This is a genomic window from Neosynechococcus sphagnicola sy1 (assembly GCF_000775285.1).
Taxonomy (GTDB): domain Bacteria; phylum Cyanobacteriota; class Cyanobacteriia; order Neosynechococcales; family Neosynechococcaceae; genus Neosynechococcus; species Neosynechococcus sphagnicola.
Genome location: NZ_JJML01000014.1, coordinates 1 through 57671 on the forward strand (window position 1 = coordinate 1; position 57671 = coordinate 57671).

Sequence of the window (57671 nt, forward strand, 5' to 3'; positions counted from 1 at the left end):
TTCATGGTTAGCAAATTGGCTCATCAGGGTTTGCTGTTGCTCGACGACAGGGAGAATTGGCGCGAGAATTTGAGTCAGGGCTGGGTTACCTTCAGCCGCAGGAGTATTTAAGATCTGATCTATGGAGATGCGATGGATCAGATCTACCGTGCGATTGAGTTCCTCGTCTGATACAAAGGCGGGAATGATATTGACATCTTGGCTACTGGCTTGTTTGAGTCCGTTTTGCAAGTTGGTGATGCTGGCGCGAGCAAGTCCGACCAGATCGATTAACCTTTGAGTTCGGGCTAAACCATAAAACACTTGGGGTTGCAGATCTTGACGAAAAGGATCGGTAGCTAGTTTGAAGGCAGCAACGATGAACTCGATTTTCTCTTGTTCAATCCCTGTCTCACGAGCAACAAAGGTAATATCGCGAAATCTTGCTTCATCAAGATCTTTCGGATTTCTCTGGAGCAGAACGGGTTCAAGGGCTTTCATTATTTGCTCAAATTCAGAGGGGCCGCGCGGGATATTTGCCCCCTCTAGCACAATCCGCACTTCCTCTACCTTGCGGGCTTCGATGCCGAGGATTAAATCGTCTGCGGAAACTTGTGTTTCTTGAGTCAGGTCTTTGTCATCGGGTAGACGATAAATCTGAAATTCTTCTAGGGTTTGCCCGCCGACAATTTGCAGGGCAAAAATGAGATCGGCAATGATATTTCTATTGCTAGCAGCATCTCCAGTTGCAAACTGATCGAGAGTATAGGTGACTTCAAACTGCCCTTCGCCTTGAGTTGTGGATGAGTTGCCCAGTTGTTGACGAACATCACCAATGTCGCGGTCATAAACGGTGACTACAATGCCGTTAATTGGACTTCCTGCACTAATAATCTGTCCACGAACTACTCTATTTTGCGGCTGTGGTATGGGTTCATCAAATACTCCAAGTTCTCTTAGCGCCCGATTTAGCGCCTCTGCGGTCGGTACGTCGACATTTCCCTGATTATTTCCAGCGTTTATCTGCTGTTGCTCCTGAAAGATTGCAACCAGTTTTTGAGTAATATCGTCATAGGTTTGCTCTCGTTGTTCTCGCAGTAGCCCCTCTTCATACAACTGGCGCTCCTCATCTGATACACGAATGATCTGTCTGCGGAGAATCAGAAGTAGTCCATCTTGTAAGTTAGTGATCTCTGGACGTTGGCTGTCACGGTTGACGGGAGAGACGATCGCTTTCATGGCTGTGTTCCTAGAAAAGATAAGGTTTGTAATGACGGACTGGCGGTGATAAGTCTCTTCCCGTCTGCATCAGGATTTTCAGGATTTTAGAATTTCCAGGATTTTGCATAGATGCCTGTCTATTCAATCCTGCAAATCCTCTAATTCTGTAAATTTTGATCCTGACGGTTATTGAATACCAACTTATGTTCCAAACTCTTTCCTCCAAAATTGATTAACAACCCCAGTGGAAAGCCATAGGCCACGGTGTAATTCTTCGCCTGTGCCAGGTGTGCATCCTCCAACTGCACCAATGCTTTCAACTCAACGACAACCTGATTCTCGACGACAAAATCTGCTCGGCGCGTCCCCACCTCAATGCCGTCGTAATAGACGGTCTGCTCTTGCTCGCGCACGAAGGCTAGACCTGCTCGCTCTAGCTCAATGGCGAGGCAGCGCTGGTAGATAACTTCTTGAAATCCGGGTCCCATTTTGTTGTGTACTTTCATAGCGCATCCGATGATTTTGTAGGTGAGTTCGTTGCCGATCATTGTCAGTATCAAGATTTTCAGGATTAGAGGATTTTCAGGATTTTTGAATTTAGCAACATATGTTATTTCTCTCCAATTTTTCTTCTTAATCCTGTTAATCCTTAAATTCTGCAAATCCTGATTTGATTTTTCAGGATTTTGAAGTTCGTCTGCATAACTTATTTCTCCATCTCTCCAATTGTCTAATTTCCCAATTTCTTAATCCTGTTCATCCTCAAATTCTGTAAATCCTGATTATTTTGGTTATTTGGTACGTTACTCTGATCGCTAACGCACCCTACAAGATCGGGCTGCAAGATTGGATGATCTCACTTGACCAAGTTAGTGTGGTGTCTCGACTCGCCCACCCACTCGCTTGATCATTTCTTGGCAGGGATCGCAGACGTAGGAACTACCAGACGGTTTGAGAGCACCTACTACAGCTTTGCTCCATCTCTCACCACGGGCACCTATTCCAGACAAGAAAGCACCTATATTTTCCTCAGCATGTGGTGCACCTTTCATTCCCTTGGCGATTTCTGGAGCCACGTTGATCCCCCACTCCTCAAGCTGTTTGAGTTGTGCCGCATTAAGCCCCTTTGAACCTGAGTTAATCCCAGCAACCAAGATTTGTTTGCCTTCCTTGGTGGTCGCTAACGCTATTTCAACCGTTGCTCCTTTCCCTTGTCCAAGACCTTTTATTTTGTTGGCGAGTTCAGTGAGACCGCCTTCACGTGCAATATTGTTAGAGACAATGCCCTGCGGTAGACGAAGTGTCTGAGGGACAGCCGTTGGTTTAGCAGGTGCTGGATCCACAGGATCTGATGGATTGGATTCAGCTTTGTTGGGTTCTGGCTTGGGGTCGGCATTTTTTGCTTCTTCGTCATTGTGGGCGACCATCAAGCTATGCGCTGCGTCGGCTCCGTGGATGGCAACCGATACCGCAGCGAGTTTCGGCAAGACTTGCGCCGCTGCTTGTGCCCTTTGACCACCAGAGGCGAGCGCCAGAGCGGCTCTAGGTCCTCCTGCAATAGGTCCTGAGGGATTGACGAAACCTAGTGTGATGTCCGCAGCTTTTGCTGCGGAGTTGGCAGTATCCTTCTCGACGTGAGCCGCCTGAAGTGTTGAAGAGATAGCAACTTCAGTTATGCTTGTTACATCTTTGCCAGTTTGCATTTGCCTCATGCCGGCCTCGTAATCGGATAATCCATGTGCCGCCACGAGCAAGCCAGCGGCTATGCCAACCCCTGTCTCCGCAGTGAGGGCAGCAAAAGCGACACCACCTACCGCTTGCGTAAGTCCGCCGACTGCTCTGGCCCCACCCCAGAACTTGGTCCAGTCTCTTCCCGTGGGGTCGTGAAAGATAATAGGATTGCACCGAACGTACTGGTATAGGTTGCTGAATTCAGGCTTGAAGAACGAGTCAACAGCTGTCCACTGCCCCAGCCAAGGCGCATAATACCGTGCCCCGTGATAAGTGAATCCCGTCTCCTCATCCCGCTCCTTCCCCGTATACCGATACCGCTTCGCCGCCGCTTTAATGCTCTTATCCACCGCCTGATAGGAGGTGTTGCCGTAGGGAGTGTATTCCTCATAGGAAATCACATTAGCTTTATCATCCAATTCGAGACAAGCCGAACCCAGATGGTTACCAAACTGAAACCGAATTAGTTGTGCAGGCGATTCATCATCGGGGTTAGTAATTGTCTTTGTTTCCACCAACGCAATCCGCTGCTTATTATCCATCCCATGCAACGTCTCACGCTCTAACTTAATGTCATTTCCATTGCTCTTAAATTCACGGTAAATCTCAAACCCACCCAGATAAATCCGCTCCTGCTTGCGAGTCCCATTTTGCCGCTCTGTCACCTTGCGAACCCGCTCACCAGTGGCATCGTAGACATAGAACGTCGTTTCCGGCACTGTATTGGGTGGCGGCGCATCATTCACCACCTGTCGCGCCGTCGCGCTCAACTCATCCTTGTAATCCCACTGCATCAGCGTCAGGTGGGGCATACTCGTCATATTGCCGTGGGCATCGTAGGTGTAGGGTTCCGTCCTTGCCCCCACCGTCGTACTGCTCAAGCGATTGCTCTGCTTGCCCGATTCAATCAAACTCGCTTCGTTATAGGCATAGGCACGAGTCCAATTCCCATTCGCCGCCTGATGGATTAACCGCTCAAAATTGCCCACCGCATCGTAGACGTATTGCTCCGTATAGTTCCGCATCGCCTGCCCATCACTGGGATGGGGCAGATTGACCCGAAACTCATCATCCCAACTGGTTTCTGGCTGCCCCGCCTGCCCGATATGCTCCCGCCCCGCTGCCGCAACTAGACGGTAGATCGGGTCGTAGGTATAGTCACCGTGGGGCAACACCACCTGATTGTTGAAAAAGATCGTCTGCTGAGCCTCATCCCGAATCCGGGTGATATTGCCCACCGGATCATAGGTATAGAACAAATCCTGCAAGACCGCCCCGCCCCGCGTGGTCTTCAGATGGGTCAACCGGAAGGTTTTTTCATCGTAGGTATAGGCAGTTTTTGCCCCATTCCCATATTCAATCAGGGTGCGCTGTCCCTTCGCGTCATGGTCAATGTTCGTCACCGCATGGAAATTCGCCGATGGTGGATCGAGCAACAACCTTGGCTCCGTCGCTTCCCCCAGCCACACATCCATCCGCTCCAATAAATTCGCCTCGTTGTAACCCGGACGGATCACATTCAGTTTCGTCTGCGGCTGGTTGCTGTGGGGTGCAACCAACTGAATCGGTCGATTCAGGGCATCATAGCGGCTACTGCTGCTAAAGACTTCCGTTTCTAAAGCAGGATTGCCCGCCCAATTGGGAATGGTTTTGTAATCCTGCACCAGTTGGCGCGTGCTGCTGAGCAAATTGCCCTTAAAGTCAAAGGCTCCATTCGTCGCCACACCCGCACTATCAAAATGCTGATAAATCCTGCCCCGATGGTTTTGGGCATCCCCCTGCCCTTCCCCATACACCGTCTTTTCCGCCAGAATTTCCGGATCGCTGCCCGTTTTGACAAACATCTGCGTCGGACGCTGCAAGGCATCATAGGTCGTGCGGAGCACATGGTTGCGGCTATCCCACATCCGCATCGGCTTACCCGCCACATTGTTCAGCATCCAGCGCTGTCCCGCTTCCATACTGGCTTGGTGAAGCCGATGCCCCAGCAAGTCATAGTCATAGCGCATCACAATCCGGTCTTTGGCATCCGTGACCGATCGCTGATTCCCCTCAATATCCAACTCCACGCGGGTCGCATATTTCTGGTCATTGCCACTGGCATCCTTGCCATTATCTGCAATGGTCAAAAAGGTGCGCCCCAGGGTATCAAAGTGGGCAACGGTGGGCGTATTGGCGTGTTTCGCCGCCTTCTCCGCCGCGCTTTTCTCCTCCGTCCCCAATGCCCCACCGATCCGCTGTTGATACCAGGTGGGCAAATAATCGGCATCCGGCAACCGCGTCAGAAATTCACTCACATCGGCATCGGTTTTGGGATCAAACGTCACCGTGTCATTCACATCAAAGGTCTGCTGCTGCCACGGGTCGAAGACCACCTTCTCCCAGGTCTGGTTGGGATGCAGCGTCGCCACCACCCGTTCCACCGGATCGTAAAACAGCGTACTGCTCACGCCCCACTGTTCGATGCCAAAGTGATGGGTGGGGCTAAAAAACGGTTCGTATTGCCGGACGGGTTTGCCCTTATTGTTATAAACCTTCGCTCCCGTCCCCACCCAGCGCGGATCGAGTCTGGGCGAGTTTGCCACCGCCGGATCGCGAGGACCTGGTTCCGCCTGCACCTTCGTCTGTGCCTCGCGCCCAAAGCCATCGGAATAGACAAAACTCAGTTGCACCTTGGTTTGTCCACCCGCTAAATCGCTGACATGGGTTTCACGGGCGATCGCCGCAGCACAAACCGGAACACGCTCCAGGTCGTAAATAGTCCGCGTTGTTGCCGTGCCTAAATGTTGCGTAGCCAGCGAACGGGGATTATCAGCCTCAAAAAATGCCTTAATTTCAGCCTGAGTCAAATCGGCGTTGAAATTGGCAAAGGCATCCCCGATCGTCTCCGTTGCCTTACCCATGACGGCAGTGCCCACAACCATCCCCAGCGCATCAAATCGCGCCTGCGATCGATTGCCATTCGGGTCAGTAATTTGTTCCGGTTGCAGGGTACGGTAATTGTTCTGAATGGCGATCGTATTGTTGAGCGGATCGACTGTCTGAATAACGGTTAAGTGATAGCGATCGTAGGTACTGGTATAGAGATTGCCAAACGGATCTTTAATTTGAACGGGCAAGTAGAATTGAGCCGGGTCAAACCCCTGCCGACCCGACGAAATCCACCAACCCCCATCCTGCTGCACATATTTCCCTTCGGCACCCAACAATGTGTTTAGATCGGTAATCTTGCTGCCGTAAACCTGAGTCAGTAAACCGGGCGTAAATGCCAGTTTGAAACTCTCACAGGGCAACGCCAGAGCATCAATTTGTCCCAGCGGTAAGGGCGTGGGATCGGTCGCACTCGCCTCGCTATCCTTGCGGTAGAGCGTTCTGACTCGCTCTATTAACCGTTTTTGTGGACTGGTGTTTGTCGGAGTCGTCTCATAGGGAATTTCGGGCGCGATCGCGTGCCCCACCACCGAGCCATCAGCAGCCTTTTGATAGAAGTCAACCAGAGTAAAGTATTTCCCGGTTGAAGCTGGAACACCCGTAAGCTCATAAGTGCGAGTTTCGATCGGCACCCCAATCCGATACCAATCGGGATCACTCGGTTTGTCATTAGGCTTGTTCGTGACCTGATTTTCGGTATAGGTAATAAAGGTTTTGGCTTGTTCTGGATAAGCAGGCTTACGACGAGGATAGGCGATCGCTACACTCTTCAACCCATTGCCAAACTCATCCACCTCTAGCGTCATCGCATGAGTCACACGCGGGTCAAAAAGCTTGCGTTTCTTCTGGGGATCAGGTTCTGGATCGGTTGGATCGAGGATGAAACTCCGCTCGTAGTGATAGTCAATGGTTTCGCGATCGTGGGCAAAGAACACCGCATGACGGTTCGTTTGCAGTGCCTGCTCCAACCGAATCTCGTAATTCCGCTCCGACACACTGTAGGGATGGGGCTGTTTGTCTGAACCATCCAGGGCATAAATTTCTAGCCGGAGGATGCGACCCTTGAGCGATCTCGCCGCTTCCCGTTCTTCGTCCGCCGTTAAACCAGCAGGCAGAATCGTATCGGGCAACAGTGAAGCGGCAAATGCCTGGTTTGTCTCGTTTGGCTCCCGATAATACTCATGCTCGAAATGAGTAGAAATCTTCTCCCGATTCACATACGCTCCCGTATGAAACCAGGTTTTCGTCAGCACCGGGGGCACAAACGAAGCTGCATCCAGATTGGTACTGTCCGATGTGGTGTCACCAAGCTGAATCGTGCCAATCTCCTCCGTATCCCACTGATCCACCCGCCCAAAACCGCGAAACTCCCGCTCCACCCCATCAAAATAGCCGTGATGGTAGGCATAGCGCGTGACAAAGCGGTTACCAGAGATGCGATCGTAGGTCTCCACCCGTTCCACCACATGCACCGGAAACGGCAGTTTCGTAATCCAGGGCGTATCCGCCAGCTTATCTTGCAGATAGAACTTGCTGGAAGACGCATACTCAACCACCGTTTCTGCACCCATGTTGTTCACGGTCTTGATCAGCAAATGGGGCTTTTGCCCGCCCATCAGGTCGATATACCGCATCACCCGGCGAGCATTACCGGGCAAGGGAGAAGACCACACCAGACAGGCAGTGCCATTACTCAGCAGGTCAAAGGCTGTTGTCGATGCCAAACTGTCGATCGCCGGGAAATAGCTCAACGTCCGCTTTGCCGCCCAACCATTCCCCGACTGATTAAAGTAAACCTGCACCCCTCCTCCACTCAGGTACAGAATATCCGTCGTCCCCGACCCATCAATATCTGCCAACTGGATGCGCCGCTGGTCAAAGATGTCAGGGCGATCGAACCAGGGGGCATCATCCATCGTCACCTTTGCCCCAAACCGCCCATACCCCAGATTGGGCCAGTAACACACCTCCCCATTCCGTATCCGCACAATATCTGTCAGCCCATCCCCTGACATATCTGCCATGTGAATGGATTGGGTACTATCCGCAAAAATGATTCGTGGTCCCTTCTCCTCATCCCAGGGCTGAACCACCCGCTCCGCCGCATCAAACCCATCCTCTGCCAGGGAGGGATACCAGACAAAGCAGTTATCCTCGCTAATCAGGATGTCGCTGTGCCCATCCCCATTCAGGTCAATAAACTTCAGATTCGGGTTATCCCAATCCACCACAGGCAACGACTTAAAAGCAACAAATGACTCCCAGCCTTGATCCAGAGTCCGTTCATAAAATCCTGGCACCGCCCCTCTGAACGTCACCACATCGGGCTGCCCATCCCCTGCCAAATCCAAAAACTGAGCACCGTTCGCCAAACCACTCCCAGGCTTACTGGCAACCAATTCAAGCGGGGCAAACTGTGCCTCAATATGCTGCTTGCCATTGTCCTGAACGGCATTGATCGGGCTGAGATTGCGTTTGTAAAACCATCCGTTCCCCTGCTCGGTCAGAATCCCCGATAAGCCTTCCCCATCCAGATCCACCCACTGATAGCGCGCACCATCCAATCCTTGAGGTAAATTCTCCAGACTGGCGTGATCGACATCTCGCACCGTCTCATCAATCTTGGCTTCGCTATAGGTAAATTCTAACGGTGGCAGCGATTTCTTGATATAACCACCCCCACTACGTTTGTAGCCCGTCTGCGTTGCCGACAGCAGGAACGAATAGATGGGATTGCGAACATCGGTTGGATTTTGTTCGTAGGAATAGTTAAAGTCCGTCGATCGCACCAAACAGTTCTTCCCAACTTCAATCCCATCAGCTTCTTTTTCACCAGAGAAATAATGGAACATCAACACCCGCTGGCATAGGCGATAAGTCCGTACTTCAAAGCCCGATCGATAAGAGGAGAATGGATCGTTTCGGAGAGTCGCTGTAGTCCATTCCTTTGGCTCTTGGGGGATGGGGTTCAAGAGATCGTGTTCCCCGTAATCAAACACCACCTCGAACAACCAATCCTGGCGCACACTCAGATCCTCATTAGCTTTTCGCGGCGTTGAGTTCCCATAGTAAATATGTTTTAGATAGCGATTACTCGATCGACTCTTGGAAGTGCGATTACTTTCGTGTGCTTGGGATCGATCGATCCCAACTGAGTTCTCTTTATCCTCCGATCGATAGCGATAATAAATCGCATTTCCCTTGTCGTCATAGCTTTCACAGATAAGCCAGCTAAATACATGGGTGGGGTGTTCGGGATCGACAATGCGACTTTCTTCTGTCTGTCCATACAGCGTTGTAATGTTGTCTTTAGAGATCGATCTCCAAAACGTTTCTTTCGGGTCAGCCTGGTTAGTCCAGCGTTCGATGCGGGCAAACAACCCTTCAATCCGAGGACGGTAGCGTTGAAGGGAGTAGGTTTTACCACCCACCGTGCGCGGATCTATTTTTTCAGGCTCCCACTTCCCCTGGTTGTTCTGAACCAGAATCGGCACCAGATCTTCCGCACCTGAAAGAATAAACACATCAGAATCCTCACCATCCCAGTAGCGCGGCAAGCCTTTGTCTGTCTTGCGGGTAATCGACGGTAACGACAGATTCCAGCCCAGCCCAAAGATCCCATTCCCCGCCCCCGAATCGTAGGAGAGCGATAACTGGGGACCAAAACCCGAACGCCCAGGACTGGTGGCGATCGGGACAGACATTGAGCCAGTTCCCGTTACCGGATTAGCCGCGAACTTTTCCCCCATGCCCTTAATTGCACCACCGCCTTTAGGTAAGGACACACTAGGAGGCGACGCAAAATAGCTTGGGTCAGACTCTTGAGTTTGTTTACTGTTGGCTTGAGCGGGGCGATCGAACATGGTCTACTTCCCTAATAAAGATGGGGCTGTCTTTTCAGGAACCGGACACGATACAAGTTTCTGACAAACTAGAAAAGATGGGATAGTACCCACCCAGGTACTTTTTTGGGTAAGGCACAGACCAAAATCCTACGAGGGGCATCAGGGAACCTCAACTTTTGTATTGAATATTGACATTTTGGAGATGAGGGTTCTCAAGGCAGTGCCACAACCTGTAACTCAAGCCGTAGAATGGGGCGCGAGATAAGCGGAACTCCGACTTGAACGATGCGGAAGCATCGGACGACCAAGGAGTGAAGTGCAACGGAATCCGAAGGATTCTGCTTCATCGAGTAGTTGGGCAGATTGCGAGCTGAAGATTGGAGGTATAACAAACTCGATGAAGTTTCGCGCCCCATTGGGCGAGCAGGCGAGCCCAGCGAGAGATCGCCCAACGACCTCAAACTCAGCGACTGCGGAGTGCGGCGCGGCACCTGCATGGTGGGTGGAAGCAGGTGCTGTGATGCACGGAGCGGTTCGCTGCAGCGCATGGTTAGGCCATTTTGGGGACATATCGATTGTGTAGTTGAGCAAACAAGCTGAAGGTAGGCCACAGTTCTTCGGGGATGCGCTCAAGCTCCTCGTCCGTGAAATGCCAGTGCGAGCCTTCGTGTATGAAAGTGTTCCGTTTGGTGTTGATGGTGAGGAAGAAATTGAAGTGTTGAGTGTAATCAAGCTCCGCGGGCTTGGTGAGTTCAGCCAAAGCGAAGTTCCACTTCTCGGAGGTTAAGGCGGGAAGCAACCGCTCACGCTTGTCGCGGGAATAACGGTAGTCCTGCAAGAGCCTCTCGCGTAGCGGCTCCTCTAGCTGCTTCGCTCGCATGACGTTCTGGCACAGTTCAGTGGTCAACGCATCCCATAGCGTACAGAACAGCAGAGGAATGACGATGCGAGTGTCTGTCTTGTTGGTGTAAACGTGGTCGGCAATTCCGTCCGGGTCAGGCGGGGGATTGGCGTGTCGGAGGAAGTAAAAGTCCTGGATGGAGTTTACGAGAACAAGAGCGTTGAGGCCGAAGTGGACGCGCTGGGCTCGAATCGTTTTGCCGCAATGCTTACAGGGGGTTCCGCAGATCTGTAGAATGGGAACTCTGTAAACGCGGTCGCAGCTCTGACAAATGTAGAAGTCCGCGATAAGCGTGCTCCACGGCTGGGATTGGACTTCCGAAATGTTCACGGCGTTGCTAGTGGCCTAACGGCTGAATTCAGCGGCGGCAGACAACCTCGAACTCTCAATAAATGTCTTTCGTCCGTCCGCTGCCACGCAGTGTTATGCCGCAATTATTTAGCAACACTTTAAACTTTAAAATCCCTGAATTTTCCAGGTTCTATGTTAAATAATTTGATTTAGGTTAGTCATCCAATTACAATTGCTGCGGCTACAGGCGAGAAAGATTTGACCTGTAGCACCATTTTGTAGCCCTTGCAGGGCAGCACCACAGGCTTCACAGGTACGTCCCATAAACTGAGCGTACTGGGTTGCATCTTGCCGATTCATGTTGCGACCCTGCTGTAAATGAGTTACACAGCTAATTCGAGGACGTGAATTTGTGTTCTGGGCAGGTTGAGGCCAAAGAGGTTGTGTACACATTTCACAGGAACCGAAGGGAGCTTGATTGTTTTGCAGTCTTTGTGCCACACTTCCTCCGCTATCAGCAGGCAACAGTTGAAGGAAGGTGTACAGGAGATTGACTGTGTTAGGAAGGGCGATTCTGAAAACCGGACTTTGACCGCTGGGATTGGTGTAGACCCAAAGAATTTGTTGGTCAACGCCGACAATGCCCATGTTGCTGAAGGAGTCAGAGCGCCAAATTCGAGTGTTAGGCAAACTGGTAACACTTGAAGCGATGTCTGAACCACGGGCAATTACATTTGTACCAGGTCGTAAGGATGCTAGGGAGAAGTGTTGAGCAGACTTAAGTTGTGTGGTCCAGTCCATTGCAACAGCGTGTTGGGCAGCCGCGAGATCCGATTGAAGAGCCTGCCGAGCTTCACCTGGATTTGGATAAACCGTGATACCAGGGAGGCTGAATTGCCAAACGGTGGAGTTGGCTGTATCGTTAAAGGTTAAAGGCAAAACTTGAGAACTACTGCGAAGGCGATCGCTAAATTTACGGAAGATATGAAATGAATCAAGTTGTTGCCGCACGTAAGCATCATTAAATAGCCCAACAAATTTGCCTTGAGCACGACTAACAGCAACGTTTGCAAGCCGAGATGCTGTACTTTGCATCGTACCCTGTAGCAACACTCCTACTTTTCTTTGAGGCGTACTATCAACTGCGTCAAAAACGATGAGATGTTGTTCAGAACCCTGAAAGCGATGAACGGTAGAGGCTTTTACTGCTTCCAGGTGTGTTTCTCTCAGAATGCGGTGAATTAAGCGTGACTGTGCTTTGTAGGGTGTAATAATGCCAATGCTTTCGGTTCCTGCCTGTTTTGACTTATATGCAATATCTGCGGCTATGAGGGCAGAAATGAGGTTGAAGCGGCTATGAGACTCCTGATCACTAAAACAGAAGGCAGAGGTACGGCTCAGATCATAGAAGATGAGGGATTGGCCCGGGTTTGGTTGGGCATCGACAATCGGTTGCGTTCGCGCTTGTACTCCTTCTCCATCCTGAAGTTGATTGTTATAAAACAGACGATTTGGGATGGCTGAAATGGAGGGATGCATCCGGTACTGGGTTTGTAGCAGCACCATGCGATCGTCCTGTTGGTTTCGGTTGACGCGATCGATAATGCCTGCTTTGTCAAAAATGTCGCGTTGTAGCCAGGTTTGAGCATTATCTGTATCTGCTTGAGAGATAGGACCGAGTTGGCGAAAGTCACCAAAGATGGCAATTCGTCGCTTCGCCAGTGTTGCAGCATAGACACAGTGAGGGATATAAGCCATGCTGGCTTCGTCGATGATGACTGCATCGAATTGGCGTTCGTAAATTTCCTGGGCGATCGCTGCTTTTGAGAGGGTGCAACCAACAACCATTGCTTTTCGGACTAGCTCAGATTCTTTCTGGCGTAACTGCTGTTTTAGAGGTTGCAGTTCCTCTCGAATCTTGGCGATGCGCTCTTGTAAAGTAGACTTCTGCTGAGTGGTTAAACCAGAGGCACGAGACTGCTGAGTTAACCGTTTCCTTTCTCGCTCAAGCCACTCAATTTTTTCAATCAGTGGAGCGTTTTGCCTTTTAGCGATGCCCCGAACATTAATTAAGGGATAGTCATCGTAGGTACCGGGGGTGGCAATACCAAAGCGGAGGATGAAGCCTTCGTTGTAGTAGCTAGATTTACAGAGGTACTTGGCGAGGCTTTTCATTGCAGTATCAACTGCTGTATTGCTGTGGGCAAGTACCAGGACTGATTCCCCTGCATGGACAAGAGAAGCAACCGTAAGCCCAAGAGTGCTGGTTTTTCCGGTTCCGGGAGGTCCCCAAATGAAGCTCACCGGATGCTGGAGGACGTGGGTGATCGCCTCTGCCTGATAGGGGTTGTAGTTGAGGGATTGTTGGATTTGAGTTTCGATACGGGCGCGAAAATCATCAAAGTGGCTATTGTTTGTTGGGTGAGAGGTTGCTGAATCTCTCAGCAGATTCAGAGCTAGCTGGCGGTTTGCGGTTTGGCTAGCCGTGGCGGTGTCGAGCCGTTTCTGCAACTCCTGAAGGAGAAACCAGGGTTCAGTGGCCATCTTGACTGATGGGACTTGCTCACCGATGTTTCTCTCAATGGCAATGAGGAGATCGAAGCCCTCAATCGACAGCAGAATTCCCGGATATCGTTGCCTTTGATGAACCAGATCAACTGGGGTGTCATCGGGGAAGCGAATTTCAGTGTCAGTGGTAAAGGAATAGAGGTGCTTGCCACTACGCTTACCGAGATGGCGACCGTCGGTAATTGTGGTAGTCTGCCCACCTAGCTTTCGTAGGGATTTGATTTCGTCACCGAGAGCCTGACGGAATTGCTTTTGATATTGGGTAAAAGGTGAAGGGTTAGGTGAAGAGTGGACAGAGTTCATGATTGGCGACAGGGACTGTAAATTAGTTTGTGTCAAAGGTCAAAACAGGATCTAATGAACAAACATACAGAGGCATGACCTTCGCAGTCACCGGACGCAGATAACCTTTTCAACTTAACCGACCAGACGGCAACGTTCCGGTTCAGAGCGTTTGTTTAGATGGCGAGAAACTGCACTAGGTTTTTTAAGTAGTGCCATTTTTTTGCTTTCTCCTCACGTAAACTGCCTTATTTTTTCGCTGAATCTCAAATAAGTCAATATCCTCAAACAAACCACTCAACTTTGCATATCCGTAGTTGCATGGGTCACATGATTCCTTGCTAAGGACTCCATTTTTGCGATCGCTCCCTCAACTTCTCTGCCGTCTTTTGGTCGGTTTTTGCCGCCAATTTGCCGCAATACTGCCGCCACTGCTCAATCCTGGAATCCTGACTGCTCCAGCGTTCGCCTGGGGAGTCCACAATCCGCCGCAAGTTGCCGCAACCAAATCTTGGGTCCCCGCACGTAGAGATCGCTGGTCTTCTGGTCGGTTTTAACCTCCACCGCACCAAGGAAATCCCGCCGTCGTTTTTACCCAGTTGCGATTCTGAAACGGTTACGGGGACTGAGGTTTAGCGATTCTGTATACAATTGTATATTCCCAGAAGTTGCTACGTGCCATGGTTTTTTATCTGCCTGACAATGCAGATGGCTCCGCAGCAATTCCATTATGGGGTTTTCGCCCCCGACCCACGGAATGAGAGTCCTTTTGGTAAAGTCAGCAGCCCCCTGATGCAGAGAGACTTCAAAAGCGAGATCGCCGCCGGACGGCAATTCAGAGCGGCTTTTGACGAGATCATTTATCAGCCCGCCGTCAGTGCGAAAGCGCCGCCATATTACAAGAGCGGTTAGCGGCGCTCACTCCGCGCTGAAAGTCTCTAGCCGGGTTGGTGATGATCAAGGCGATCTGCAATCCAGAGCTTGATCAGTGATTGCCGAGTCACGCCCAAGCGGTTGGCTTCTTTATCAAGAGATTGCACCATCCAGTCGGGAAAATCGACATTCACCCGCTTCGCCTGTAAACCCGGACGGGTTGCTTGCTTAAGATCGAGGTAGGCAGTTATATCTTCGCCTGCCTCAAAACGCTTGTCGAAATCAGATGCTTTCATAAAGGGCTACCTCCTCGATTCTGAACCGTCTGACCGAGATCAGGCGGACATCGGCTTGACGATAGGTGACGACTGCCGACCAGTGTTTATCGGCAATCATGCCGATGATCAGAAAGCGCGGCTCGTCTGTGGTTCGGGCCGGAATTTCCAGCCGTAGCGGATCGTCCCAGAGGGCTTGCGCCTCATCAAAGGAAATCCCATGCTTGGTTTTATTTCCGGCGCTCTTAGCCGGTTCATACTCAAAAGCCATGACCCCTGACATTAATGGTATAAAAAAGCAACAAAAAATATACTATCAATTAACACTAACCAGCACCTTCTGATGCCAAAAATGCTTGTCAACGGATGTTGACATCGCTGGTCTTCTCTGCTGTCTTTTGGTCGGTTTTTACCGCCACTTTACCGACATAATTCCGCCACTGCTCAAGCCAGGAATCCTTACTGATCAAACGTTCCAGCGTTTGCTGGGGGATTCCACAAATGCCGCCAGATCCGCCATCGCAATCTTGGGTGAACGGACGTACAGCTTTCAATTACTTGCAGATCGCTCCGCAAACAAATGCCGTCGCCCATATTCCAGCAGGCATAATGCATCAGCAATTCCATCGTGTGGTTTGCGACATCGAGGCAAAACCAGAGCCACGTTTGGAAAGGCTCGACGACAATAGGAGATCGCCGCATCCTTATCTTTAGTCGTACCTTGCAGAACTACCCGTTTCCAGGTCTGAGGAGGGACAAGTTCAGTCCGAATGCCCAGGACTACCAAGATGCCCAAAATTGAGCCATACCCAGTTCCAAATTTGAAGGTGCTGCTCACCCCTTGACCCGGCATAGAATGAACCTTCTCCAGAACCGCTAGTGATGGGTTAGCACTTCGGATCAGTTGCGCGATCGCTCCCAGAACGAGTTCCTTGCCAGCTAGGGGCCTGGGATGAGCGGTCAATGTTCCTGAATGAAGGATGGAGATCGCGCCACTTAAACCAGGGTCTATGGCGATGAGGGCAGGTGATTGAGTCAATGATGTTTCCTCCTGTGGTCTAGTCCCTGCCATGTATCTGCCTTTTCTGGCAGCTGCGGCAAACCAGCGATCGCCTCAATCAGCCGGTGACACTGGCGTTTCAGGTCGTCTCGCTGATTGCCAGGGTTGCTGCTGTAGGTGCCCGGTGTTTCAGTCATGCCTCACCTCTCAGAAAATCCAGTCTGCAAGTGGCTTCATGTCCTTCCGGACAAAGCAGCCAGGCTCGGTCTGTCCATTCCTGGCTGTAACCCAGGAATTTATACCCTGGTCTCCAGCGCTGGATATGGGGGAAATACACTTCAACTCTCTGACCCGCGTGGTAATCGGGCACAGTAGCCGCTGGAAATTGCCAATGAATCACCGCACTCCAAGGCACCCGCTTCAAGCCGATGGGTGTTTGCAGCACCACACGTTCGCCCTCGACTTGTTTGACTGGGTAGCCCACTCCAGACCGACCAAATGCGATTGCGCCCACGGGGGGATTAGAAATCGCTAGCATCGACGACCTCCTGTGGATTCAGATTGATTTGTGATGGGGAGTCATCAGATAAAGTGCTGTTTTTGATGTCCATAATGTCCGCAATGTCCGAAGTCGGCTGAAACCCTTTCCCTGCATGGGTTTCTTTTTCGGACGTTTGTCGGACATCAAATCGTTTTTCGGACGTTTCATGTCCATGATGTCCGACCTGATGTCCGAAGCTAGAACCTTTACAGAATGGGAGTTCTGGGGTTTCGTCGGACGTTTCGGACGTTTCGGACATTATTTTTGGGTGTTTATCTGGTCGAGGGCGATCTGGTGGGGAGGATAATCGCTCAATTGTCCAAACTCGTTCGCGGCTCCGGTCAGAACGACGGTATTGATCAATTTCCACCCCCACCGCCGCCAGATCGGATTTGATTGACCCACTCAACGCCCGTCCCAGGGTTCTAGCGGTGAGTTTTTGCACCTTGGTTTCGGTCGCTTGCTCCTTAATAGCGGTGAGCAGTGCGCTGGCAGAACCCTGCCAGGGATTGCTACTCTCAAGCACCGCTAGAATCGCCGCTGCCAAGGGGTTGGCCTCCACCGCAGCTTCTTGAGCCGCCTGGATATTCCCCGTATAGGCACGGAGAAACGCCCCAGGTTGTAGCCCTAGGGCGGGTTCGGCAGCAATACAGAATTTGGCAAAGCTGGCCATTCTCGGTAATCGCTCCGGTTTGATTTCAGGCAAACGCCGCAACGCCATACTGAGGGCATCCAGCAAACCACCCAGGATTGAAGGAGCCAGGGTTTGGAGTTTTGCCTCTAACTGTTCGTCGCTGAGGCGATCACCCTCCTCAATGGCATTGAGACTGACCAAAATACAGCGGTCGAGCAAGTCCGAGCGACTGGGCACCAGGTCAACCGCCGTCAAAATTTGTGGGCGTGTGTACTCCACCCAGGTTTCATCTAAATCACTGTGCAGGGTGCGATGGCTGAAACCCGCCCCGGTTGATGCACAGCAGAGCGTATCCTGTTGTTCCGTGGAGAGGCTGGTCAGGTTGTCGTAGGCCATCAACCAGCGATTGTTAGCAGCAACCGCAGTAGATCGGCGATCTCCCACCAATGGCAAAAGTGGCGCTTTTCCGGGGTCGATCAACCGTTTCAGGATTTTGGCAGCGGTAGATTTACCCGAACCTTTGGGACTGCTTAGGGTCAGAATGGGCTTGCTACCTGTTGGCATCAGGGAGTAAGCGGCAAATCCTACCAGTAAAGGCCAGGTTTGGGTATCGACACAAATTAACTCTCCTAAGTCCCCGATTTTTCCGCCCCTTATGGTCGTGGGTTCGGGTAGGGGTAATTGTCCGTCGTTGCGGATAAACCGGACGGGGCAGTTCGCTGACTCAATGAGCTGCCAGCCTGCGGGAGTGACCTCTAACACCCTCCAGGTTGCATCACTCAGATCTATATAAATGTTGCCCCCAAACTCGCCGGTTCTCAGCCAGGTTTGCCGCTCCGTACTATCGAAGGTGGCCTGAGCCTCCAGGACACCCAGGCAGGATTGCAGGGCCTCGGAGTTGGGTGATTTTTCGTGAAGGCGGTAAAGCTCTCGTCCTAGCCAGGTTTTGAACTGTTTTTTTCGGAGAGGGTAGGTATGGCGGATACCTTCGATCGTCAGGTCAACGTAGGGTTGATTGGCGGTGTCGTGCCAGTAGTCGCACTCCGGGCCAGTGGCGATTGCCATCAACAGGTCAAAGGCGCTCTTTCGCTCCACCGCCTTTTTATTTTCTTCTTCCAGAGGAGATTGATTGCCCGATTTAGGGGACTCTTCTGGTCGTGGTGGCGGGGGCTGACCTGACTCGACTGCTGACAGGATGAGATCGCGAACCTGGTCATCACTCAACCCCTGCAACTGCATCTCAGTGCACCAGTCTTTAACATCCAGACCGCCCCCAGCGGGTAGCCAATCTGGTTCCCACCAGATCGAGTCAGACCACGGCTTAAATAGACCAGCCATCGGGTAGGCTTGCAGAATCCGCTCAGCCTTTTGAATCCCTGGCCTGTCACGATCGGGAACAATGACCAGGCGGTTTTCAAACCCTTCAAACCACTGGCTATCACGGCTTGGCTTGAATCCGTTGGCAAAAGCCACCGCTGGTAGTCCCAAGCTCCACAGCACATCGGCTTTGGGTGGCCCTTCCACAATGAAGCAGTGTTCAGCCCCGGCTTTCAGAGCGTCCACAGCTTCGGAGTAGCGATAGGGTAAAAGCCGAGCTGTGTCTACCCCTTTGGGTTCCATCCACTGTTTCTTGCCGCCACCAGACTGATAAACCCTGACCTCCTCAACCAGAACCTTTCCCTGGCGATCGCAGAACGGATATCGAAACTCCTGCCCGACGGGCCGCTCTTTCTGCCAATCCTCGGACTTTGCGATCCACTTTCCCCAGTTCTGGGTTGGGTCTGTCCCAAGCCAAATAAACCCGTTTAGATTCTCTTTGGGTTGCCGCCCGTTGATTTTAGAGTGGCAGAGGACAAAGTTGCCATTCTCGGAGATCCGACAATCACTGTCTTTGGTGCGATTGCAGACGGGGCAGGGATTGCGTTTACTGGAGGGGGTGAATTTCTGGCGATGCTCGGAGTGCGGTCTTTGACCATCGCTCATTGGGACACCCCCTCAAACTCGGTTTGGCAGTACCAGATCCAACGATCAATCTGTAAACTGACAGAACGGCTCCACTCCACTTCCAGAAATCGTTCTAGCCAATCTGGGCTAGGGGGTTGGGGTGCTATTGGTATTGTTTGCACTTAAAATATCCTTAGAGGATGTTTTAAAAGTCTTTCAGGGTGTGTTTCACCACCCTAGCTACCTAGAAGCTAATACGAGAGAATCAGGGTTACAGGGTTTGCGATCGCGCCTCTGAGTTGTATTTGAGGCTAAAGCCTACCCTTTTAAAACATCCTCTTAGCGGTTTGCCCCGCCGGTAGTTAGAAAAATCAGCCCACCTTTCGCAGGGGTGGGTTTTTGCCGTTTAACGGCTCTCGGGCAGGGTTGCCAGGTATTCCTCTAAAAGCCGCTGGTGTTCAGGGCGATCGCCGTGCAAAAGGTAATCTTGCACGAGCAACCAATTCCAAAAGATTTTCCGCCCGCCGGGGAACTGCCACCAGTAAAGGGGGCTAGGCAGTTTTCGCTGGAGTTCGACGCGCTGGCTTTTGAGGATATTGAGGCGTGCCTCTAGCGTCGCGCTTCCAATAAACGGAAATTCGCGCAGAATGAGTTTTTTTGCCATTATTAGGGAAACCTCCAATTAATTAATTCGATTGGTTGGTTGGGGCGTAGGCCGACCGTTGGGACTTTGGCGAGACTTTGGCGGTCGGCTTTCGCGTTGGTTGGGGACTTAGCGGGCTTTTGGGTATATCCAAACATTAATCCTTGAAATTGAGTTTGTGGGGCAGGAGTGATTAGGGACGTAAACCATTGCATAGCAAGGGTTTGAGGTCGATTTTTAGGACTTTTGGCGGCGAAAACTTTTGCAAAATCCACGTTGGGTCTGGAAGTAATCGCATCTCCTCATCGCAGCTTTCGCCGCTCACCCTGGACAAACTCCTCGCCTGGGATCGACTTAGCCAGTCGCGCCAAACCCCTGCTCCGATCCTTGAGCCGAAGCTCGTATTCACCAACCACTCGCTTAATTGCTGAATTGCCCCTGAGACGCTTTTTGACCGCCTGATGACAGAAGGTCAAGAACTCCATCGGCTTGCTCCGTTTCATAACACCCTGGGCGTAGTCGAACGTATTCCTCTCCCGACCTTCTTCCCGCTTCGATGTTAGATAGTTAGGCGCTGGCCGTTCTTTCTTGTTGTGCCGAGAGCCCTTGGCATTAGAAGTTAAGATCCGCAGAATCTGGGCAGATTGGTACGTCGAAACCTGTCCCCCCGATATTGCGCTATGGAGCATAACTTCGCTTTCTCCTTCGAGAATCAAGCGCAGAGCTTCCCCCGGCGAAGTGGGAAAGCCCTGAAATGGAAACGTTGCATCCGTTTTTTCAGCTTCAGCCTTGATTTCTCTCCATCCCCGCCAGAGAAGGTTGCATAGGGCAAGGTAGTACTCGAACTCCAGATCCATCAACCTTTTTATTTCCAGATCCATCAACCTTTTTATTTCTGGATCGTTGAACTCTGGAGGCTCGGAAATTGAAAAATAGGATTTAAACATCCAAAGCAGATCATGGAAGTGCTCCTTGACCCGTTGGCAACGCTGTTTTTGATCGGTGGTGCTGCATTGCATGACCAGACGGAGGGGAGGTTGCCAATCTAGTGCGGTGCGGATTTCAGGGAATGCCGAAGTTGGAAGTTCGTTATTGTTTTTGGTCATCAATCAAAACTCCACAAATACTGATTTTTGCTCAATCACGCTGGCATAGCTTTGGTACAGCACCCTGGCATCATGACCCGTCTGCTCAGCCACCTGAACGTGATGCGCTCCATTTGCCAGCGCATGAGAAATCGCTGTATGCCTTGTAGAGTAAGGCTTGCGATACTCAATATTGCACCGCTCTAGGACTGACCGCCAAGCTCTGCGATTAAATAGGCGATCGTTGATCGAGCCACCTTTCGGAGCAGGAAATACCAAATCATCCGGCTTGGGACTGGCTGCAAGAAACCGCGATCGCAACATCTCCTGAACAGAACCACTCAGCAGAATCGTCCGGGCCTTGCCGGTCTTGGTGCACTTCCTCACTCCCCTGCTAACAGACTCACCAATCCAGCAAGTTTCAAAGGTGTCAGCAATATGCCGCCAGCGAAGCCCAAAAGCTTCACCTGGTCTGCATCCCACCCCAAACAAAAAATGCACAACGTCATGGTAGTGCTTGTAGTGGCGATCGCTCTTAAACCCTGCCAAGATTGCCCTCACCTCTACCACAGTGAAGGGCTTGGTCTTCTGCTGTGGCTGGGGTTTGATTTTGGCTATCTGGTCAGACCAGGGGTTGGATTCCGCAGCAAGATGATACTTACCCTTTGCCCAGTCCCAACAGGACTTGAGCATCCAGAGATATTCTTTGGCAGTGCGATTGCAGACCGATTCAAGCAACAGCGAAGTAAAGTTACCCGCTTTTGTAGAGGTCACCCGAGCAGCGGGAATATCCAGCGATCGCCGCACATGAGACAAGCACCCCCGGTATCGTTCTAGGGAACCCCGGCAAAGCGCCTTCTCTTCTTTCATCGCCTCGGTAAACCGCTCAAACAGTTCAGTGCAACTCATCTCTGTTGCATTCTTGCCCAGGGTTCGCGGCTTATACTTCAGCAGGCTTGGGTCAAAATAACCGGCTTGAATGTCTAATTCAATCTGGGCCGCCTTCTGTTTGGCTACAGCCCGCCCCGTGGCATTGTCGGGTACACCACAGCCCATCGTGTAACGCTTGCCCTGATAGAGCCAGCGCAGTCTTAGCCGTCCATTGTGGTCCTCAATGGTGCATTTCATCGGCTCACGCTCCCTGGAATGGAGAATTCTCCATCATTGACGACCAGGTGGAATCTATCGCAGCTAGGACAGCAATAAATCTCGATTTTGTTCTGAACGCAATCGGTGGTCGTGCCTCTGTATTGAATTTTTGGATATTCGCAGTTCGGGCAGGGTGAAGTTTTTCATAGCGGGGTAAATTCCGGGGTAAGTTTACAACCCCAGACACCCTAAAAAGCCTATGTTCGTTGTCAATAAGACAGCATAAAAGGCTCTCAGGAGATGTCTGGAAACTCCCAAAAGCCTTACCAATTAACGGTTCCCCAACCAATCGGGATGACAGGATTTGAACCTGCGACCCCCTCGTCCCGAACGAGGTGCGCTACCAAGCTGCGCTACATCCCGTTGTAGAGCAATCCTTACCTAGGGTAACATATCGTTTCTGTGTTCCCCGCCCCCTTAAAGCTTCTGAAACTGAGGCTGGCGGCAACGATATATCTGAGGAAACAATTCTAGGCAGGCAATCAAGGGTTGAGTCAAGGCAGCTTATAAGATTCTCAGAGGGGGCAACACCGATGCTTAACTTGTTCCAGGAGCACCATCATTTTTCCGTTTGTAGTCGTATTAGTTGCTTTCTGAGTCTGGCTAGGCCGGCCCATTGGGGAAGAATGCTAGTTTGCCGGCTACTGCTAGGGCAGCGCTGAGTGTCACCAATAGAATTCCCCAGACACGCCCATCCTGCGACTCTATTCTCTTTTCTATGGTGTCTAGTCGCTGGTTGACACCCTTGAACTGTTCCGTGGACTGAGCGATGAAAATATCCAATTTCTTGTCTAGGCCATCTATTTTCTTGTCCAGTCCTAGGATTAGGTCTCTAATCTCTGTGTCGGTGGCTTGGGTCATGTTCCTTACCTCTCTAGTGGGGTGTAGGGGAGCGAGGATCGCCGCCACGATGATGTTTCCATGCTAACCGGGAGATGCCTTGATAGCGGCTCCAGAGTAACTGAGTCCTCACCAGTCACGTATCTATGCCGCCAATCATCCCAACTGAGGCTGGCGGCAATGATATATCTGAGGAAACAATTCTAAGCAGGCAATCAACGGTTGAGTCAAGACAGCTTAGAAGATTCTCAGAGGGGGCAACACCGATGCTTGGTGATTGCCTAACCCGAGCTATGAATCATCTTCTGGAAATAATGCCAAGAATTGACTTTCACTGAGTTGGACAATCCCTAAAGCCTGAGCTTCAGTTAACTTGGAGCCTGCGTCCTCCCCGACGACTAGATAGTTAGTCTTGGCGCTGACTGAGCTGGTGACCTTCCCCCCTGCTTTTTGAATCAGCGCCTTGGCTTGATCTCGCTTGAGGGTGGGGAGTGTCCCCGTCAGCACAAAGGTTTTACCGGTCACCCCCGTCTGGATCACAGGCAGGTTCGCAGGTTCGGCTGAAGATGCCAACTTCAATCCCGCAGCTTCTAGGCGTTGCATCAAGGTCTGATTGGCTGGGATGCAAAACCATTCCGACACCGACTGGGCAATTTCGGGGCCAATCCCATACACCGCCGCGATCGCCGCTGGGGGGGCAGTAGCCAGCTGTTGCAGGCTAGGAAAGGCCTGGGTCAGGGTTTGGGCATTCACACTGCCAACATGACGAATCCCTAGACCATAGAGCACCCGTGACCAGGGTTGTTGTTTAGACGCTTGAATCGCTGCCACTAATTTCTGCGCCGATCGCTGCCCCATGCGGTCTAGGGTAGCCAGTTGCTCCATCGTCAAGTTATACAAATCTGCGACGGAACTGACAAGATTTTGGCTGACCAGTTGCAGCACCAGCTTCTCCCCTAAGCCCGTAATATCCAGGGCATCCCGACTGGCCCAATGCACCAGGGTTCCTCGGAGAATCGCAGGACAGGAACTGTTGAAACAGCGTGTGACCGCTTCTCCCGGGGGCTTAACCACGGGCTGTCCACATTCAGGGCAATGGGTGGGCAGGTGATAGCGTTGGGTTTCAGGTTGAGCGGCTGTCGGACGCAACTCATAGAGAACTCTGACCACTTCCGGAATAATCTCCCCGGCCTTCCGCACGATTACCGTATCGCCAATGCGGAGATCTAGTTCGGCAATGCGATCGCTGTTGTGGAGGGTTGCCCGTGCCACGGTGGTTCCGGCCAGATGCACGGGTTGAAATTCTGCGACGGGAGTCAGGGCACCCGTGCGCCCCACCTGAATCGTAATCTGCTGTACCCGAGTCGGGGCTTCTTCAGCGGGATATTTGAGGGCGATCGCCCATCGAGGGAATTTTTGTGTAAACCCCAATTCAGCTTGCAGGGCCAGGGAATTCAGCTTTGCCACCACCCCATCCGTCAGATATGGCAAGTTTAAGCGCTCTGTAGACCAGCGATCATAGTAGTCGAGAACCTCCTGTAACGTCTGGCAACAGCAGCGATGGGGATTCACCCGAAATCCCAGGGATTGCAGCCGTTCCAGGCCTGACCATTGGGAGGTCAAATCTGGAATCTCCCCTCCTTCCCTTGCCGGTAAATGCAAGGTGTAGGCAAAGAAGTCAAGACGGCGGCGCGCCACAATCTGGGCATCCAGCTGACGCAAGGTTCCGGCAGCAGCATTGCGGGGGTTGGCAAATAGGGCTTCTCCTGCTTGTTCTCGCTCCTGATTAATTTGTTGAAATACGTCTAAGGGCAGAAACGCTTCCCCCCGCACTTCCAGGCGGGAAGGGGGATGCTCTCCCTGGAGGCGCAGGGGAATGGCCCGGATGGTGCGGACATTCTGGGTAATCTCTTCCCCCATGGTGCCATCCCCTCTCGTGGCACCCCTCACCAGTAAGCCATTTTCGTAAGTCAGAGCTAGGGCTGAACCATCAATTTTAAGTTCACAGACATATTCAAAGGACGTGATATCAGGGCGCAGCCGTTGCCATCGTTCCTCCCAAGCCCGTAATTCTCCCTCATTAAAGGCGTTCTCGAGGCTGTAGAGGGGAATGTGGTGCTGGACGGAAACAAACTGGGTCGCAGGTCTAGCACCGACTCGTTGAGTGGGACTATCAGGGGTAATCAGGGTGGGATGCTGAGTTTCTAACCCCTGCAATTCCCGATAGAGTTGGTCATAGACCGCATCCTCCATCTGGGGGGCATCTAGCACGTAGTAGGCATAGCTTGCAGTTTGCAGCAGTTGCCGCAGTTCTACAATCCGTTGCGATGCATCTGCTGCTGCCAATACACTGAAGGATGGGTTGGTTGTCTGCCCTGTTATTTCCATCGCAGTTCCTTGTGTCAGTCAGACGGGGTTGAACTTACTGAACTCCAATGCTGTAACATGGCCTGGAGTTGTTGAAGTTTCAGCGGTTTGCTTAAATAATCGTCCATGCCTACTTTTAAACAGCGATCGCGATCGGCTTGCATGGCATTGGCTGTGAGGGCAATAATCCGGGGCCGCTCTGGCATCGTCCATGCCTGAAGGATCTGGTGAGTCGCCTCCAGTCCATCCATCTCCGGCATTTGCATATCCATCAAGATTAAATCGTAGGACTGACGGCGCAGGGCATCAAGCACCTCTAACCCATTGCTAACGACATCCGCCCGATAGCCTAACTTCTCTAACATCCGTAGAGCCACCCGTTGGTTGACAACATTATCCTCTGCTAACAAGATCCGTAACGGCGAGGGGTGGGGAGGAAGTCCAATGTCTCCAGCGGGGGGAGGGGTTGTGGGGGAGGGGTGAGCCAATGGGTTAAATAAATTCACCAACACATAGAACAGTTGGGCAGGTTTGAGGGGCTTATTGAGAATGGCGACAAAGTTGAGGTGAACCACCTGGTTAGGCGCTTTACCAGAGGTGAGTAAAATCAGCGGCAGTTCCTCAAGCGCCAGCTGCAGACGGATCTGGGTTGCCAGCATCAGGCCATCGATCTCTGGCATATGCATATCCAGGATCACCACATCCACGCGATTCTCAGAGAGCGGTCTTCCACCATCGCCCTGCTGTAAGTATTGAAGTGCCGCCGCCGCACTCCCCACCGCTGCAACTTTCATGCCCCACCTTTGGCCGTGTACCGTCAGGATGCGCTGACTGGTGAGATTATCATCCACAATCAACAACTGCTTGCCTGCTAAAGCGGGAGTTTTACCTTCGAGGTACCGATGACGTTGGTAGTTATGGGTCTCTTGAGCCAGGATTGTGAAGTGAAACGTCGTCCCGACACCCAACTCACTGTCGGCCCAAATCTCGCCCCCCATGAGTTCCACCAAGCGCCGACTGATGGTGAGTCCTAGGCCCGTGCCCCCGTATTTACGGGTGGTAGATGCATCCACCTGGGTAAAGGGTTGAAAGAGGTGGGTCAGTTTATCGGCAGCAATGCCAATGCCCGTATCCCGCACCTGAAAGTGCAGGTTGTAGGGTTCGGGATCGCGCCGCTCGGATGAGACAGAAATCACGACTTCGCCGCTCTCGGTAAATTTGACGGCATTACCCAATAAATTCACCAACACCTGACGCAAACGGGTGACATCCCCGATCAAACTATGGGGTGTACTATCACTGACTTCGTAGGCAAGGTCGATGCCTTTGGCAGCTGCCAGGGGAACCACTAGATCCAGGGCTGGCTCAATACATTCTTGCAAGTCAAAAACTTGCTCTTCGAGTTCTAGTTTGCCAGCTTCAATTTTAGAAAAGTCAAGAATATCGTTGATCAGCACCAACAAAATCTCGCCACTACTGCGAATAGTCTCCGTATATTCCCGTTGCTCCCGGTTGAGGTTGGTATCGAGTAACAAACCCGCCATGCCAATCACCCCATTCAATGGAGTACGGATTTCATGACTCATATTGGCAACAAACTCGGATTTGAGGCGACTGGCAGATTGTGCCTCTTGCAACGCTGCTTGCAGTTGGGTGAGAATCTGACGGATCTGTTGAATGGCGGGGTGAAAAATATAGCGGGCTTCCAACAGGAGCACGAACAAGGCGATCACGACCAGGGTTATCTCTAGGCGTTGCAGGGAGGAGACGCGCTGGGAGGCTTCCCGTTCGTAGGCAGCCACAATCTGATCCATGCCCTCCAGAAAATTTCCTTCATGGGCCAGAATTTGCTGAACCGTCGCCAAGGATTGGCTCTGAAGCTGGTTCCCAGTTGCCAGTAAGTGCTGTGCTGGAATCAGCATTCCTTGAAAGTGGGGGGCTATGGCCGCAAATTGTTGTTGAATGGCGGGGCTATTGTGACCGGGGAGGCTGAGGCCTAGATCTCCCTGCTGTAAGCCTTGCTGGGATCGTTGCCAGAGATCAACCACCTGTTGCAATTCCTGTAGATGGAAACTGCGGTCTGCGGCAGTCGGGGCGATCGCTATTTCTAGTGCTACTTTACTCAATCGTTGACTGAGCATCCGTTGCCGCCCAGCAATGTTGATAATGTGAGCATCGCTCACTGCTTTTCGCAGGGTCAACTGCACCAGCAGTTGACTGCCCAGCAACAACATGGCAATGGTAACCAGTGCGGCAATGTAGCGGCGGGTCAGGGAACCTGTGACGTGATCAGGCGGGGACGCAGAAAAGGACATCAGCGGTGGAAGATGCCGAGTAAGGGGGTGGACTCCAACTCCCAGTATTGCCTGGGGAGCTACGATTGTTCATGGAGGTTCAACATGGGGTGATATTCAGGGCTAGAGCTGACAAAGTTGGGGCAGCAGGGCTTGTAACGCCCGACCGCGATGACTGATGCGTTGCTTCAGTTCTGCTGGCATGGCTGCAAAGGTCAGCCCCTGTTCGGGGACATAAAATACGGGGTCGTACCCAAAACCACCCTTGCCTTGGGGTGCAGTTAAAATTTCTCCGGTACAACTGCCTTGACTCTGAAGGGCGATCGCCCCATCGGGACGGGCCACGGCCACGACACAGACAAAGCGAGCCTGACGATTGCCATGGGGCGCTAGCTCCCGCAGCAGTCGTTGAATTCGCTCAGGGTCTGTGGGGGCATAGCGTGCAGAGTAGACCCCCGGTGCCCCTCCTAAGGCTAGGACTTCTAAGCCAGAATCATCGGCGATCGCCCATTCTCCGGTTGCCTGCGCCACCTGAGATGCCTTGAGACAGGCATTGGCTAAAAAGGTCTCGCCGGTTTCTTCAATTTCTAAGGATTCAGGCTGCACCATCAGTTGCCAGTCCAAATTGGCTAACAGGGCTTGTAGCTCCCGCAGTTTTCCGGGATTCCTCGTGGCAACAACTAATTTGGGCATGGAGTCAAACGCAGCGGCAACCGCCCCCTATTTTAATGACATCCAGGGACGATCGCCGAAAAAAACTGGCTATCCATCCTTTGGGGAGGAATAACCAAGGCGTGGGATCTAGCCCTCAAAACCGATTCAGGCCCGATGGAGGCATGCCCATCTGTCTGAGCAGTGGATCAGAATTTTAGCGATCGCTACAGATCATCGAGAGCCGCAATGCCCGGTAGTTCTTTGCCTTCCAGGAGTTCTAAACTGGCACCGCCCCCGGTGGAAATATGACTCATTTGCTCGGCAAGGCCCACGTTTTTCCACGGCGGCCACGGAATCTCCGCCGCCAATAATCGTAGCTGCCCCTTTGGGAGTCAGCTCTGCCAGGGCATGGGCGATCGCTTCCGTACCCTTCGCAAAACGATCAAACTCAAACACGCCCATGGGGCCATTCCAGATCACGGATTTGCAATCAGCCAGTGCCGCCTGGAAGGTTTTCACGGAATCCGGGCCAATGTCCAGACCCATCCAGCCATCGGGAATCGCCTCAATGCTCACCGTCTGAGCCTCGGCATCTGGGGCAAATTTATCCGCCACCACCACATCGGTGGGCAGCAACAGCGCCACGCCTCGCTCCTTGGCCTTGGCTTCGAGGGCGCGGGCTAGTTCTAGCTTGTCTTCCTCAACCAGGGACTTGCCAACACTCAGACCCCGCGCTTTGTAAAAGGTGAAGATCATGCCCCCGCCAATCAGCAGTTTGTCTACCTTGTCGAGGAGGGTTTCAATCACCCCAATTTTGCTGGAAACCTTGGAACCCCCGATAATCGCTGCGAGTGGTCGCTGGGGATTTTCAATGGCGTTTTGTAAGTACTGCAATTCTTTCTCAATCAAAAATCCCGCCACCGATGGCTTCAGATAATGGGTGACCCCTTCGGTGGAAGCATGGGCACGGTGAGCTGTGCCAAAGGCATCATTGACATACAAATCAGCGACCGAGGCTAGTTTTTCGGCAAATTCCGGTGTGTTCTTTTCTTCTTCAGGATGGAAGCGGACATTCTCTAGTAACACCACATCCCCATTCTGCATGGCGCTGACCTGGGTCGTCACCGCCTCCCCAATGCAGTCGTCGGTTTTCACAACGGGCTGGCCCAACAACTCTGCGAGTCGCTTGGCAACTGGGGTGAGCCGAAACTTATCTGCAACTCGGGCTGCATAGTTATCCCCCTTGGGGCGGCCAAAGTGGCTGGCGAGAATCACCTTCGCCCCCTTGGAGGTCAAATCTTGAATTGTCGGTAGGGCAGCCCGAATCCGCGTATCATCGGTAATGTTGCCCTGCTCATCCAGGGGGACATTAAAGTCAACCCGCACCAAAACCCGCTTGCCCATTAAATCGGCAGCTGATAAATTTGCTAAAGTTTTTTTGGACATGTAACGTCAAGCTCCTAAGATGCGTCTAATTACCTATTCGCTATTTTCCATCAAATGGGGGCTGCATGGGTTCCTGTTGATCCCTCGGTTAATTTGCCAGCCTTTTTTAATCATGATTGATGACTGCCATCGCGTGAAGCATCTTGTCTGGAGATAGGTATCATGTTCAAAACTGTTTTATTCCCCATCGATCAAAGCCGTGAGTCCCGTCAAGCGGCTGAAACCGTCGCCGAAGTAGTTAAAAACTGTAATAGTCGGCTGATCATTCTTTCCGTGGTCGAAGCACCGGAGGAAGCAGCCGAAGCAGCCACCAAGGTCATGGCGTCCCCAGAGGCGATCGCGGAGTTACTGGAAACTGCCAAAACCCTGTTTACCAACCTGGGGTTAGCATCCGAAACCATTGAGCGGGAGGGAAAACCCGCCTTTGTCATCTGTGATGTTGCCGATGAAATTTCCGCCGATCTGATTGTGATGGGCTGTCGGGGACTGGGACTGACGGAGGAAGGGGTGGCCGATAGTGTTACCAATCGGGTGATTAATCTCTCCCCCTGTCCGGTGTTAATCGTGCCCTAGTCCTGGATTCTTAGTCACCTGTTGGGGTTTGGCTGGAGCTGCCATCAGAGATCCACTTGGGGGCGATGTTATCCCTGATCCTGGGGAAGGATGGTGGGCAGCTCAGCCCCTGGGCGATGGTCGGGGGTAGGTCTTTGACTATCGCCCTCTAGGGATGGGTGGCGATCTGGCTGTTGCAGCACCGGCAGCATCCTAGACTTGACTTCGTTTAAACTGTGCTGATGTTCTTTGACGATTAACATCAACTCTTGAATTTGCTGGGCTTGAATTTGTTGGGCTTGTAAGGCATCAATTTTTTCATGGAGCAATTCAATGTCGTAGCCTGCTTTCAAATTCACCTGGCGATCGTATTCGGCTTTTTCTCGCTCGGCATCCGACTGACGATTTTGGCTCATGAGGACTATCGGGGCGGTGTAGGCAGAGGCAAAGGAAAAGACCAGGTTAAGCAAAATGAAGGGTTGTTCATCCCAGTGGGGAATTCCAGGGATTGAGTTAGAGACGATCCACCCTAACAGAATAGTGGTTTGCCCAATCAGGAATGTCCAGGAACCAACTTTGGCCGCCATTTTGTCGGCAATGCGTTGACCTAAGGTGAGTTTTCGTTCCTGTGACTGTTGATGTTCAATCTCGCGCAAGGTCAGGGATCTGATGGGTTTGAGGGCGATGGTATTCGGTGCTTCAGGGGCGATCGCGGATGGGTCAGATTGCTGTGGCTTCATGGCTCACCTTGGGAGAATTTAGAGTTCGAGAACGGGATTGATTGATTGGATTTTCTCTCAGTTTTTTTACCATAAAGCAGCCTGGAAATAAGAGTAAATATGCTTGTTTGGAAATAAAAACTTGAAATTGTAACCGTTGCAGATAGCATCCAAAATTGTAAGCCTGTTATCGAAGCGATGAGATTGGCTCAGTCTTGGGAAATCTCCTAAGTTTGAGTTCGTAAAGCTGTTGCATCAACACTCCTACTTGGCTGATCTGAATCCTCCATTGAAACCATATTTCGACAATCGGTGAAGTGCCTCACCACATAGGCGAATGGGGAATTCTGCGATTCCGTTAAGATAGGCGTACCTCGACGTTGCCAGTAATAATGCCCTGACCTGCATGATCCCCCTCCGGCTGACGCTTAAGAACTTTCTCAGTTATCGGGAAACAACACTGGACTTTCGAGGTTTGCACGTTGCCTGTGTCTGTGGAGCCAATGGGGCGGGTAAGTCTTCGTTGCTAGAAGCGATCGCCTGGGCCTTATGGGGGCAAAGTCGCGCTGTTTCAGAGGATGACATGATTCACCAGGGTACCAAGGAAGCTCAGGTGGATTTCTTGTTCGAGAATCAGGAGCAAACCTACCGGGTGATGCGGACTCGTACCCGAGGTCAGGCTAGTTCCCTGGAGTTCCAAATTGCCACGGCTAATGGTTTTCGCAGCTTAACGGAACCGGGGGTGCGGGCAACCCAACAACTGATACTGCAACACCTGAAGCTCGACTACGAAACCTTTGTTAACTCCGCCTATCTACGTCAGGGACGAGCAGATGAATTTATGCTCAAGCGCCCCAGTGAGCGCAAACAAATTCTGACGGATTTGCTGAAGCTGGATCACTACGACCATCTGGCGGAACAGGCTAAGGAGCGATCGCGGGAGTTCAAGGCCAAAGTTGAACTGCTGGAGCAAGTGCTGACTACCACCCAAACCCAGCTGCAACAACAACCGACCATCGCTGCCGCCCAGGCCGAACTGGAAGCGGCGATCGCCCAGATGCGCCAAGCCCAAACAGCGGCTGCAGCCCAACTGCAAGCCTTACAGGTGGTGCAGCAACAGCGCCAGACCTGGGAGCAACAACAGCAGTGGCACCAGCAACAACAGCGAAACTTGACTCAAGACTATCAACAACTGCAACAGGAGCTAGTCACCCTCCAGCGCCAACAACAGGAACTCACCGCCATTCTGCAACAGGAGGCAGCGATCGCCCAAGGGTATGCCCATTGGCAGCACTTGCACATCCAAGAAGAGGTGCTGTCAAAACAATACCAGGCTTACCAACAGTCACAGGATCAGCGCCAAGCCCTGCTGCGGCAACAAGCCCAGCAGGTTGAAACCTTGAAAGATCAACACCGCCAACTCCAGGCACAACTCGAAGCCTGCACCCAACAAGTCCAGGAGCAGCAGCAAATTCTCAGCAAGCTGCCAGAGGTGGAAGCGGCCTTAGAACAACTGCACCAAGCTCGCACCCGTCTCAGTGAACTCGATCAGCTGCAAACCCAAGTCACCCCCCTGCATCAACGCCGCACCACCCTCCAAACCCAGATTGACCGTCTACAAGCCCGTCAGGTTGCCCGATGGGAGGAACTCCAGTCCCAAGCTGGAACTTTACAGCACCAGCAACTACGGCAACCCCAGTTAGAACAGCAACTCCAGGAAGCAACCCAGCGGATCGAACAACTGGATAAGCGGCGCGTCTATCAGCAGCGCGTCCGGGAGAAAGGCTTAGAGCGCAAGAGTTTTATGGAACGGTTACAAACCCACCAGCAGGACTATGAAACCCAACTGGCAGACCTAGAGCAGAAGCTGCAACTTCACCTCAGTCCGGGGGCAGCCTGTCCCCTCTGCGATCGACCCCCCTGGATGAAACGCACTGGCAACGGGTGCAGCAGAAGCACCGTACCCAGCAACAGGAACTGCGGGGGCAAGTTGTGGGTGGTTCGAGAGCAATTGGCCGTCTCCGAGCGAGAAATTCAGGTGTTACGGCAGGAATATCAAGACCTGAACCAAGAGCTAGTGCTCTACAACACCATTTGGGAGCAACGGGGGCAATTACAAGCCCAGATTCAGGGAATCCTCGACTCCCAAACCCAATTAGCGGCGATCGCCGCCGAAATTTCCGCCCTAGAAGCCTCCTTGCAGCAAGGCGACTTTGCCGCCGAGCTTCAGGCTGAACTGCAACAGCTGTCCCAACACCTGGAATTGCTGCCCTACGACGAGAAAGATCACGCCCTCGCCCGAGGGGAGGTGGAACGCTGGCGTTGGGCGGAGATTAAACAAGCCGAAATCAAACAAGCCCAGCGCCGTCTGACCCAGAGCCTGACCCAGCCGCCGCTCCTGCAAACCCAGATCAGCAACTGCCAGCAGCAACTCGACTATCTGTTGGGTACGGGGGCATTTGCCGAAGCTCCGGGGGAGATCCAGCAGCAGATTATTCACCTGGATCAGCAATTGGCCGCGATTGGCTATGACCCCGAGCAGCACCACGCCCTGCGGACTCAGGTACGTCAGGTGCAGTCCTGGCAAATTCGGTATCAGGAACTCCAGCAAGCCCAACAGCAAGCCCCCCCCCGTACAACAGCGACGCGACTATTTAGTTCAAGCCCTGCAGGCACGAGGGCAGGATTTGCAGACCACTGACCAGACCCTAAAGACACTGCAACAGCAATTACAGCAAACCCCCGATGGCACCCCGCAGATGCAAGCCCTCGAAGCTCAAATGCAGCAGCGCCGTCAACAACTGGATGGGCAATTAGGGCATCTAGGTCGCCTGCAACAGCAACTCAGTCACCTAGAGAGCCTGCGGGCCCAACTGCAAGGTCAGCAACAGCACCTTCAAGCCCTGCGCCGCCAATATCGCCTCTATCAGGAACTGGCTCAAGCCTTTGGCAAGAATGGGATTCAAGCCTTAATGATTGAGAATGTCTTACCCCACCTGGAAGCTGAAACCAACCAAATTCTGGCGCGCCTCAGTGCCAACCAGCTCCATGTCCAGTTTGTCACCCAACGGGCCAGTCGTCGTGACCAAGGGCGATCAGCGAAGGCCAAAGCCCAGGGTTTCAAGCTGATCGACACCCTGGATATTCTGATCGCTGACACGGCTGGCACCCGTCCCTACGAAACATACTCAGGGGGGGGAAGCCTTTCGAGTCAACTTTGCCATTCGACTGGCACTGGCGCGGCTGCTGGCGCAACGATCAGGGACAGCCCTGCAATTGCTGATTATTGATGAAGGGTTTGGTACCCAGGATCAGGAAGGGTGCGATCGCCTGATTGCCTCCATCAATGCGATCTCCGGGGATTTCGCCTGCATTCTGGCTGTGACCCACATGCCTCACTTCAAAGAAGCGTTCTCTGCCCGCATTGAAGTCCAAAAAACACCCAATGGTTCCCAACTGAGTTTGGTTGTTTGATGCCTACTACCTCTTTAACAATGGCATCTTCCAGGTTCGCCGCTGCCTGAAGATGCCCCTGGCATCCTGACCCCCCTCCATTGAGGTGGGCCTGGATGAGTCACGAGGGCTCCAGAAGATGACCGGCACAAAAATGCTGCCACAGCTGTTGGTAGGTCATTTCTAACTTGCGAGTAAAACTGGGGGCATCACAAAGGGGGGAACCTGCCATTTGGGAGCGTAACTTCAATCGTAAATCTGCCAGATGCGCTCGGTTACGGGCAAAGTCTACTGCTTTGATCACATAGTCATCTGGGGTGGTGGCAATCCAATCTGGCAACCCGATGGTTGAGAGTAAGCTCACCCCCACCCGTCCAGCATGGCTGGTACCCGCTAAGGTCAGCACCGGAACTCCCATCCACAGAGCTTCACAGGTCGTTGTTGTGCCGTTGTAAGGAAAGGGATCCAGGGCAATATCTACCTGGTTGTAAAGTCCCAGATGTTCTGCCAGGTCGGGAAGAGAGCCAGCTAATTGCACGCGATCGCGCTCAATGCCATACTCAGCAAAGCATTCCCAATAATAATTTCGTACCGCTTCGTACTGGAGAGATTTGCTTTTCAAAAGCATTTGAGCGGTGGGCAACATCCCGAGAATCTGGGACCATAGTCGGAGTACGGCAAGATTGACTTTAGCAAGATTATTGAAACATCCAAAGGTAATCTGACCCGTTGTAGCTGCGGGCAACGGTACCCCAGGTGGAGCTAGGCTAGGTGGCTGGTAACACAGAAAACAGCCTGGTAGTCGAATTAATTTCTCAGTATAAAAAGCATCAGATGTGCCTTCAGGATCAGCCCATGGGTCTGTGATCCGATAGTGGATTTGTTTTAAGCCCGACGTGCTGGGATAACCCAGGTAAGAAATCTGAACCGGGGCGGGTTGGTGGCTAAAGATCTGGAGGCGATTATTGGCAGTATGTCCTGCCAGATCAATTAAAATGTCAATGCGATCGCTGCGAATTTGGTCTACCAGCTGGGCATCTTTGATCCCAACCGTTGAGTACCAGTGATCGATCCAGCCCTTGAAGCGATGGGTTGTGGCATCGGGCTGATCTACTTGGGCATAGGCAAAAATTTCAAATTCTGCCTTATGGTGGTGCTGCAAGATTGGTGCTAGAAAATAGGCTACGGAGTGGGTGCGCAGATCCGGTGAGACATAGCCAACCCGCAAGCGCCGATTAGGCTTTGGTGAATGGAGTTTCGGTGAAGCAATAGCAGGATTTCCATGCTGGTTTCCCCAACGAATGGCTTCAGTATAAATTTCTGGAGCTGAATACTCTGGACTGTAGAGCATAAACAGCAAGAGGGTGGCGTGATCCTTGCTGCTATTTGGATTCAGCACAACTGCTTTTTCGAATGCTGCGATCGCCGCCGCAAGATCCCCTAAATCCAAATAAAGCAACCCTAAATTTCTATAAATTTCTGAGACCTCGGGTTGCAGCTTTTGAGCTTGTTGATAGCAGTTTAGTGCCGCCAGTAAATCTCCCTGATCCCTCAAGACTTGTCCCAGATTGTTATACGCCTTGTAAAAGGTTGGCTCAATCACTAGGGCTTGTTGATAGGCATGGATGGCCTCGGGAACCTTGCCTTGGGCGTGCAAGACAATTCCTAAATTGTTGTAGGCTTCTGGAAATTCGGGTTGCAAAACCAGAGCGTTTTGATAGCAGGCGATCGCCTGCTGCAAGTCCCCCATTTCCTCTAATACCAATCCCAACTGCCGATGTAAATCAGCATCCTCGGGGGCATGGGCTAGGGCTGTTTGGAGATAGGCAAGGGCATCATTCCACTGCCCTTGTTGTCCGAGGGCAATCCCAACCTGTTTCAGGGCTTCGGGATGGTGCGGATCTAAATCTAAAATCTGCTGGTGGATTCGGGTTACCGCTTTCCCATCCTGAGGATGGACGAAGGTTTCTGCAAGGGTCAACAACCTCTCAATCAGTTCCTCAGTCCAAGCTTTAATTGCCTCTGAGGGAGCCTCTGTTAGAACTGCTAACCAGGTTCCTTGGGCTTCTAATGCTTGTCCTGATAACAACAGGGCTAATCCCAAATCCCAATAAAGCAGCCTCTCCTCTGGTTCAATGGTGATGCATTCTTGGTAAAGGGCGATCGCCGCAGCGTAGTCCCCTTGCTGGAAGAAATCTGTTGCCTGTTGGTGCAAATCACGCATTGGTTTGGCTCAGCAGCAGAAATCACTGCAAGGATAAAACCACAGAATTAAGTATTGCCCATAGTCTATCCTTGGGTCAGCAAATTCAGGGGATCTGTCCCCTCTCTCTGGGGATCACGGACAGGAAAGTCGTTACCCCTATCTCCGAGGCTGAGCGCCCCTACCGGGGCATGGCTGGACAAGGGTTGACTGCTAGACCCTAGGCTCAAGCTCTGGACTATATGGGAAAGGGTCACCGCTAGGGACAGAATAGAACGGCAATAGCTTTACTGGTGAGCTGCTGGCGCTGGATAACAAAATAAATCATAAATATTTGTTAAAGTCTTCCTGTGGGGAGCCTGCATTCAACAACGGAACCTTCAGCAGCGTGAATTCCGGGGAATGTCACGGGCTCTCGTCAGAATTACTGGGGAGACTTAGGATGCTGCGGCTGGAACATATCAGTAAAATTTACCCGACAGGAGAAGTCCTCAAGGATGTGACCTGGGAAGTCAAACCCGGCGATCGCGTCGGCTTGGTGGGGGTCAACGGCGCCGGAAAATCTACCCAATTGAAAATTATTGCCGGGGAAATCGAACCCACCGCCGGGGAAGTGATCCGACCGGCGAGTTTGCACATTGCCTACCTCACCCAGGAATTTGAAGTTGATCCCACCCGAACGGTGCGAGAAGAATTCTGGCGAGCCTTTGGCGATGCCAATCAGGTTCATGAAGCCCTCACCCAGGTTCATCACCAGATGGAAACCGCCAATCCCGAACAACTGGATGAGCTCATTCATGATATGGATCGGCTGCAACGCCACTTTGAAGCCCTGGATGGCTATGGACTCGAAACCCGGATTGAGAAGATTCTACCGGAGATGGGATTCACCCTTGATGATGGCGATCGCCTGGTCAGTGGCTTTAGTGGCGGTTGGCAGATGCGGATGAGTTTGGGCAAAATTTTGCTGCAAAAACCCGATCTGCTGTTACTGGACGAACCGACCAACCACTTAGATCTGGAAACCATTGAGTGGCTGGAGACCTACCTGCGTGGCCTGACGACACCGATGGTAATTGTCTCCCATGACCGCGAGTTTCTCGATCGCCTCTGCACCCAAATTGTCGAAACCGAACGCGGAATCTCCACCACCTATCTGGGCAACTACTCCGCCTACCTGCAACAAAAAGCTGAGATCCGGGACGCCCAGCTGAGTGCCTACGAACGTCAACAACAGGAGTTAGAGAAACAGCAAGCCTTCGTCGATCGCTTCCGAGCCAGCGCTACCCGCAGCACCCAAGCCAAAAGCCGCGAGAAACAACTGGAGAAAATTGAGCGGATTGAGGCTCCGATTGGGGATGTTAGAACCCTGCGGTTTCAGTTTCCCCCAGCTCCCCGCAGTGGTCGCGACGTGGTACTGATTCAAAATCTCGTCCACACCTACGGCGATCGGATTCTGTTTTTAGATGCCAACTTATTACTAGAACGGGGCGATCGGGTTGCTATCCTCGGTCCCAATGGCGCGGGGAAATCCACCCTGCTGCGATTGATCATGGGCATGGAAAGTTCTGTGGAGGGCAGCGTCAAGCTGGGAGATCACAATGTTATTCCCGGCTACTTTGAGCAGAATCAAGCCGAAGCCCTGGATCTGGACAAGACCGTCATTGACACGGTTCACGACGAAGTGCCCCAATGGAGCAATGAAGAAGTCCGCACCCTCCTGGGGCGGTTTCTCTTCAGCGGGGATACGGTCTTTAAAGTAGTCGCGGCTCTCAGCGGCGGTGAAAAAGCCCGATTGGCTTTGGCTAAAATGCTCCTGCGTCCCGCCAACTTGCTGATCCTGGACGAGCCGACTAACCACCTGGATATTCCGGCCAAAGAAATGCTGGAGTCAGCTCTGCAAGCCTATGATGGCACCGTGATCATTGTTTCCCACGATCGCTACTTTATTTCCCAGGTCGCCAACAAAATTGTCGAAATCCGTGAAGGAGAGCTGCTGCTTTATCGGGGCGATTATCACTACTATCTAGAAAAGATTGCTGAGGAGAAAGAATTGGCGCACTTGGAACAACTCGAAGCCGAGAAAGCTGCCAAGGCTATGGCTAAACGTGCGAAGCAGAAGGAAAAAGAGAAATCCAGAAAAGCCAAGGCTGAAACCTAATCTCGACCTCGGTTGGTCAGTATCCTTGGCAATCGGTTCGTCGTGGGTGATTTCAAGGCTAAGTTTTGGGGTATATTCGCTAGGTTGCACACAATCAGAACAGCATTGGTGGGAGCATCTGCCAGTGGCAAGCGGCTAGTTATTAAGGTTCTTGAGGAATAATGGCTATGTCAGAAACCGCAATCCAGTTCATTCAAGCCCGGGAGATTCTCGACTCACGGGGACGCCCAACGGTGGAAGCCGAAGTCTATCTGGAAAACGGGTGCGTCGGGTTAGCCCAGGTTCCCAGTGGTGCCTCAACGGGGAGTTTTGAAGCCCACGAACTCCGCGATGAAGATGCGCGGCGCTATGGGGGTAAAGGGGTGCTGCAAGCGGTAGAAAATGTCCACGAGGAGATCGCCCCAGCCCTATTGGGACTGGATGCCCTGAACCAGGAACTGATAGACCGCACCATGATTGACTTAGATGGGTCGCCGAATAAATCGCGCTTAGGAGCCAACGCCATCCTGGCCGTTTCCTTGGCCACGGCCAAGGCAGGAGCCCATGCCTTGGGACTGCCCCTCTATCGCTACTTGGGGGGCCCCCTCGCTAACTTATTGCCCGTTCCCCTGATGAATGTGATCAATGGGGGGGTCTCACGCCGACAATAATGTTGATATTCAGGAATTCATGATTGTCCCCCTGGGAGCGTCCTCCTTCCGAGTAGCTCTGCGGTGGGGAGCCGAAGTCTTTGCTGCCCTCAGCAAGGTGCTCAAAGATCAGGGCTTACTAACGGGGGTGGGAGATGAGGGGGGGCTTTGCCCCCAATCTCTCTTCCAATCAGGCAGCACTGGATTTATTGATGACGGCCATTACCAAGGCGGGCTATGAACCCGGTATCGATGTGGCTCTGGCGCTGGATGTTGCCGCCAGCGAGTTCTACCGCGAGGGGCAGTATACCTACGATGGCACCGCCCACTCCCCCAGTGAATTGGTGGACTATCTAGCAAGTCTGGTGGCTCAGTACCCGATTGTTTCCATTGAAGACGGTCTGCACGAAGACGACTGGCTACATTGGCAACTCCTGACCGAAAAATTGGGCAGTTCAGTGCAACTGGTGGGAGATGATCTGTTTGTGACCAATCAAACCCGCCTGCAAAAAGGGATTGATCAGGGAGTTGCGAACGCGATTTTGATTAAATTGAATCAAATTGGTTCCCTGACGGAAACCCTGGTAACCATTGACCTAGCAACTCGTAAACGCTATCGCTCGGTGATCAGCCACAGATCGGGGGAAACGGAAGACACTACCATTGCAGATCTAGCTGTTGCCACTCGGGCGGGGCAAATCAAAACAGGTTCCCTTTGCCGCAGTGAGCGCGTCGCGAAGTACAACCAATTGCTGCGGATTGAGGATGAATTGGGGGCACAGGCGGTTTATGCAGGAACTATTGGGTTTGGTCCATGCTGAGAATTTTCCGTGTATGGTAGGGGTGAAGGATATCAATACCGTTTTCACAATTCTTGGTTAAAAAGTTCCTATGAATCTCCGTGCTTTTCTTGCGGTACCCGTGGCGATGACCGTGATGGTCAGCTCAGCTTATCCAGTTCTAGCCTCCCAGTCTGGTGCGATTGACACTGTGCAGTCCGCGACCCGCGTCTTTGATGGGGTGATGTCCAATCCCAAGTCTGAAATTCCCATCGGCATTCTCCGCCGTGCCCAAGCGATCGCCATCTTTCCCAATGTGGTTAAAGCGGGCTTCATCGTCGGTGGCAGCCGAGGAAGGGGCATTCTGGCGATGCGAGGGGCTAAGGGTGGTTGGAGTAATCCTGTATTCCTGACGATTACCAGTGGCAGTGTTGGGTTCCAAATTGGGGCTGCTTCCAGTGATATAGTGCTTGTCTTCATGAATAAGCGCAGTGTTGAAACGGCTCTAACCAACGACTTCACCCTGGGTGGGAGTGTTTCGGTAGCCGCGGGTCCCGTCGGTAAAGATGCTGTTTCCCCCAACGATGCCCAGTCTACGACAGATATTTTTTCCTATACGCGCAATCAAGGCCTATTCGCCGGGGTGTCCCTTGAGGGGTCTAAAACTGCCGTAGACCGCGATCGCAACGGTGATTTCTATGGGCAGAGTCGCATCACTGTGCAGCAAATTGTTACCAACCCCGATCTACCGACACCGCCAGCTGCAGCGGAGTTTAAGCGGGTGTTAGCACGGTATATTCCCCCTCGCTAGAACAGAAATTTCGTGACAATCCCTCATGATCACACTCCTGTCGGAACCACCGTTGATCTCCTCTGGTGGCTGGCTGTAAGGGATGCCTAAAGCAGCAATAGCGTACCAATTCATCCGCTGCATCGGGTGCTTATGGTGCGCTTCCTTTTGAGAGAGGCTTCGCGATCGCGGGGATGGTAGAAGTGCCTCAGATTGTGAGTGAAAAAGGTTGGGTTTCCTTGTGTTAACCCAACCAATAGAAGAGATAAGGAAGAGATATTGCCATCGCCTCAAACTTTTGTGCGATGGGGGGGAAGGCAGTCTCCCAGAATCGGCGTTGGACAGTCTGATTCTGTTCTAATCTGTCTTACTAGCGGGATATTTCTGACACCAAGCCATCAACTGACCCTCGTTGGGCGACGGGGTATCCGTCATCTGTAAAAACGGGTTGTACCCGAGGCGACAGAGGCTATCGATGACCTGTCGAGTTCTGCCCCCCGCCAGCCAGGAACGCATCCAGCCCATCGCCCAGCACCCTCGCATCTTGATCCGCGAGAAATAGGGGCGCAGCAGATCGGTTAACTCGTCAGGATTGTACTCCCGGATATGTAATGGGTCCCATTGGCGATCGGGCTGACGATTGGGGGTACTGATCAGCAGTACGCCTCCCGGTTGCAGAATCCGGTGCATTTCTTGCACGGCCAGTTCTGGATCGTCTAGATGCTCAATGACATCGGCACTGAGCACTAGATCAAATTCGCCAGCCTCAAAGGGGAGTTGGTAGGCCGATGCCTGTTGGAGACTGGCCGGACACTGATGCTGTTGCAGTTGGGCGGCGGCCAGTTGGATGCCAACTTCATCGCCATCAATGCCAAACAATTTGGCTTGGGGACACCGCTGGCTGACCCGGTACAACAGATAGCCATCGCCGCAGCCGACATCCAAGACCTTGGTGGCACTGGCAGAGGCTAATTGTGCCAACCCTTGATAGCGGGCGAGCAGCGGCGGGTTAAATTCTGGATTACCCCAACGGCGATCGACCTGCCGCCAGTGGTAAGCGCCATTGCGGCGATACTTCTCAAAGTCAGACATGGGGTTGCTACCTGATCACGGGTTCAGAAACTTTCATCATCCTGCAATAATGCCGTCATATAGTTGGCTAAATTAGCGGCAAACCGTTGGCTACTATAACGGCTGATCGCAGTACGTCGTGCCTCAGCTCCGATCCGTGCCACCTCCTGGGGGTGCTGTTGTAAGTAGGTAATGGCTGCTTCCAGGGCTGGGGCATTTCCCGGTGCCACCAGATAGCAGTTTTCTAGATGACGCATCTGTTTCGGTTCCCACAAACCGATGGTACGGGTGAGAATCACGGCCTTGCCGCAGGCCATCGCCTGTAAGGTAGCACTCTGGCCGGAGGGCTGGGCAACATTTTGCAGGGGAATGATCACAAACTGTGCCTGTTGATAGAGCTGTCGCAAGGCCAGGTCGGTAAACTCTGAGGCAACCTCCACCTGGGGAGCAGTGGGTGCGATCTCCAGGCGGGTGACGATTTTGAGGCGGCAGTTGGGCAAGGAGGCGATCGCCTGTAACAGGGTGTGATAATCCCGAGCCAGGTCGCTGCCCACACTCAAGATATAGTCACCCACGGGAGTATCTTCGTTGGGGTGCCAGAACTGGGTATCAATGCCAAAGGGGAGACAGCGAACCCGATCGGGGGGGAGTTGCAACTGCTGCACCAAAGGCTCGACAGCGCCCTCCCCTAAGACAAGGATTTGTTCAGTGGTCTGTAACAGATGGCGGTACCAGCCTCGAAAGAACCGATGGATGAGGGACGGTTGGGGCAATTGACCCAGGCGATCGCTGAGTCCCTGACTGATATAAATACAAGGTGTCGTCAGTAGCCCCAGGGCTTTCAACCCAGCGATCGGTAAACCACAGCTATCTATGGTGCTGACAATCACCTCAGCCCGCCGCAGCAGTTGGAGATGATCGAGGGCAATATGGAGGGCAAACCCCATTTTGACTTGACGGGCAATCAACACCTCCAGGGGGTACCAGAGACAGCGTTTCCAGTTCCATTGGTGATCGTCGCCCTCAATCCAGCAGACTTCAAACTCAGCCGGGTTGAAGTGGTTGAGACCATAGAGCATTTCGTCGGGGCCAACTCCTGCCCTGTAAAGTTCCAGACGTTCCTGGCGCTGCCGCCGAAACACAAAGACCACCCGTGGTGGGGAGACAGGAACAACGGTCATGACCTAACGCATCATGTAGGTATCAGCCCCGTAGATGCGGTCAAACAACCAGCGCAACAGTTGTCCCAGGGTTTTGAACAGTCCCCACTGGGTTCGAGTTGCCAGTTGATCGCACCAGAACAACGGCCAGAACACCAAAAAGTTGCGGTCAAGCATCCCATTATGTCGCCGCCCCACGGCAGCAATTTCCCGTTTGAAGTCCCACCCTCCTGCCCAAGTTTTGGTGGCCGGATGCCGTCGCCACATGCCCACATCATCAGGGATCGCCACCATTGGGAAACGGGGGGTCATCCGCAGGGTCAACTCCCAATCCATGGTGTAGTATAACGACTCATCTAGCCACCCGACTGCGGCCACGGCTTGCCGGCGAATAAATAGCGATTGGGAGAGGATATAACAGCGTGTTCGCAGCAGTTTGGGGTTGTAGGGACGGTAGGGAATTTTTTGTAAAACCTGATTTTGGGTGTTAATTTTTGCCCCAGCTCCATAGATTAAATCGGCTGTGGGATGGTTTTGATAGGCACAGGCGATCGCCCAAATCCCATTGGGGTAGAGCAAATCATCAGAGTTGAGGTAGGCCACCAGTTCCCCAGTGGCACGCTGCCACCCTTTATTGATGGCATGGGTTTGTCCCCGATCCGGCTCACTCACCCAAGCGGTGAGCCAGGGCTCGTATTGACGAATGATCCCTAGGGTTTGATCGCTGCTGCCCCCATCCATGATCAGACACTCCAGGTCTGGATACCCCTGGAGCAACACAGAGCGAATGGTAGCTTCGATGAACTCTCCTTGGTTATAGGACGGAATCACAATACTAATGCGGGGCCAATCCTGGGTAGCGGCAAGCCCCAGGGGATGGCTAAGACTTTCGTGGGTCCACGGCCACCCGGTTTGATCGGCGGGGGGCAGCGGCAATTCATAGCAGGAGGGACATCGCATAATTCGGATAATTACTGACCCCTTAAAACACCAAACTACCCACGACTAAAATGGCTTCACCCCTGACAAACACTGCCTGATAGAGATCCCAGAGGTGAAACAGCGATCGCAGCAGGTTGCGGGGGAAGGGCAAGGGCTGAGGGGGGAGGACGGTTTTAACTCTTAAGCTGGAGAGCAACTCGGCGCCTTCTCCCCTGGTTGCTCCCAAAGTACGATGTAGTTGTGCCAGGGTTTGAATATAAAGTCCATAGATCTGCTGCCGCACCATCGTCGTGGGTTGATAGTGCGCCTGCCACTGGGGATCGTACACAAAGGCATTGATTTGTTTGAAGCGATGGAAGTGGAAGAAAATCAAGGGGTGATCATCCACCCACAATGTCCGATCCTGACGATGAATCCTGTAATTTGCCAGATTCCAGGTCGCCAAGTTAGCCCCCTTGTGTTGCAGGACGACCACCCCCGGAAACTGGGTCGGCCAATGATCAAGATACTTCTGATCGGCAAACTTATCCGCTTCTAAACGGTCATAGCACCACTCCAAACAGCGATCTCGCCACCACTGGAGGCAATCCAACCCTGAGCGATCGCGGCGAAACGAGAGCCAACCGACATTAAAACGACCAAACTGTTCCAGATGCCGCAATGTCTCCGGGAAGCGATGTTCAATCAGGGCGATAGAATGGCTACCCATTTCAGTGTAGAGCGGGGCCGGATCGGCAAAGAAAAACAAGTCAGCATCCAGATAGGTAATCAGATCCACTTCTGGATGGTGCTTGAGGACAAACAGCGGCAGACAGGGGGTGCAGGTAAAGTAATATTCCACCGGCGATCGCGTGGGTTTAACCGTGACCAATGCGGGGTTTTCAGCCTCCAACGCCGTCAGGGCGATCGCCTGAAGATGGGGCAAATTTAAATCCATCAGCAGCTCGTAGCACCGATCACTCAAGCACAGCACCCAGAGCTTAAAAGCTGAGCAGTAGCGCTCTAAGGACTGATAGAGAGCCAACCCCCGTGGCAGATAACGATGATCAAAATAAGTACAAAAATAATACACTAGCGGTTCTCAGCCTGCTGCTCATACCAGTCAACAATCCTATCACCCACAAACTCCGCTTGCTCCAGGGGTAATTGGGGGTACATCGGCAGACTCAGTACCTCGCGGCACGCCTGTTCGGTGTGCTCCAGGCCGCCCGCCCCAATCAAGACACGTCCCTGGTAGGCGGGTTGGGCATGGACGGGCAGGGGATAGTGGATCAACGTGCCAATGGCTGCGGCTTTCAACCAGGCTTGCAGGCGATGGCGCTGGGGATGGCGAATCACATACTGATGGAAGACGGGGTTGACCGGAGCCTGAGCGGGGGGGTAGCGTCAGATTGGTCTGGCTCAGCCTCCGCTGATACACCTCAGCTAGCTGCTGCCGCTGGGCATTGTCTCTATCCAGTGCTTGTAACTTTACCCGCAAAATCGCGGCTTGAATCTCATCCAAGCGGCTGTTCATCCCTGGAATTTCACTGATATAGCGCTGTTTCCAGCCATATTCCCGCAGCTGTCGTGCTTTTGCCGCTAACCTGGGATCGTCGGTGACCACCAGCCCTCCATCCCCCAAGGCTCCGAGATTTTTGGTCGGGTAGAAGCTAAAGGTCGCCATGGTGCCCCAACTACCCGTCATCCGTCCTTCCAGGGTAGCCCCATGGGATTGAGCACAGTCTTCAATCACCACCAGACCATAGCGGTGGGCAAGATCCAGAATCCTGGGCAGGTCGGCGCTGTGTCCATACAAATGCACCGGGATCACAGCCTTGGGACGGCGCCCCCGAGTGACTGGACTGCCGCAGGGTGGCCTCGAGAGCATTGGGATCGAGGGTATAAGTTTGGGGATCAATATCCACCAGCAGAGGCACCGCCCCTACCAGTTCAATTGCCGCCACGGTTGCCACTGCCGTATGGGAAACGGTGATCACCAGATCCCCTGACTCAATGCCACAGGTTCGCAGGGCAATCACCAGGGCATCGGTGCCATTGGCAACCCCCAGGCCATGACTGACCCCCACGTACTGGGCGAACTCCTGCTCAAAGGCCGTGACTTCCTGACCCAGCACATACCAGCCACTGGTTAGTACCTGGGCGATCGCGGCATCGATCGCAGCTTGATGCGCTAAATAGCTGGCCTTGGGGTTGGTCTGGGGAATGCTGGGCATGGTTGATGGATGGCGCTACAAGTAATGGGCCAAATATTGGCGATAAAAGCTGAGAGTATTGGACAGGGCTTGATTTAGGGAGGTTTGGGGTTGCCACCCCAGCCGTGATTGGATCGCCTGAAAGTCAGCGTAGTAATCGCCAATATCAATGGGTTTGCGATCGCTGGGGAAGGGATGTAAGTGGTAACTACCGCTGCCATGCACCTGAATCAGCAACGCTGCCAGATCTTGAAGGTTGATGACGCAGTCCCCCCCTAAGTTAAACACCTGACCATCGGCTTCTGGCTGCAACCCAGCCAATAACAACGCCTCTACCACATCATCCACATAGGTAAAGTCTCGCAGTTGGCTACCTCCCCAGACTTCCAGGGGTTGGTTTTCCAGGAGTCGACGAATCCAGACGCCGAGAAAGGTCTGTCGGGCATCTTTAATCCGCATCCGAGGCCCAATGGTATTGGTGAGTCGGAGGGCACAGGCACGAATGCCATAAACATTGTTGTAAAGAATGTGATACCACTCCCCCGCCATTTTATTAATGCCATTCACATCCACCGGACGCAGCAAATGCTGTTCGTCCACGGGTAAATAGTCGGGTTTACCATAGATTTGGCGCGTGCTTGCAAACAAAATCTTAATTGTCGGATTATACTTGCGGCAGGTTTCTAAGATTGACAGTTGAGCACGGCAATTGATTTCTAAATCCGTGTAGGGATCTTGCATCGAATCCATGTGACTGGTTTGACCTGCCAGATTGAACAGATAGTCTTGCCCTTGCACCAGATAGCGAAAACTATGCTCGTCTCGCACATCTGAAATATTGATCCGTACCTGGTGCTGAATCGCATCAATATTGAAAAGATTGCCACCATATTCAGGAATCAGGGTATCGACAAGCAGTACCTCTGCTCCAAGACCAACAAGGCGATGGGCAAGGTTCGAGCCAATGAAACCCAATCCGCCAGTGATCAATATTTTCTTGGCCTGAAATTGCAAATAATCTGGGATCAAGATTGTTCTCTGACTGAATACAAACTAAGGGGACGTGAATTTATATCTGATGCGATTGAGCAGGCGCTGGAATAGATCGGTTGTGGTATCTGCTTGCAGGTTTTGATCCGCTAGATTGATCTGAGTCATGGGTTCAGCTTGCATTAGTTTTGCGGATGTATCCTGACCAAATCGCTGCTGATAAGCCATGCCCACTTCAAAGGCAAAGCCCCATTGCTGATCAATCATGGAGAAAATCCATAATAGGAGATAGTCTCGTTGACCGGACTCACTTTCGGCCAGCCACTCCAGACTTCTGAGGTAACGAGCATTACACCAGTAAGGACTTTTTTTGATCACCGCTTGACAACGATCACGATTAATTTCAGCGTCAAGAGTGGTCATTTTTTCGATGGTACTCGAACGCATTCGCACAGCTCCCGCAACCCGTAAGTCAGAAAGCCAAAAGCCTTGTTTTAGCAGGTTAGGGTGGGCTGAGACAAATAAGTCTTCCCCTCGATAGGCATCCATCAGGCCAGGTTCAATATCAACCGCAAGTACATGGGATCGTAGAGTCTCCTCCAAACTGTTGAACAATCGCAGATCAGTTCCCTGGGAATCTAGTTTGATCCAATCAATCTGGGGTAAGGAAAACTGTTCTACAACCGCATTAAGTGTCGTGGCCGGAGCTTTGACCCGATCTACGACTCGGAACAGGGGGGAGAATAGGTAATTTTCGAGAAAGGGGGTATCTGGCTCCAGGGTACTGGAGCATTGAGGGTGGTGGGTGAGATAGAAACAGGCTTCGGTAGTGTCTGGATCAGCTGTCACTGCTTGATTGACCAGAATCGACTGGTAGAAAACTTCACTGGGGGGTTCACCGAACTCTCGGGCATCTGGATCAAACCCAACATAGACAGACTGAGCTGCTAGATCCTGCCACATTTTGGGTGGTGTTCCCGATGCCCCAATATCAACCAAAACTGGCTGAAGCTGATGCAGAGATAAAAGCTTTTTAACCGCAGGATTCATAGGATTAGAATTGAAGACTATGGGTGGCTACCTACAGTTTTACGAAACAAAAATCCCCGGTATTCATTTTGTTCCGGTGCATTTTTAATCAGAGGGCGATGGCCATTGACAAACTCTCGTACTAGTTCTAATCCAGCAGTTTGACAACAGGTAATTAATTCATGACGATTCAGACACCAACCTAAGTACTCTGTATTATAGCCATACTTGTAAGGGCGTTGAATAAAAACAAAGCTAGGAGTTTGTTGTAAAGTAGGACAGTTGGTCACCAATAAATAATTACCAGTGACCTGACTCAACCGATTTAAGATGCCCAACCAATCCTGTGAAAACTGTAATGAACCACTCACGAGGACAAAATCATAGGTTTGTTCGAGGCAAGATTCATCGGCGTAAAAATGGGCATGGGGGAATAATTCCTGTCCATAATTAGTGAGGACTGGCACATCCTTACAATGATAATTAATAGTGATATTGGGCAGCAGGGCTTTGCTGAGTAAATAATAGTGCCCAATGCCCCCGCCCCAATCGAGAAAGGTAAGTGATTGCCGACCTTGAGCTGCAAGGGCGATCGCATAGCCAAAGGTGATCATGATGTTGTGACTAACAATATCGGTTTTAGTTGCCAGGTTAGACTCATGGGAGATTCCCAGGGGAGTCGTTCCTTGAACCATTTCTACAAAGCGCGGCCACTTTTCCTGATAAACCGCCAGCACCTCCGACACATTCCATCCCTTGACCTCTGGATGTTGATCGAGATAGTCCCATCCTTCCGGGATGTATTCCCATTCTGGCACCGATGAATCAGGGGTTTGCACCGGTTGATTCAGCCATAGCCGCCTTGCCAATTGCCAAACCAGGGGCGGTGTCATGGATCTGATTAGCTCTTTCAGCATCTCTTCTTATCTAATAAATTTTTCAGCATCTCTTGAGCAACGTAAGTTACACTAGTGACTGCTTTCAGAGCCAGTCTTAGGTCTCTTCTCGTCCAACTAGTCGTCTGATGTGGAGAAAGATTTAAGATCCCGCACAAGCAACCATATTGTAAAGGAAATGTGAGATATTTGGGAACCGAAACCAGTCTCACTTACAAGATTTTCAAGGTACAATACCATTTGCATGGTTACTTTGCAAACCACGTGATCAAACCAATGTGGTTAAGTTTACATAAAAAGCAAAAAAGAAAGGAGTGATTCCAGTGAGGGCAATAATTAATAGAATTTTTAGTCCGATAATTGGTTTCATAAAACATCAGAAGTTAAAGGACTATATTGGTCGACTAATCAGAGAAAATAAGCCTATATTTATTGAAGTTGGAGCTGGAAACAAAAAAGGCAAAAATGGTTGGATTACAATAGATACGACAAAGAACTGCGATATCTATTGGGACTTAAGAAAGGGCATACCCTTTCCAGATGAAAGTATCTCAAAACTGTATTCATCTCATTTTTTGGAGCATCTTTCATTTACCGAAGCCCAAGTGTTTCTGCGTGAGTGCTTACGGGTGTTAGTTCCAGGAGGAAATTTCTCAATTTGTGTGCCAAATGCCAGGATATATATCGACGCTTATTTGAATTCCACATTGGATTCAAATGTATTTTTTGGCTACAAGCCGGCTTATAATAATACAACAAAAATTGACTATGTAAATTTTATCGCCTATATGAATGGTCATCATAAATACATGTTTGACGAAGAAAATCTCATTCACATTCTGAAATCCTCTAATTTTCAAAATGTTCGTCTGAGAAAGTTTGACTCCAATATCGATCTTATAGAGAGAGATTTTGAATCAATCTATGCAGAGGCCGAGAAATAGAATTTTCAAATCACAATCATGATTTCTACATATCTAATGTTTATGTAAAACAACAGGGAATTAAAATATGTTTTTCTTTCAATGTGCAGTTAATCTTCTTATTGAAGAATTTAACCTTCTACCTAATCGACTCATTAAACCCTCACTTTTATCTGTCTCCTCACCTTGATCTCCAAAAACATTTTTTTGAACATCTTTATCTGATTGAGCATGCCTGAATATATATGGAGGATGATGAAGCGGAAAATTAATTGGAAATGTATCTAGGTTTGCCAAGCAATGCGTATTATCAGTCGTGTGAGTAGCATCATGATCGAATCCAATATTGGAAATTAAATTCACACTAGGGATGATTGATAAGCCATGATTCATAAATGATGAAAGCTGCAACAAATAATCCCACCCCTTATTAAAATCCCCTGAATACATACCTTGAAAGATAAAATCCCAATATTTAATTTCCGCAGGAGTTGTCAACATACTTTCTAAGCCTCGCGCATTTCTAAATTCTGGCCATAGATTCATGCTGGGATCAACTAATTTCCAAGTTCTAGCCCAAGAAGCCCACCCCCATGTTTGTGAATATCGTGAAAAATAATAACTATAGATAGTGCTCTTAACGCCAAAATCAAAATTATCTCCTGAAACAATCATGATTCTAGAGTCTTTACGATACCGCTCAAGTAATTCATCACAATAAGCAAAAAAATGTCGGCTCTGGGAAACAATCATCTTCAAGAATAATTGCCTCTTCAACATTATTAAAAATCCAGTTAAGGCCACTAAGATTTCTTGCATAACTACCCATATTTTTTTACTGAAAAATTTGTTAGTACCTCACACTTCCAATCAACTAAATCAACTATTGATCTAACCAATTTACATTTTTGATTGTCATCAGGTCGATTTTCACGGGGGCCATCATTAACAATGAGTAGAGCTGGGGGTTGAGCTGCTCTAATTCTTTCAAAAACTCTACGGGTCAATTCGGGTCGATTAAACGTTAAAAGAGCAACTGGAGTCATCATAAATAAGTAAAGAAGTTGTAAATCGTGCCGAGGGTTTGATGAATCTTTGATTGGTGTTTGGATTGGCTTAAAAGCTGATAATAAAGCTGCTCCATTTTTTGCATTTCTATGGGTAAATCTCCATGGGTTTTAACCTTTTTGCGACCATTTCTAATCAGGCGATCGCGCAGGGAAGAATTCTCTAAGATGCGGAGAATTGTTACAGCTATTTCTGCTGGGTGATTGCCATTAACTCGCAGACAAGTGTCTTCATGATCCACCACCCCATCATAGGTTTTTAAGTCAGAGGCTACAACCGGACAACCCACCGCAAATGCCTCATAGATGGAGTTGGGCATCCCATCTTCCTCGGGAATTGAAACCATCACCGAACTGGCGGCATAAAGTTCAGGCATCTGCTCAAATGGGCAGGGCATATTTTCAAACAGATATACCTGATGGGTCAGACCTAGATCTTGAATTTGCTGTTGAATTTGCTGTCGGTAATCGTCTTGACTGAGATAATCGAGAATCACTAGGGCGGTTTGGGGACGCTGCCGCTGGACAGCTGCGAAAGCTTGAATGATTTTGTGAATGCGGTAAAACGGTTTCAGGGCTCTCGCACTTAAAATCACCTCCACCCCTGGAGGTACCCCCAGGCCTTGTAGCACTGAGTTCTGGGGATTGGCAGCCTCAAACTTGGCCACATCCACCCCCGGCATGGCAATTTGCCAACAGCGAGCTGAATCCGACCCCCCACTTGCTGACAACATTGCAACAACTCCGGAGAGGGAGCAGTGACAGCGTTCGCTGCACCTAAGGCTTTGCTTAGGTGCAGCTGATCCCATCGGGACAGGGTATGAGCCTCACGGATATCCGATCCCCAAGCCGTAACCAACCAGGGACGGAGACCGATTAAGTGAGCATCAAAGGCATTGCCCCATAGCCAGAGGGCATGCACCACATCCGGTTGAACTTCAGCAATCAGCCGCCGTAATTGTTGTTGTCTTTGGCGCAGGGTCATCCAGGGTTCAATCCAGGTGAGGGGGTAACTGACCCAGCGGTAAAGCCATCGTAATAGTTGTCCCACTCCGAGAGGTAAGCCTTGGAGCCGCGATCGCCCCTGATGACTCCCTAACGCCCCTGCATTCCCTGGAACTGGAGCCACGGAATCTGGTGCAATTATCTTCTCAGCAGGGGGAGGATTGAGCACCTCTTCTGGGAGGGGCCAGCGCCGAAAACCTTGCTGGAAATCAACCCAGGCATAGACTTCATGACCCCGTTGATGAAAATAGTTCAAACAGCGGCGGGTGTGGGTGCCGAGGAGAGGAGCTAAATAACAGATCCGTAGGGGGCGCTGCATAGACATTGATTTCGGGGTTAAGCAGGGTCTTGAGCCAATGCCCATTGGGCATGAATTTGCAGCAATCCCTCTCGCAAACTCACCTGGGGTGTCCAGTTCAAGACCTGCTGGGCTTGGCGAATATCGGCAATCATGGTCGTCAGTTCTCCCGACTCAGCCGAGGCGATCTCCCACTCGACGGCAGCTCCAAACACTGACTCCGCCAGTTGAACCAATTCCATCACCTGCACCGCTTGGCCACTGCCAATATTAAAAATATGAAACCCAGGGACGGTCAACTGAGCCGCTTGCTCTAGGGCCGTCACCACATCGGCAACGTAGATGAAATCTCGCAACGCTTCGGGCATCCGTAAAACGAGGGGTTGCTGGTGAACAAGACAGCTGATCACGTAGGGCACGAGAAACGAGGGATGCTGTCCTGGCCCATAGACATTAAACAGCCGTAAACACACCGCAGGCACTTGCCAAGCCGATGCCTGTTGGCGACACAGTTGCTCTGCCAGATACTTGCTGAGGCTGTAGGGACGACTGGGGGAGAGAACCGCCGTTTCTGGGACCGGGGGTGGCATCGGTATGACCCTGGTAGATACCACTGGTGGAGGTGAGGACACACCGAGCGCCCACTCGCTGGCAATAGTTCAATGCCGCTAAGGTGCCCCCCACATTCACGTCCCATGCCTCATGGGGCGCAGCCGCAAACTGCTGCGATCGCACCACCGCTGCCAGATGCAGCACCACCTCCACCTTGGCGGTACAGCCAGCCAGCATCCGGACATCCCCCTGCCAGGTTGTGACTTCCCATCCCTGGGACTGCAAGTAAGGTACTAGGTGCTGACCGATAAATCCGCTGCTACCGGTCACGAGGCAGGAGCTTGGCCTGGAACTCATACCCAACTGGCTCGATGACTCAGGGCTCGCAGGGGGGATTTTAAGTCAGAAAACTGAGCTAAGTAGCGGCGAAACCACTCAATGGTCAACTGCAGACCCTGATCCAGATCTACCTGGGGACTCCACCCCAGTAATTGTTGGGCTTTTTGGTTATCCGCACACATGCGCCAGATTTCCCCTGGGCGATCGGGCAGTTCTCCCACCCGCAGTTGCGATTGAGAGTCGGTCAAGGTATGAATGCGATGAACTAAATCCCGGATGCTGGTTTCTACCCCACACCCGAGGTTGATCACCTCACCCACAGCCTCGGGGCAGGTGGCTGCGAGGATAAACCCATCGACCAGATTCTCGACAAAGTTGAACTCGCGGGTTTGCCGTCCTGCCGTGGTAATAATATCCTCACCGCGCAGGCACTTAATAATCAGTTCAGCAATTACCGCCCGAGGACTTTGATAAGGCCCATAGGCATTGAAGGGACGGAGCACCACAACAGGTTTATGGACAGAATGATGTTTCATCCGGGCATAGAGTTCCCCCGCGTATTTGCCGACAGCGTAGGGAGAGAGAGGAAAGGGCGTTGCCTGCTCTTGAAAGGGGACGCTGGCTTGGAGACCATAGACCTCGGAGGTGGAGATATAGATCAAGCGCTGATAGTCTTCATAGGACTCAAACAAGTTTGCGGTGCCTTTGGCATTACATTCCATCGCCTCAGAAACCTGGAGAAAACTGTCCCCGACATGGTTGTAGGCAGCCAGGTGAAAAATGATATCGGGCTGAAGGCGCTGAATCTGCCGCAGGGAGTCCGGGTTGCGAAGATCGGCTTCAATGGGGGTGATGTGCTCCCAAAATCCGACAATCCGAATATTGTCAATCACAGAGTAGTACTTGACGAGGACGGAGACTTCGGCCCCGGCCTCGACCAAACGGCGACACAGATGGGAACCAATGAAGCCACTGCCACCCGTCACCAAAACTTTTTTACGTGCTAGGGACAATCCGGTTCCTCCTGCTGGGTGAAAAAAMGCAACAAAATCCCGCTCAGCCTGATCTAATTCCTGGGGGGTATTAAAGGTGATCTGCGGCCCTGGGTAGGCATACATCCGTAATTGCCGCTGGGCAATCAACTGTCCAAAGAGTTGCACCAGCCCTTCTCCATCCGGTAATCGCAAGAGTTCAGGGTCAAGGTGCTCCAGGACGGAGCGCTCGAGGAGCATATGCCCCACATAGTATACCTGGAGGGGTTTTTCCTTAAAGGAACTGACCCAGCGATCGCCATCGGCGGTGACTAAACCAAAGGGACTTTTGACCTTAGCGGTGGTGATCGTAATTTTGGCACCACTGGCCTGATGATCCGCCAACATCGCGGGTAGATTGACATCAATCAGGGTGTCACCGTAGGCAATAAAGGCGCGATCTCCCATGAGGTCTTGCGCCTGGTGCAGCCGTGCTAACATGCTGGCCCGTTCCCCTGCCTGGGAAAATTCAAACGCCGCGTCTAAGGGAGTTTGACAAAAGAACTCCTGGATCATCTCTCCCCGGTAGCCAATGCAGAGCACAAACTCCCGGAATCCTTTGCGAATGTACGAACTCACCAGGTGTTGCAGAATGGGTTGGCCCTGTAGGGGAATCAGCGGCTTGGGGATTTGATTGGTTAACGGCTGCAATCGTGTACCACGACCACCGCAGAGAATCACGGTCTTCATTCTGCCAAGACTTGGCCCTGAAACACCCTACCGATTCTACACGGTTGAGGGTCGCAATCAGGAACTTGCCCGTGGAAGGCTCGGAGACAGGCATCAATCGCAGAGATCACAGGCGCTGTCGCAACCGCGACAGTGCCAACAACCGATTCGCCACCCTGGCACCGAACAACAGGCGGGCAAATAACCACCGGTGGGGAATTAAATGGTGGCGGAACATCCCCCAGCCAAAGTAGCGCAGGGTTGTCCAGACGTAGGCACGGGCGATCGCCCCCTGATGTTGCGCATCCGCAGTGGTCACCAGAGTCCAAATCGTGGCAGCGATATCCTGCCGCAGGGTTTGCTGGGCAGCCACGTTCAGCGATCGCTGCTGCACAAACACAGGCAATAGTTCCGCCAGGAGGACAATGGTGTCGGTGGCTGCTGGAGCCGATGTCGGCAAGATTTTTTGACTCAGGGGCATCAAGGCCAGGGTTAAGCGCTGGGTTGACCAGGTTGGCAACCAGGTCTGAACATTAACCACACTGGTTTGCAACGGCTCTCGGCGAGTTGGCTGATCGACAACCTGGGACAAGGATTGGGGATGCCAACGAATATCGGCCAAGATCTCCGGTAATACCGCGATTTTGGCTCCCTGTCGCAGGAACTGCCCATATAACTCGTAGTCCTGGGCCCAGGAAAAGGCAGGGTTGTAACCGCCGTAAGCGCGTAACAAGCTGGCGCGTACCATCATGCTGGAGTGAGCCAGACAGTTGATAAACAATAAATTCCAGGTAGTTTGAACGTCGCTGATGGGCGGTGGCGGTTCAAACAGTTGCTGACCGCTGGCATCAATATAGCGATAGCGACTGGTCAGCAGGGCAATTTCGGGGTGGGCGGAGAGAAAGGCTCTTTGGATTGCCAATCGCTGGGGGCGAGAGAGATCATCTGCGTCTTGAATCGCCAGATAATCTCCCCGCGCCTGCTCCACCCCAACATTTAAGGCGGGGGTGCGACCAATATCCCGACCCAGTTCAATGATACGAATGCGATCGTCCTGGAAGTGACGGGCGATCTGCACCGATCGATCCGTGGAACCGTTGTCCACCAGGATCAGTTCAAAGTCAGGGTCGGTCTGCCCCAAGAGACTGGCGATCGCAGCCTCAACGTAGGGTTCTCCATTGCGAACCGTCATAATCACACTGACAAAGGTCATCATGACTCCTGCCGGGGCGAGAAGTGTTGTTGGCAGAACCGTAAGGTCTGGCGAATATTGTCGGTCAAACTGATGTGGGGTCTCCACCCCCAAGCCTGTAGCCGATCGCAGCGAAAGTCTAAGCTACCAGGAGTCTCCTGGGGCAAGGGTTGGGGGCGCTCCAGCGGCAAGTGACGTCCGTAATCCGTCTGATAAATCCCTTGTACGGCCTGGGCAACTTCTAAAATACTGTAGGTTTTGAGGCCCCCCAGGTTTAGGGTCTGAATCTCAGGGGCAGGCTGGCGCATCACCTGTTCAATGGCAGCGACCACATCCCTTAAGGCAATAAAGTCGCGGACTTGCAACCCCGAAGACCTCAGTACTAGGCGTTGTTGCGCGATCGCCTGACGACATAAATCGTTGATCACAATCGTCCAGCAGTTGACATCGGGGGTGAGGGGGGGACCGTAGGAATTAGAGAGACGGAGAATAGTGGCTCCCTGTTGGCGCTGACGGGCGTACATGGTGGTGTAGAGTTCTGCCATCCCGTGGGTACTGCCATAGGGATGAATTGGGGCTAAGGGAGTCTCCTCCGTCACGCGATCGCGGCCATTGGCCCCATAGACATGAAAGGTTGACAGATAAATCAACTGAGCAGGGGCAGATCCTACGGCGGCCCAGAGATTTAACGTGCCCTCAACATTGACCCGCAACGCTGCCACGGGATCCCGTTGACAGCTGGGGGCATCCAAGGCCGCTAGGTGAATCACCCGATCAATGCCATCCCCAATGCCTCTCAGGGTCTGGGGTTGGGTCAGGTCACCTTGCCAAACTTCAAGCCCTGACACCCAAGCTTGTAACTCCAGGGGGTCCCGGCGCACCAGGAGGCGTAACTGACAGTCCGAACGCTGACGCAACTGCTCCACCAGCTGACCGCCAATATAGCCCAGGGCCCCCGTAATCAAGACCTTCATCGATGCTTTAAGGCCCAATCGTAGGGAATAGAGGGATCAAAAGGGTCTTTGCGTTCAATCTCAGTGGCCTCATGGGGGAGCGTGGCACAATTGGCGACCATGGCAGGCTCCACCCCAATCCCTTTAAATCCATTCCAGATCAAGGGCGGAATGGTGACCAATTGGTACTGATCGGGTCCGAGAAATAACTCTTGCACCACGCCTTTGGTCTCCGAATCTGGGCGATCGTCATAGAGAACCAGCTTTACCATGCCGCAGATGACTGCATAATTCAGAGTCATGCGTTTATGGAGATGCCACCCCTTAATCACTCCTGGATAGACCTTGGAAAAATAAATCTCCCCAAACTGCTGAAAATGGGGATCATCCATTCGCAACATATGGAAAATCGTGCCCCGCTCATCGGGGATTCGGCGGAGGGGATGGCTCTGAACACCCTCAATCATGCTGGCTTGCCCTCCTGATATCCTTGGGAAAGATAATTTCGATACCAAGCGACGGTTTCCCTTAATCCCTGGTCTAGGTCATAGGCAGGAGTCCACCCCAAGCAGTTTCTCG

The 57671-nt window shown here is 51.9% G+C and carries 45 protein-coding genes, 1 tRNA gene and 5 pseudogenes (1 of these 51 running past the window's edge); 7 read left to right on the forward strand and 44 right to left on the reverse strand.

The window, feature by feature from the left end:
- The 6 genes and pseudogenes from DO97_RS06190 to DO97_RS30110 all read right to left on the reverse strand — a co-directional run.
- A partial coding sequence (locus tag DO97_RS06190) for a hypothetical protein (RefSeq protein WP_036531833.1) occupies positions 1 to 1218 on the reverse strand: 1218 nt, incomplete at its 3' end.
- Between the two features lie 140 nt (positions 1219 to 1358).
- On the reverse strand, positions 1359 to 1748 hold the full coding sequence (locus DO97_RS06195; RefSeq protein ID WP_036531901.1) for a GxxExxY protein: 390 nt from the start codon (positions 1746 to 1748) through the stop codon (positions 1359 to 1361).
- Between the two features lie 321 nt (positions 1749 to 2069).
- Positions 2070 to 9725: a SpvB/TcaC N-terminal domain-containing protein gene (locus DO97_RS06200; RefSeq protein WP_081980647.1), complete on the reverse strand. Its 7656-nt coding sequence runs from the start codon at positions 9723 to 9725 to the stop codon at positions 2070 to 2072.
- 532 nt (positions 9726 to 10257) lie between these two features.
- A complete protein-coding gene (locus DO97_RS06205; protein WP_036531835.1) occupies positions 10258 to 10938 on the reverse strand; it encodes a hypothetical protein in 681 nt (226 codons plus the stop codon).
- A gap of 156 nt (positions 10939 to 11094) precedes the next feature.
- Positions 11095 to 13770 (reverse strand): DEAD/DEAH box helicase, encoded by a 2676-nt coding sequence (locus tag DO97_RS06210; protein ID WP_036531838.1) that lies wholly within the window; start codon positions 13768 to 13770, stop codon positions 11095 to 11097.
- 184 nt (positions 13771 to 13954) lie between these two features.
- Positions 13955 to 14074, reverse strand: a pseudogene (locus DO97_RS30110) (OST-HTH/LOTUS domain-containing protein); the annotation flags it as partial.
- Between the two features lie 350 nt (positions 14075 to 14424).
- Here DO97_RS30110 and DO97_RS24950 point away from each other — a divergent pair.
- Positions 14425 to 14661 carry a hypothetical protein gene (locus DO97_RS24950; RefSeq protein ID WP_156120467.1) on the forward strand — a complete coding sequence of 79 codons (237 nt, stop codon included), beginning with the start codon at positions 14425 to 14427 and terminating at the stop codon, positions 14659 to 14661.
- A 26-nt stretch (positions 14662 to 14687) separates the two neighbouring features.
- On the opposite strand, the gene brnA is transcribed toward DO97_RS24950, so the two are convergent.
- From brnA to DO97_RS06295, 16 genes and pseudogenes are all read right to left on the reverse strand, one after another.
- Entirely contained in the window at positions 14688 to 14918 is a 231-nt protein-coding gene (gene brnA, locus DO97_RS06220; RefSeq protein WP_036531841.1) for a type II toxin-antitoxin system BrnA family antitoxin, read from the reverse strand.
- The gene (locus DO97_RS06225) at positions 14905 to 15168 is read right to left on the reverse strand and encodes a BrnT family toxin (RefSeq protein ID WP_036531842.1); all 264 of its coding nucleotides are present in this window, start codon (positions 15166 to 15168) and stop codon (positions 14905 to 14907) included. The genes brnA and DO97_RS06225 overlap by 14 nt, the downstream gene beginning before the upstream one ends.
- 88 nt (positions 15169 to 15256) lie before the next feature.
- Positions 15257 to 15451 carry a hypothetical protein gene (locus tag DO97_RS06230; RefSeq protein ID WP_036531843.1) on the reverse strand — a complete coding sequence of 65 codons (195 nt, stop codon included), beginning with the start codon at positions 15449 to 15451 and terminating at the stop codon, positions 15257 to 15259.
- Entirely contained in the window at positions 15448 to 15936 is a 489-nt protein-coding gene (locus tag DO97_RS06235) for a RuvC family protein (protein ID WP_239651517.1), read from the reverse strand. The genes DO97_RS06230 and DO97_RS06235 overlap by 4 nt, the downstream gene beginning before the upstream one ends.
- Positions 15933 to 16094 carry a hypothetical protein gene (locus tag DO97_RS23760; RefSeq protein ID WP_156120468.1) on the reverse strand — a complete coding sequence of 54 codons (162 nt, stop codon included), beginning with the start codon at positions 16092 to 16094 and terminating at the stop codon, positions 15933 to 15935. The genes DO97_RS06235 and DO97_RS23760 overlap by 4 nt, the downstream gene beginning before the upstream one ends.
- The gene (locus DO97_RS06240; RefSeq protein ID WP_036531847.1) at positions 16091 to 16435 is read right to left on the reverse strand and encodes a hypothetical protein; all 345 of its coding nucleotides are present in this window, start codon (positions 16433 to 16435) and stop codon (positions 16091 to 16093) included. The genes DO97_RS23760 and DO97_RS06240 overlap by 4 nt, the downstream gene beginning before the upstream one ends.
- A complete protein-coding gene (locus DO97_RS06245) occupies positions 16419 to 19055 on the reverse strand; it encodes a hypothetical protein (RefSeq protein WP_036531850.1) in 2637 nt (878 codons plus the stop codon). The genes DO97_RS06240 and DO97_RS06245 overlap by 17 nt, the downstream gene beginning before the upstream one ends.
- A 367-nt stretch (positions 19056 to 19422) precedes the next feature.
- Entirely contained in the window at positions 19423 to 19680 is a 258-nt protein-coding gene (locus DO97_RS06250; protein ID WP_036531851.1) for a hypothetical protein, read from the reverse strand.
- 281 nt (positions 19681 to 19961) lie between these two features.
- Positions 19962 to 20765, reverse strand: coding sequence for a hypothetical protein (locus DO97_RS06260; RefSeq protein WP_156120469.1), 804 nt, complete (start codon positions 20763 to 20765; stop codon positions 19962 to 19964).
- 3 nt (positions 20766 to 20768) lie between these two features.
- On the reverse strand, positions 20769 to 21872 hold the full coding sequence (locus tag DO97_RS06265; protein ID WP_036531856.1) for a tyrosine-type recombinase/integrase: 1104 nt from the start codon (positions 21870 to 21872) through the stop codon (positions 20769 to 20771).
- 310 nt (positions 21873 to 22182) lie between these two features.
- Positions 22183 to 22256: transfer RNA gene (locus tag DO97_RS06270), tRNA-Pro, on the reverse strand.
- Positions 22257 to 22496: 240 nt separating this feature from the next.
- Positions 22497 to 22802, reverse strand: coding sequence for a hypothetical protein (locus tag DO97_RS06275; RefSeq protein WP_036531858.1), 306 nt, complete (start codon positions 22800 to 22802; stop codon positions 22497 to 22499).
- 222 nt (positions 22803 to 23024) lie between these two features.
- On the reverse strand, positions 23025 to 25121 hold the full coding sequence (ligA, locus tag DO97_RS06280; protein WP_081980648.1) for an NAD-dependent DNA ligase LigA: 2097 nt from the start codon (positions 25119 to 25121) through the stop codon (positions 23025 to 23027).
- Positions 25122 to 25135: 14 nt separating this feature from the next.
- A complete protein-coding gene (locus tag DO97_RS06285) occupies positions 25136 to 27415 on the reverse strand; it encodes a response regulator (protein ID WP_052128456.1) in 2280 nt (759 codons plus the stop codon).
- Between the two features lie 102 nt (positions 27416 to 27517).
- Entirely contained in the window at positions 27518 to 28087 is a 570-nt protein-coding gene (rdgB, locus tag DO97_RS06290; RefSeq protein ID WP_036531860.1) for an RdgB/HAM1 family non-canonical purine NTP pyrophosphatase, read from the reverse strand.
- 185 nt (positions 28088 to 28272) lie between these two features.
- Positions 28273 to 29494: pseudogene (locus DO97_RS06295) on the reverse strand (phosphoglycerate kinase).
- Positions 29495 to 29656: 162 nt separating this feature from the next.
- Here DO97_RS06295 and DO97_RS06300 point away from each other — a divergent pair.
- The gene (locus DO97_RS06300; RefSeq protein WP_036531862.1) at positions 29657 to 30067 is read left to right on the forward strand and encodes a universal stress protein; all 411 of its coding nucleotides are present in this window, start codon (positions 29657 to 29659) and stop codon (positions 30065 to 30067) included.
- 68 nt (positions 30068 to 30135) lie between these two features.
- Here DO97_RS06300 and DO97_RS06305 read toward each other — a convergent pair whose 3' ends face one another.
- Positions 30136 to 30786 (reverse strand): DUF1003 domain-containing protein, encoded by a 651-nt coding sequence (locus tag DO97_RS06305; RefSeq protein WP_052128457.1) that lies wholly within the window; start codon positions 30784 to 30786, stop codon positions 30136 to 30138.
- Between the two features lie 385 nt (positions 30787 to 31171).
- On the opposite strand from DO97_RS06305, the pseudogene sbcC reads away from it, so the two are divergent.
- A pseudogene (sbcC, locus tag DO97_RS06310) lies at positions 31172 to 34239 on the forward strand (exonuclease subunit SbcC).
- A 100-nt stretch (positions 34240 to 34339) separates the two neighbouring features.
- Here sbcC and DO97_RS06315 read toward each other — a convergent pair.
- Entirely contained in the window at positions 34340 to 36442 is a 2103-nt protein-coding gene (locus DO97_RS06315; protein ID WP_052128458.1) for an O-linked N-acetylglucosamine transferase, SPINDLY family protein, read from the reverse strand.
- Between the two features lie 421 nt (positions 36443 to 36863).
- Between DO97_RS06315 and DO97_RS06325 the strand changes: the two genes are divergently transcribed.
- From DO97_RS06325 to DO97_RS06335, 3 genes and pseudogenes are all read left to right on the forward strand, one after another.
- Positions 36864 to 38582, forward strand: a complete 1719-nt coding sequence (locus DO97_RS06325) for an ABC-F family ATP-binding cassette domain-containing protein (protein WP_036531865.1) — start codon at positions 36864 to 36866, stop codon at positions 38580 to 38582.
- A 167-nt stretch (positions 38583 to 38749) separates the two neighbouring features.
- Positions 38750 to 40032: pseudogene (eno, locus tag DO97_RS06330) on the forward strand (phosphopyruvate hydratase).
- A 70-nt stretch (positions 40033 to 40102) separates the two neighbouring features.
- Complete coding sequence (locus tag DO97_RS06335) at positions 40103 to 40801, forward strand: lipid-binding SYLF domain-containing protein (RefSeq protein ID WP_036531867.1); 699 nt, start codon at positions 40103 to 40105, stop codon at positions 40799 to 40801.
- Positions 40802 to 41137: 336 nt separating this feature from the next.
- Here DO97_RS06335 and DO97_RS20740 read toward each other — a convergent pair whose 3' ends face one another.
- The 10 genes and pseudogenes from DO97_RS20740 to DO97_RS06375 all read right to left on the reverse strand — a co-directional run bounded on the left by DO97_RS20740 (position 41138) and on the right by DO97_RS06375 (position 49060).
- Positions 41138 to 41872 carry a class I SAM-dependent methyltransferase gene (locus DO97_RS20740; RefSeq protein WP_052128459.1) on the reverse strand — a complete coding sequence of 245 codons (735 nt, stop codon included), beginning with the start codon at positions 41870 to 41872 and terminating at the stop codon, positions 41138 to 41140.
- A 23-nt stretch (positions 41873 to 41895) separates the two neighbouring features.
- Positions 41896 to 43032 carry a glycosyltransferase family 4 protein gene (locus tag DO97_RS06345; RefSeq protein ID WP_036531869.1) on the reverse strand — a complete coding sequence of 379 codons (1137 nt, stop codon included), beginning with the start codon at positions 43030 to 43032 and terminating at the stop codon, positions 41896 to 41898.
- Between the two features lie 3 nt (positions 43033 to 43035).
- Positions 43036 to 43971 carry a glycosyltransferase family 2 protein gene (locus DO97_RS06350; RefSeq protein ID WP_052128460.1) on the reverse strand — a complete coding sequence of 312 codons (936 nt, stop codon included), beginning with the start codon at positions 43969 to 43971 and terminating at the stop codon, positions 43036 to 43038.
- A 22-nt stretch (positions 43972 to 43993) separates the two neighbouring features.
- Positions 43994 to 45025, reverse strand: a complete 1032-nt coding sequence (locus tag DO97_RS06355) for a hypothetical protein (protein WP_052128461.1) — start codon at positions 45023 to 45025, stop codon at positions 43994 to 43996.
- Positions 45025 to 45291: a DegT/DnrJ/EryC1/StrS family aminotransferase gene (locus DO97_RS30115; RefSeq protein ID WP_420805857.1), complete on the reverse strand. Its 267-nt coding sequence runs from the start codon at positions 45289 to 45291 to the stop codon at positions 45025 to 45027. The genes DO97_RS06355 and DO97_RS30115 overlap by 1 nt, the downstream gene beginning before the upstream one ends.
- A 103-nt stretch (positions 45292 to 45394) precedes the next feature.
- Positions 45395 to 45766 (reverse strand): annotated as a pseudogene (locus DO97_RS30120) (DegT/DnrJ/EryC1/StrS family aminotransferase); the annotation flags it as partial.
- Positions 45681 to 46169, reverse strand: coding sequence for a DegT/DnrJ/EryC1/StrS family aminotransferase (locus tag DO97_RS24960; protein WP_204368513.1), 489 nt, complete (start codon positions 46167 to 46169; stop codon positions 45681 to 45683). The pseudogene DO97_RS30120 and the gene DO97_RS24960, both read right to left, overlap by 86 nt.
- A 15-nt stretch (positions 46170 to 46184) precedes the next feature.
- On the reverse strand, positions 46185 to 47174 hold the full coding sequence (locus DO97_RS06365; RefSeq protein WP_081980655.1) for an NAD-dependent epimerase/dehydratase family protein: 990 nt from the start codon (positions 47172 to 47174) through the stop codon (positions 46185 to 46187).
- A gap of 27 nt (positions 47175 to 47201) precedes the next feature.
- The gene (locus tag DO97_RS06370) at positions 47202 to 48188 is read right to left on the reverse strand and encodes an FkbM family methyltransferase (protein WP_036531870.1); all 987 of its coding nucleotides are present in this window, start codon (positions 48186 to 48188) and stop codon (positions 47202 to 47204) included.
- 17 nt (positions 48189 to 48205) lie between these two features.
- Entirely contained in the window at positions 48206 to 49060 is an 855-nt protein-coding gene (locus tag DO97_RS06375) for a class I SAM-dependent methyltransferase (RefSeq protein ID WP_156120470.1), read from the reverse strand.
- Between the two features lie 326 nt (positions 49061 to 49386).
- On the opposite strand from DO97_RS06375, the gene DO97_RS06380 reads away from it, so the two are divergent.
- Positions 49387 to 50007 (forward strand): class I SAM-dependent methyltransferase, encoded by a 621-nt coding sequence (locus DO97_RS06380; protein ID WP_036531872.1) that lies wholly within the window; start codon positions 49387 to 49389, stop codon positions 50005 to 50007.
- Between the two features lie 78 nt (positions 50008 to 50085).
- On the opposite strand, the gene DO97_RS22035 is transcribed toward DO97_RS06380, so the two are convergent.
- The 10 genes from DO97_RS22035 to DO97_RS06425 all read right to left on the reverse strand — a co-directional run.
- The gene (locus tag DO97_RS22035) at positions 50086 to 50805 is read right to left on the reverse strand and encodes a hypothetical protein (RefSeq protein ID WP_193365060.1); all 720 of its coding nucleotides are present in this window, start codon (positions 50803 to 50805) and stop codon (positions 50086 to 50088) included.
- Positions 50806 to 51031: 226 nt separating this feature from the next.
- Positions 51032 to 51649 (reverse strand): glycosyltransferase family 4 protein, encoded by a 618-nt coding sequence (locus DO97_RS06385; protein WP_162182952.1) that lies wholly within the window; start codon positions 51647 to 51649, stop codon positions 51032 to 51034.
- Complete coding sequence (locus DO97_RS06390) at positions 51646 to 52377, reverse strand: glycosyltransferase (RefSeq protein ID WP_036531875.1); 732 nt, start codon at positions 52375 to 52377, stop codon at positions 51646 to 51648. Before DO97_RS06390 ends, DO97_RS06385 begins: the two co-directional genes overlap by 4 nt.
- A gap of 17 nt (positions 52378 to 52394) precedes the next feature.
- On the reverse strand, positions 52395 to 52880 hold the full coding sequence (locus DO97_RS06395; protein ID WP_420805858.1) for an NAD-dependent epimerase/dehydratase family protein: 486 nt from the start codon (positions 52878 to 52880) through the stop codon (positions 52395 to 52397).
- Complete coding sequence (locus tag DO97_RS30125; protein WP_036531878.1) at positions 52810 to 53238, reverse strand: NAD-dependent epimerase/dehydratase family protein; 429 nt, start codon at positions 53236 to 53238, stop codon at positions 52810 to 52812. Before DO97_RS30125 ends, DO97_RS06395 begins: the two co-directional genes overlap by 71 nt.
- Before the next feature lie 23 nt (positions 53239 to 53261).
- Positions 53262 to 54968: a GDP-mannose 4,6-dehydratase gene (locus DO97_RS22990; RefSeq protein ID WP_052128462.1), complete on the reverse strand. Its 1707-nt coding sequence runs from the start codon at positions 54966 to 54968 to the stop codon at positions 53262 to 53264.
- A 106-nt stretch (positions 54969 to 55074) separates the two neighbouring features.
- Positions 55075 to 56163 carry a glycosyltransferase gene (locus tag DO97_RS20750; RefSeq protein ID WP_081980652.1) on the reverse strand — a complete coding sequence of 363 codons (1089 nt, stop codon included), beginning with the start codon at positions 56161 to 56163 and terminating at the stop codon, positions 55075 to 55077.
- Positions 56160 to 57113 carry an NAD-dependent epimerase/dehydratase family protein gene (locus DO97_RS06415; RefSeq protein WP_036531880.1) on the reverse strand — a complete coding sequence of 318 codons (954 nt, stop codon included), beginning with the start codon at positions 57111 to 57113 and terminating at the stop codon, positions 56160 to 56162. The genes DO97_RS20750 and DO97_RS06415 overlap by 4 nt, the downstream gene beginning before the upstream one ends.
- The gene (locus DO97_RS06420) at positions 57110 to 57559 is read right to left on the reverse strand and encodes a dTDP-4-dehydrorhamnose 3,5-epimerase family protein (RefSeq protein ID WP_036531881.1); all 450 of its coding nucleotides are present in this window, start codon (positions 57557 to 57559) and stop codon (positions 57110 to 57112) included. Before DO97_RS06420 ends, DO97_RS06415 begins: the two co-directional genes overlap by 4 nt.
- Positions 57556 to 57671 carry the end of a GDP-mannose 4,6-dehydratase gene (locus DO97_RS06425; protein WP_036531883.1) on the reverse strand. Its footprint extends 883 nt past the window's final position, so the window shows 116 of its 999 coding nt (coding positions 884-999); the start codon falls outside the window, past its right edge; its stop codon occupies positions 57556 to 57558. Before DO97_RS06425 ends, DO97_RS06420 begins: the two co-directional genes overlap by 4 nt.

Bases quoted from the DNA above. Each gene is read 5' to 3' on its own strand.
- brnA (WP_036531841.1), bottom strand. From the start codon at position 14,918: ATGAAAGCATCTGATTTCGACAAGCGTTTTGAGGCAGGCGAAGATATA.
- DO97_RS06300 (WP_036531862.1), top strand. From the start codon at position 29,657: ATGTTCAAAACTGTTTTATTCCCCATCGATCAAAGCCGTGAGTCCCGT.
- DO97_RS06200 (WP_081980647.1), bottom strand. From the start codon at position 9,725: ATGTTCGATCGCCCCGCTCAAGCCAACAGTAAACAAACTCAAGAGTCT.
- rdgB (WP_036531860.1), bottom strand. From the start codon at position 28,087: ATGCCCAAATTAGTTGTTGCCACGAGGAATCCCGGAAAACTGCGGGAG.
- DO97_RS06345 (WP_036531869.1), bottom strand. From the start codon at position 43,032: ATGACCGTTGTTCCTGTCTCCCCACCACGGGTGGTCTTTGTGTTTCGG.
- DO97_RS22035 (WP_193365060.1), bottom strand. From the start codon at position 50,805: ATGCAAGAAATCTTAGTGGCCTTAACTGGATTTTTAATAATGTTGAAG.
- ligA (WP_081980648.1), bottom strand. From the start codon at position 25,121: ATGGAAATAACAGGGCAGACAACCAACCCATCCTTCAGTGTATTGGCA.
- DO97_RS06245 (WP_036531850.1), bottom strand. From the start codon at position 19,055: ATGAGCGATGGTCAAAGACCGCACTCCGAGCATCGCCAGAAATTCACC.
- DO97_RS06250 (WP_036531851.1), bottom strand. From the start codon at position 19,680: ATGGCAAAAAAACTCATTCTGCGCGAATTTCCGTTTATTGGAAGCGCG.
- DO97_RS20740 (WP_052128459.1), bottom strand. From the start codon at position 41,872: ATGTCTGACTTTGAGAAGTATCGCCGCAATGGCGCTTACCACTGGCGG.
- DO97_RS06305 (WP_052128457.1), bottom strand. From the start codon at position 30,786: ATGAAGCCACAGCAATCTGACCCATCCGCGATCGCCCCTGAAGCACCG.
- DO97_RS20750 (WP_081980652.1), bottom strand. From the start codon at position 56,163: ATGATGACCTTTGTCAGTGTGATTATGACGGTTCGCAATGGAGAACCC.
- DO97_RS24960 (WP_204368513.1), bottom strand. From the start codon at position 46,169: ATGCCCAGCATTCCCCAGACCAACCCCAAGGCCAGCTATTTAGCGCAT.
- DO97_RS06325 (WP_036531865.1), top strand. From the start codon at position 36,864: ATGCTGCGGCTGGAACATATCAGTAAAATTTACCCGACAGGAGAAGTC.
- DO97_RS23760 (WP_156120468.1), bottom strand. From the start codon at position 16,094: ATGACTGAAACACCGGGCACCTACAGCAGCAACCCTGGCAATCAGCGA.
- DO97_RS06370 (WP_036531870.1), bottom strand. From the start codon at position 48,188: ATGAATCCTGCGGTTAAAAAGCTTTTATCTCTGCATCAGCTTCAGCCA.
- DO97_RS06350 (WP_052128460.1), bottom strand. From the start codon at position 43,971: ATGCGATGTCCCTCCTGCTATGAATTGCCGCTGCCCCCCGCCGATCAA.
- DO97_RS06240 (WP_036531847.1), bottom strand. From the start codon at position 16,435: ATGCTAGCGATTTCTAATCCCCCCGTGGGCGCAATCGCATTTGGTCGG.
- DO97_RS06265 (WP_036531856.1), bottom strand. From the start codon at position 21,872: ATGAAATGCACCATTGAGGACCACAATGGACGGCTAAGACTGCGCTGG.
- DO97_RS06210 (WP_036531838.1), bottom strand. From the start codon at position 13,770: ATGAACTCTGTCCACTCTTCACCTAACCCTTCACCTTTTACCCAATAT.
- DO97_RS06375 (WP_156120470.1), bottom strand. From the start codon at position 49,060: ATGACACCGCCCCTGGTTTGGCAATTGGCAAGGCGGCTATGGCTGAAT.
- DO97_RS06195 (WP_036531901.1), bottom strand. From the start codon at position 1,748: ATGATCGGCAACGAACTCACCTACAAAATCATCGGATGCGCTATGAAA.
- DO97_RS06285 (WP_052128456.1), bottom strand. From the start codon at position 27,415: ATGTCCTTTTCTGCGTCCCCGCCTGATCACGTCACAGGTTCCCTGACC.
- DO97_RS06415 (WP_036531880.1), bottom strand. From the start codon at position 57,113: ATGAAGGTCTTGATTACGGGGGCCCTGGGCTATATTGGCGGTCAGCTG.
- DO97_RS06225 (WP_036531842.1), bottom strand. From the start codon at position 15,168: ATGGCTTTTGAGTATGAACCGGCTAAGAGCGCCGGAAATAAAACCAAG.
- DO97_RS06420 (WP_036531881.1), bottom strand. From the start codon at position 57,559: ATGATTGAGGGTGTTCAGAGCCATCCCCTCCGCCGAATCCCCGATGAG.
- DO97_RS06390 (WP_036531875.1), bottom strand. From the start codon at position 52,377: ATGCAGCGCCCCCTACGGATCTGTTATTTAGCTCCTCTCCTCGGCACC.
- DO97_RS06260 (WP_156120469.1), bottom strand. From the start codon at position 20,765: ATGACCAAAAACAATAACGAACTTCCAACTTCGGCATTCCCTGAAATC.
- DO97_RS06335 (WP_036531867.1), top strand. From the start codon at position 40,103: ATGAATCTCCGTGCTTTTCTTGCGGTACCCGTGGCGATGACCGTGATG.
- DO97_RS06315 (WP_052128458.1), bottom strand. From the start codon at position 36,442: ATGCGTGATTTGCACCAACAGGCAACAGATTTCTTCCAGCAAGGGGAC.